The sequence below is a fragment of the Rubellimicrobium thermophilum DSM 16684 genome (assembly GCF_000442315.1).
Lineage (GTDB): Bacteria > Pseudomonadota > Alphaproteobacteria > Rhodobacterales > Rhodobacteraceae > Rubellimicrobium > Rubellimicrobium thermophilum.
On record NZ_KE557320.1, the window covers coordinates 130,480 to 187,346 of the forward strand.

Here is a 56,867-nt window from a genome sequence, read left to right on the forward strand (position 1 = left end):
CCGGAGCGCGCGGCCCGCTAACCGCCTGTTAACCTCTCAGGGGCAGAACGGGGGGCATGAGACCGAATCGCGCCCCCTCTCCCGCGGCCCAGGCCGCAGCCTGCCGCCACCCCCTCCGCCCCCTCCCGGGGGCGGGACAATCACTGCGCGGCCCGACGCATGGCCACGAGGCTTTGCAGGTAGCTCTCGAATTCCTCGCGCAGATCGTCCCGCGCCAGACCGAAGGCAACGGTGGCCTGCAGGAATCCGGCCCTGGAGCCGCAGTCGAACCGCTCGCCCCGGAACCGGTAGCCGTAGACGGGATGCCCTTCCTGGATCTCCCGCGCGATGGCATCCGTCAGCTGGATCTCTCCCCCGGCCGAAGGTCTGATCCGCGTCAGATGGCCGAGTACGCGGGGCGTCAGGATGTAGCGCCCGATCACGGCGAGGTTGGAGGGCGCCTCGTTCCGCGGGGGCTTCTCGACCATGCCCCTGACGGAGACCAGCGTTCCCATGTCCTGCTCCACGTCGAGCATGCCGTAGGAGGAGGAGGCCTCGGGCGGCACCTCCATGGCGGCCACCATGCAGCCCCCGGTTTCCCGATGCGCCTCCATCATCTGCTGGAGGCAGGGTTTCTCCGCGGCGATGACATCATCGGGCAGGATGACCGCGAAGGGTTCGTTGCCGATCAGCCGTCGCGCGCAGGCCACCGCATGGCCAAGGCCCATCGCCTTGTGCTGGCGGATATAGGCGATCGCGCCGGATTCCATGTTGGTCGCCTTCAGCGCCTCGAGGAGATCCTTCTTGCCGTCGCGCTTGAGCTTGCTCTCGAGCTCGGGGGCATGGTCGAAATAGTCCTCGAGGGCGGATTTGCCCCGCGCGGTGACGAAGATGAACTCGCGGATGCCGGCCGCGCGGGCCTCGTCGATGGCATACTGGATCAGGGGACGGTCCACGAGGGTCAGGATTTCCTTGGGGACGGCCTTTGTCGCGGGCAGGAACCGCGTGCCGAGGCCCGCCACCGGGAACACCGCCTTCGTGACCTGTCGTCTCATGGAACCCCTCACCTTTGCTGTCTGACGGCGGCTCATGATAGCGCGGGAGCCCCAGCCGGCAATGCGCGTTTCAGACAGCAGACAGGGGAAAGGCGGTGCCTGCGTGACGCAATCGGGGCGACGCCGTGGCGATCAGGGCTGGCCCAGCGCGCCCAGCATGGCCTCGAGGCGGGGCACATCCTCGGGGTTGTTGACTTCCCAGAAGGGCCGCCCCCGCGCCTCGACCGGCACGCAGAGCACGGTCTCGCCCATTTCGAGAAAGCGGAGCTGCTCGAGACCCTCCTGCTCCTCGAGGGGGCCGGGATCGCGCCGGCGGTAGGCCTCGAGCGCCGCGGGCCGGTAGGCATAGACGCCGACATGATGCCAGACCGGGGTGGCCTCGCCTTCGGCAAAGGGGCGGGCGGTGAAGGGAATCACCTCCTTGGAGAAGTAGAGCGCCCGTCCCTTCGCATCGAAGACGGCCGTGGTGCCCCCGACGCGGCCGGCCCGGCGGTCCTCGCGAAAGGCGGAGAGCATCGCTCCCTCCATCCGCAGCACGGGGGTGGCCATGGCTGCCTCGCCGGCATCGCGGCGCAGGGCGGCAAGCAGGGCCTCGACGAACCAGGGGGGTGTGAGAGGCGCATCGCCCTGCAGATTGACGACGAACTCCCAGCGTCCGCCCAGCCGGTCGAGTGTCTCGGCACAGCGTTCGGTGCCGTTGCGGGGGGCTGTCGTGGTCATCACGACCTCCGCACCGAAAGCCCTGCAATGATCGCGGATGCGTTCGTCTTCGGTGGCGACGACGACGCGATCGATGCCGGACACGGCCTGCGCCGCTTCCCAGCTTCGCCGGATCAGGCTGCGCGCCTCGCCGCCGGCGCCGCGCAGGGGAACCAGGGGCTTGCCCGGAAAGCGCGAGGAGGCATGCCGCGCCGGAATGACGAGGAGGACCGCCATTCAGACCGCTCCCTGTGTGGATTTCAGCACCACGCCGGGGGCGAAGGCGACGAAATGGGGGTTCTCGAAGCCCGGCTTGCCATAGAGCAGCGGCCCCTGCCCGTCGAGGCGGAGCACCTGTCCCCCCGCGCCCAGCAGCACCGCCTGCCCGGCCGCCGTGTCCCACTCCATTGTCCGGCCGAGGCGCGGATAGAGATCCGCCTCGCCCGAGGCCACGAGGCAGAACTTGAGCGAGGAGCCCGCCGAACGGAAGGCCGCCACGTCATAGAGGGCGACATAGGCGTCCGTGGCCGCATTCCGGTGGCTCTTGGAGGCGACAACCCGCAGGGCCCGGTTGTCCGGTTCGGCCACCTGCAGCGGTCTTGCGGGGCCTGTCGGCACGCCGTTCGCAGCGATCTGCATCTCGAAGGAACGGCCTGCGGCATCGGTCTGGAACAGCCGCCCCGAGGCCGGGGCATAGACGACACCCCGCCGCGGCACGCCGTCGCGGACATAGGCGATGTTGACCGTGAAATCGCCCGCGCCGCGGAGGAATTCCTTTGTCCCGTCCAGGGGATCGACGATCAGGAACTCTCCGTCCGGGATGGCGCCATGGCTTTCGGCCCGCTCCTCGGTCACGAGGGGGATGCCGGAAAAGGCCTCCGCAAGGCCGTCGGCGATGATGCGGTCGGCGGCGAGGTCTGCGGCGGTGACGGGCGAAAGATCGTCCTTGACGGTGGCGCCCAGATCGCCGCCCGCCATCGCTGCGCGCCGCACCTCAAGGATTGCGGCCCCCGCCCTCAGGGCCAGCTCGCGCATCGTCGCGCAGAGGCGGTCGTAGTCCATGGCTCCTCCCCGTTGCCGGCCCGGATCCGGCCCCTTATGCTGGCCCTGCAGCGGATCGGCAAGAATCCCGCGCAGGACAGGCCCGGACAGGCCGGAGGAACGGGCGATGGTCGAGGAGGCGGGGACAGGGCAGGGGGCGACAGCAGGGGCGGGAACGGCGGCTCGCAGGCCGCAGCGGCCGGGTGCTCTGCGCGCCGCCCTGGTGATGGCGGATCTCATCTACCATTCGACTGTTCGCAACGTCCGCAAGACGCATCGCAATGCCACCGCGGGCCTGCTGATGAACATCCTGCAGACGGTGGTCTTCCTGGCAGCCTTCTGGGTGATGTTCACGCTGCTCGGAGTGCGTGGCAACGCGATCCGGGGGGACTTCCTGCTCTATCTGATGAGCGGGATCTTTCTCTTCATGATCCATACCAAGGCCGTGGGCGCCATCGTCCGGGCCGAGGGGCCGACATCCCCGATGATGCAGCATGCACCCCTCAATACCTATGTCACGATGGCGGCTTCGGCGCTGGCGGCGCTCTATCTGCAGCTCCTGTCGATGCTGGCGATCCTGTTCGTCTATCATGTCGCCTGGTCGCCCATCACCATCGATCAGCCGCTCGGGGCGCTGGGCATGGTGCTGCTGGCCTGGTTCTCGGGCGTCGGGGTGGGGGTGATTCTCGCAGCGCTGCGGCCCTGGGCGCCCCAGGGGGTGCAGATCGCCGCCCAGGTCTATTCCCGCGCGAACATGGTTGCCTCGGGAAAGATGTTCGTGGCCAATACCCTGCCGGGATACATGCTGTCCATCTTCGACTGGAACCCGCTGTTCCATGCCATCGATCAGGCGCGGGGCTATGTGTTTCTCAACTACAACCCGCACTTCACCTCCTGGAGGTATGCGCTATGGGTGGCCATCGTCCTGATCGTGATCGGCCTGATGGGCGAAAGCTATACCCGCCGTCGCGCATCCCTGTCCTGGAATGCGGGGCGCTGAGGCGCCTGCTGGCCGCCTGTCTCCTGCTGCCCTGGCTTGCCCTTGCGTCTGTGCCGTCCGCCGCGGCCCAGGACCTGCCTGCGCGCTTTTCGGTCACCGATGTGCCTCCGGGCGATCGCCTCAACATCCGCGAGGCCCCTTCGGCTTCGGCCCGCATCCTTGGCAGTTTCCAGCCCGGGGCCACGGGTATCGAGGTGATCGCGAAGAGCCCCGATGGCCGCTGGGGGCTTGTCCCGCTGGCCGAAGGGGCGGGATGGGTCGCGATGCGCTATCTGCGTGCCGAGCCTCCCTCTGCCACGCCGTTGCCCCGGCCGCTCTATTGTCGCGGGACCGAGCCCTTCTGGTCCGTCTCGGTCACGGCCGAGGGAGCCCTGTTCGAACGGCCCGATCAGGATGTCATCCGTCTGCGCCAGCATGGCGAGGTGGCGGGCCTGACAGGGGGAGTGATGGCCTTCGACGCGGGCGGCGAAACGCTGGATCTGACGGTGATCCGGGCCCGCTGCTCGGACGGCATGAGCGACCGCCCCTATGGGCTGCAGGCGATGGTCTGGAACCGCGGCGCACTGTTCCTCGAAGGCTGCTGCACCCTGACGGCGCGCTGAGACCGCGGGCAGAGCGCGCCGCGGCCTTCGGCCGGCCTCAGGCGGGCAGGGGTGCCGCGCTCGGGGGATGGAGATAGACCGGCGTGCCCTCCGGCACGCGATCATAGAGGTCCATGACATGCTCGTTGAGCAGCCGCACACAGCCGTTGGACACGGCCGTGCCGATGGTCTGCGGCGCATTGGTGCCATGGATCCGCATGAAGGTGTCGGCGCCGTCGGACGTGAAGAGATAGAGCGCCCGTGCCCCCAAGGGGTTGTCGGGGCCGCCCGGCATGCCGTCGGCCCATGGGGCATAGAGCTCGGGCTCGCGCGCGATCATGTCGGGGGTCGGGGTCCAGGAGGGCCATTCCTTCTTGGCCCCCACATGGAATCGCCCGGCCTCATACAGACCGGGGCGACCGATTCCCACGGCATAGCGGATCGCCTTGCCATCGCCGAGCGTCCAGTAGAGGGCGAAACGATCGGGATCGACATGAATCTCACTCGGGCCGATGCCGCCCTGCACCGAAACGAAACGCGGGGTCATCCAGTCCACTGCTGTCGGTGCCGGGGCGCGGGCGGTTTCCTGGGCGGACAGGGGCGCCGACAGGGGCATCATGGTGACGGTGCCGGCGGCCAGACCGGTGACAAGGATGCGGCGGCGGGTCAGCATGGCGGGCTCCCTTCGAAACGGAGGGGAGGCGGACCCATGGTCCGCATCCCTTTCGGGGAGCCAACGCGCCAGCACCCCCGGCGTTCCCCCCTGGGTCCTTCCGTCAGCGGAGCGTGTCGCCGCGGTCGAGCATCGGGGTCAGTTCCACCCGCTCTCCCGGGGGGCGGCGCGGATCGCGCAGGCGCGCGGCGAGGATCTCGGCGGCCCTGCGGCCGATCTCGCGTCGGCAGGCATCCATCGTCGCAAGCCGGCGCGGCAGGCCATCGAGAAGCTCGAGCCCGTTGAACCCGGCCAGCCCGATGCGGCCGGGAATATCCGCCCCCTGATCGAGCAGCCAAAGCAGCCCCCCCGGCCCCGATCATGTCATTCGAATAATAGAGGAAGTCGAGATCGGGCGTGCGCCCGAGGATGGCCTGGGTCATCTCCCGGCCCTTGAGGAGCGCCGATCCGCCTTCGTAGAACTCGCGGTCGGCAATGGCGATGCCGGCCTCTGCCAGCCGGTCGGCAAAGCCCTTCATGCGTTTGCGCGCTCGATGGTCGAGCGGCATCTTGGTGCCCAGAACCCCGATCCGCCGATAGCCCGCCGCGAGGATCGCTTCGGCCATTTCGCGGCCTGCCCGGACATGGCTGATCCCGACAACGGCATCGATCGCGTCGCCGTCCACATCCATGATCTCGACCACCGGACAGCCCGCACGGGCGAGCATCGCGCGGGATGTCTCGGAATGTTCGAGCCCGGCCACGATCACGCCCGCCGGTCGCCAGGACAGCATCTCGAAGAGGACCTTCTCCTCGCGCTCGGGTTCATAGTCGGTAAAGCCCACGACCGGCTGGAGGGGGGTGCTCTCGAGCCCTTCGGAGATGCCCGACAGCACTTCGGGGAAGACCATGTTGCCCAGCGAGGGGATCACGACGGCCACCAGGTTCACCCGCTTGGAGGCCAGCGCGCCGGCGATGCGGTTGGGGACATAGCCGAGGCGCTTGGCCGCCTCCTGCACGCGCGCGCGTGTCGCGGGCGAGACATCACCCAGACCGCGCAGGACCCGGCTCACGGTCATTTCCGAAACACCCGATGCCTCTGACACGTCGCGCAGGGTGAGCGGACGGCTGGGTGGGCGCTTGGGCGGGGTCACGGGGCAGTCTCCGATGGGGCCATCGGTCTTCCTTATGCCCTGCGACGCAGGAAGGGCCAAGATCCGCCCGGGCTGGAGACCCGGGTCGCGGCGCTGCGGGCAAGGCGCAGATCGGAGGGGCGTGGATCGGAGGGACAGACAGGACCGGAGCGGTTGACCCCGCAGGCCGGGCCGGGCATGAGAGGGCGTCCATCCCCGGCCCCGTAGCTCAGGGGATAGAGCGGCCGCCTCCTAAGCGGCAGGTCGATGGTTCGAATCCATCCGGGGTCACCACCGGGCCTTGTGCCCCGGCCGCACCGTCCCCTGTCTGTCAGTTGATGTTGTACTGCGAATAGGTGCAGATATCCCAGGTGTCGGTGAACTGCTGCCCGGATGCGAATTCCACCAGGACATCGTAATAGCAGTTCGCGACATTGTGGAAGATCACATCGAGATACTGGCCGGGCTGAAGGACACGGGACCCCAGAAGATCCTGTTCCCAGGAATTGTTGTGGGTCGGCGAGGAATAGATGCGATAGACCACCTGCCCGGAATTGTTCTGGAACCGGACTCCGTAGGTCTGGGCCTCGGCGGCGTGCAGGCCGCCAAGAGAAAAGGCAAGAACAAGGGCGGCCATGCGTGTCATCGGGGGTCTCCTGGTCCCGTTTCCGTGAATGGGCCGAGGATAGCCCTGCACATTCCTGTGACCAAGCGGAAAGATGACAGAACACAGCCGGAAGACCCTGTCCGATCGGACAGGGTCCTTGGTTCCGGCGCTGCGATAAAGGGTGCAGATCGGCGGGCTATTCGGCCCGAAGCGTGTAGCTGGCCAGTTCGCAGATATTGACGCTGTCGACCATTTCCTGCCCGTCCTCGAAGACAAAGCGCAGGTCATAGTCGCAGGTTGCCTCGCCATCGGCGATCGTGACGGTGCCGCTCTCGCCAGAGGGCAGGACATTGGCGCCGAGAAGATCCTCGCCCCAGCTCCCGTCCGCCACCGGCGAGGTGTAGAATTCCATCAGCGTCAGCCCGGATTGGTTCACCAGCTCATACTGCACGTCCTGCGCAACGGCAGGCAGGCCGATGGCGCCCAGAAGGAACGCAGAGGCCAGGCGGGTGACAGATGTCATGATCGGCTCCTTGATGAGGGCGAGAGACCGCCCGCCCCCCCTCTACAGAGGTCGGGGCGGTCTTTCACCCCTGAAGCGGCGGCAATCCCCCGAAAAAAAGAAAGAACGGCAGGCCATCACGACAGCAGATCCGTCAGGCCACGAGGCGGTAGCCCCCCGATTCGGTCACGAGCAGGCGCGCATTGGACGGATCGGGTTCGATCTTCTGGCGCAGGCGGTAGATATGGGTCTCGAGCGTGTGGGTCGTCACGCCCGCATTGTAACCCCAGACCTCGTGCAGAAGGACATCACGCGGGACCACCGCATCCTGGGCCCTGTAGAGGAACTTGAGGATGTTCGTCTCCTTCTCGGTCAGGCGCACCTTCTTGTCGTCCTCGGTGACAAGGAGCTTCTGCGCCGGCCGGAAGGTATAGGGGCCGAGCTGGAACACCGCATCCTCGCTCTGTTCATGGGTGCGCAGCTGGGCGCGCAGCCGGGCGAGGAGGACGGGGAACTTGAAGGGCTTGGTGACATAGTCATTGGCGCCGGCCTCGAGCCCGAGGATCGTGTCGGCGTCCGAATCCTGCCCCGTCAGCATCACGATCGGGCATTTGACGCCCTGCTTGCGCATCACGCGCGCCAGCTCGCGCCCATCGGTATCGGGCAGACCCACATCGAGGATCACCAGGTCGAAATGCCCGGCCTTGAGCTTGGTCAGGGCTTCCTGACCGGTCGCGGCCTCGAACACGTCGAAGTCCTCGGTCATCACGAGCTGTTCCGAAAGCGCTTCGCGCAGATCGTCGTCGTCATCCACAAGCAGGATCTTCTTGAGCTGGGGCATGGCGCCCTCCCTGGGGTCAACGTGGCTGCTTCAGGCACAGAAATGGGAACAAGCCCGCGATCTCCAACGCTTTTGCAAGAATCCTCACAGCCATGTGTCGGGTCGGTGACATGGTTTCCAAGATCGGCCCCACAGGCTATGGGATCGCCATGACTCATCCGCTCGATCCCGATCTGGCCGAAAGGCTCGCCCGCGCAAGGGCCGATCTGCGGATCGGTCTGCCTGTCCTGATCGAGGATCAGACGGACCGCGCCCTTGCCCTTGCTGCCGAGACCGCAGGACCGGCACGCTTCGCGGCGTTGCGGGGGGTCGCCGGCGCGCTGCTGGCCATCGGGGCCCGACGCGCCGCCACGCTGAAGGCCCGTGCCTATGACGGCGATCTCGCCCGGCTGCGCCTGCCGCCGGATGCGGATCTGGCCTGGCTACGGGCGACGGCCGATCCGGCGCGCGATCTCGCCGCGCCCCTCAAGGGGCCTTATGTCGCGCTGCGCGACGGGGAGGGGGGGGTTTCCGCAGGGCTGGCCCGCGCAGCGCTGCGTCTGGCCAAGGGCGCGCGCCTGCTGCCGGCCATGGTGCTGGCACCCTGGAAGGCCGAGGAACCGGCGGGTCTCGTCCGGGTGTCGGTTGCCGAGATGGCTGCCCCCCCTCTCTCCCGGCTCTCCGAGGTGGTGTCCGCCCGTGTGCCTCTTGCGGTGTCGCGGGCAGGACGGCTCCATGTGTTCCGTTCGCCGCTCGAGGATGCCGAGCATGTCGCCGTCGAGATCGGCGCGCCGCCACGCGACCGCCCCGTGCTGGCGCGGCTCCATTCCGCCTGCCTGACCGGCGACATCTTCGGATCCGTCAAATGCGACTGCGGCCCCCAGCTTCATGCCGCGCTGGCCCGCATGGCCGAAGAGGGCGCGGGGGTGCTTCTCTATCTCGATCAGGAGGGGCGGGGCATCGGACTGGCCAACAAGATGCGGGCCTATTCGCTGCAGGATCAGGGATTCGACACGGTGGAGGCCAATCACCGCCTGGGTTTCGAGGATGACGAGCGGGATTTCCGGGCGGGCGCACAGATGCTTGCGGCTCTCGGCTTCTCGGCGGTGCGGCTGCTGACCAACAACCCGGCCAAGGTCCGGCGGATGGAGGAAGCCGGCATCGCGGTGACCGAGCGGGTGCCGCTGCGCGTCGGCGAGACGCCCGAGAATGCCGCCTATCTCGCCACCAAGATCGCCCGGTCGGGGCATCTGCCATGAGGGTGCCGCGGCGCGATGATCTGGTGCTGACCCCCACCGGTCTGCGCGCCTTCGGCCGCCGCCTGCCCTGCTCGTTCGGGAGGGGCGGGCTGACGGCCGACAAGCGCGAGGGCGACGGCTGCACACCGAAGGGGACCCATGCCATCCTGGGCCTGCTCTGGCGCCCGGACCGGATGCACCGCCCGGCAGAGCGGGCGCGTCCCATCAGGCCGGGCGACCTGTGGTCGGATGATCCGCGCGACAGGGACTACAACCGCATGGTCCGTGCCCCGCATCCCTGGTCGCACGAACGGCTGCGCCGGCCCGATCCGCTCTATGATCTGGTGATCGTGACGGGGTGGAACTGGCCCCGGCCCGAACCCGGGCGCGGCTCGGCCATCTTCCTGCATCGCTGGCGCCGTCCCGGTGCGCCGACGGCGGGCTGCATCGCCCTGCATCCGCGCGATCTGCGCTGGATCGCGGCGCGTCTGACCCCCCGCACGCGCCTGGTCGTGCGATGAGGGTCTGACGCCGCGTCCTGCGTGACCGCTGCGGAATCGGACGGCAGGATCGACAGTGCCATGTCATATCCGCATCTTCTGTCCCCGATCCGCCTTGGTCCCTTGTCGCTGCCCAACCGCGTGCTGATGGGCTCCATGCATACCGGGCTCGAGGAGCTGGGCGACTGGGGCCGGGTCGCGGCCTATTATGCGGCACGGGCCTCGGCGGGGCTGATTGTCACGGGCGGGATGGCGCCTAACCGCGAAGGCGCCGTGTTTCCCGGTGCCGCGGGCCTGTTCACCGATCGCGACGTCGCGAATCACCGCCGCGTCACCGATGCGGTTCATGAGGCGGGCGGGCGCATCGCGATGCAGATCCTGCATGCCGGGCGCTATGCCTATGGGCCCGATTGCGTCGCGCCTTCGGCTGTCCGCTCCCCGATTTCTCCCTTCGTCCCGCGCGCCCTGGACGAGGAGGGCATCAGGGCCCAGATCGCCGCCTTTGCCACGGCCGCGGCCCGCGCAGCGGAAGCGGGCTATGACGGGGTCGAGGTCATGGGCTCCGAGGGGTATCTGATCAACCAGTTCCTGGCGCCCCGTACCAATCGCCGTGAGGATGCCTGGGGCGGCAGCCCGCGGAACCGCCGGCGCTTCGCGCTGGAGGTGGTGCGCGCCGTGCGCGCGGCGCTGGGCCCCGATCGCGTGCTCATCTATCGCATCTCGCTGATCGATCTGGTCGAGGATGGCCAGACCTGGGAGGAGATCGCCGCGCTGGCCCGCGAGGTGGAAGCGGCCGGCGCGGATGCCCTCAATGCCGGAATCGGCTGGCACGAATCGCGTGTGCCGACGATCGCGACCTCGGTCCCGCGGGGGGCCTGGACCTGGCTGGCCGCACGCCTGAAACAGGAGACCGCCCTGCCGGTGATCGCCTCCAACCGCCTGAACACGCCCGAAGCGGCCGAGGCGGTCCTGGCGGCCGGCGAGGCGGACATGGTCAACATCGCGTGTCCCTTCCTGGCCGATCCGGATTTCGTGACCAAGACCGCCCAGGGTCGGGCGGCCGAGATCGCCCCCTGCATCGCCTGCAATCAGGCCTGTCTCGATCACACCTTCGCAGGCAGGACCGCCTCCTGCCTTGTCAATCCGCGGGCCGCGCACGAGACGGTGCTGGTCATCCGCCCCGCTGCGGCGCGGCGCCATGTCGCGGTGGTCGGCGCCGGCCCCGCCGGCCTGGCGGCCGCCCTGACTGCCGCCGAGAGGGGGCATGCCGTGACGCTGTTCGAACGCGAGCCCCGCATCGGCGGTCAGCTCAACCTGGCGGCTGCGGTGCCGGGCAAGGAGGAGTTCGTCCCCCTCATCGCCTGGTTTGCCCGGATGATCGAACGGCGTGGCGTGATGCTGCGGCTTGGCTGCGAGGCAGTCCCGGAGGATCTGGAGGGCTTCGATGCGGTTGTCGTGGCCACCGGCGTGCGGCCGCGCGATCCCGGCCTGCCGGGGCAGGATCTGCCCCATGTCGCTACCTATGCCGATATCCTGACCGGCCGCGTCACGGCCGGCCCGCGCGTTGCGGTGATCGGGGCGGGCGGCATCGGCTTCGATGTCTCGACCTATCTGGTGATCGGGGCGGGCTCTTCGTCCGACCCTGCCCGATGGCGCGCCGAATGGGGGGGTGGGCGATCCCGCCGAGATCCGCGGCGGCCTCGTCCCGCCCCGGCCCGATCCCCCCTGCGTCAGGTGACGCTGATCCAGCGCAAGGCGGGTCAGCCGGGGCGCGGGCTGGGCCGGACGACAGGATGGATCCACCGCGCCGCATTGCGGATGAAGGGCGTCCGGATGCTGGGTGGCGCCACCTACGAGCGGATCGCGCCCGAGGGCCTCTGGCTTCGGCTGGACGGCGGAGAGCCCGAACTCGTGCCGGCGGACACGATCGTTCTCTGCACCGGGCAGGAGAGCGAACGGTCCCTTGCTGACAGGTTGCAGGCGAGGGGGGCGCCCCGTGCATGTGATCGGCGGGGCCGATATGGCTGCCGAGCTCGATGCCAAGCGCGCGATCGATCAGGGGATGCGTCTGGCTGCCACGCTCTAGCCGTTTCCGTGCCCGATCAAATCCATCCATTGTCCGTGCAATGGCCAAGGGTGCGTCCACAACGCGCCCCATTCCGTGGACAGTCTGGATCCATTCCGATCGCTCCCGCCAAGGACGACTCCGATGGACCGACTGACCGAGATGGAAGCCTTCGCCGCCGTGGTGGATCAGGGCGGGTTCACCGATGCCGCCAAGAAGCTCGGCATTTCCAAGTCCGCCGTCTCGAAGCATGTCTCCTCTCTCGAGGCACGGCTCGGGGCGCGGCTGCTCAACCGCACCACGCGGCGCGTCTCGCCGACCGAGATCGGTCTGGCCTATTATGATCGCGCGCGGCGCGTGCTGAACGATGCCGGCGAGGCCGATGCGCTCGTGACCTCGATGCAGAGCGCCCCTTCGGGCCTTCTGCGGATCTCCGTGGCCACCGATTTCGGTGTGAATCACCTCTCTCCGGTGCTGGGCGAATTCCTGCAGCAGTATCCCGACATCACCGTCAACATGGTGCTCAACAACCGCTATGTGGAGCTCATCTCCGAGGGCTTCGACATGGCGATCCGCATCGGCGAGCTCGAGGACAGCTCCCTGCGGGCGCGCAAGATCGCCGAGACATCCAAGAGGATGATCGCGTCTCCTTCCTATTTCGCCCAGTTCGGCCGGCCCGAGAAGATCGACGATCTGAACGAGCACAAGCTCCTGCACTATTCCAACCAGTCCTCGGCCGCCGTGTGGAAGATCACGGCCCCTTCGGGGGAGAAGCGCCAGATCCGCACCGCCGGCTGGCTCACGGTCAATGACGGGCAATCCCTGCTCAACGCCTGCATCTCGGGGCTGGGCATCGCCTATCTGCCGGCCTTCCTCTATGCCGATGCAATGCGCAAGGGCCTGGTCGAGGAGGCGATCCCCGGCCTTCCGGTGGAGGTGCTGGGCATCTATGCCGTCTATCCGCCGGGCCGTTTCACCCAGCCCAAGGTGCGGGCTTTCATCGATTTCCTCGTGAATGCCTTTGCCGACAAGGGGCCGGACAACTGGTAGGCTTCAGGGCAGCGGCACGGCCTCCACGCGCCGGTTGGCCGCGCGCCCTTCCGGAGTGAGGTTGGAGGCCACGGGTGCAAGCCAGCCCATCCCGTGGGCCTCGAGGCGCGTGCTCGCCACGCCGTAATCCCGGACCAGCCGATCCGCAACAGCGCGGGCGCGGGCACGTGAAAGGGCGATATTCGCCTCCAGAGGACCGGTCGCATCCGTATGGCCCACGATGGCCACCCGCCTTGCGGGATCCTCTGCCAGCCAGTCCGCCAATGCGGCAAGCGCCCTCTCTCCTCCGCTGTCCAGATCCGCCGAGCCCGGGGCGAAGTGCAGGCCTTCCAGCATCGCATGCCCCTCCGCATCGAGCCGTGCGGCCAGCGTCCGGCGGTCAGACACAGCCAGGGCGGGGGTAGGGGCCGGGGCGGGGGAGGGCGTGCTCCTTGACGGGGCCTCTGCTTCTTCCCTGTTCGCATCGACATGAATCGCCTGCACGAAGCCGCGCCCGCCGCTGCGGCTGACCAGAAGGCTCAGCCCCTCTGATCCCCTGATCGCCGAGAGATAGCGGAAATCCGCAAGATCCACGATCATCGCCGGCGGAGGCAGCACCTCGATCGCCATGCGGAAGTCGAAGCCGCCACAGGCCGCAGCCGCACAGTCGAGAAGGACATCCCATCCGGCCTCGATCAGACTGGCGCGCAAGGGGGCCAGAAGGGCCAGCGTCGTGTCGTCGCCCGGTATCTCCCAGCTGCGCTGTTCGACCTCGCCCTCGAGCCGCCTCAGCGGCACACCCTCTTCGCTCCAGGGCGCTTCGGCCAGGGCATGCTCGGCCAGCCCCAGCGTCTCGTCGAGAAGGAGTGTCGCCCCCGATGGCGGATCCGGCATCTGGGCGGCAGCAGGCACAGCCCCCAGAAGGAGAAGCGCCAGAAACGCTTTCATCCTGCCCGATCCTCCGGGAACAGGGCGGCGAGGCGGGTCATCGCTTCGCCCACGCGTGCCCCGTCCGCCCCGCGGATGACGACATGCGCCCCATAGGCGCCGTCCTGCTGAAAGGGATAGGAGCCGAAGGACAGATCGGGATAGTCCGCTGCCAGGGCCGCAAGCGGGCCGGCGATCTCGCCCTCGCCGCGCAGGATGCGCAGGGACTGCGACAAAAGCGGCGTGCCGCCTGTCAGCCGGGGCAGCAGGCTGGCGACCATCGCCTCGAAGATGCGTGGCACGCCCGCCATCACATGCACGTTTCCGACCGAGAAGCCGGGCGCGGCACTGACCGGATTCTCGATCAGCTCCGCCCCTTCGGGAATGCGGGCCATACGCAGCCGCGCCTCGTTCAGCGGGATGCCGCTGCGGTCGTAATGGGCCTGGAGGATCGCGCGGGCATCCTCGCGCACCGAGAGGGGGCGGCCCAGCGCCTCGGCCACGGCATCGGCAGTGATGTCGTCATGAGTCGGCCCGATGCCGCCCGAGGTGAAAAGATGGTCATGGGCTGCGGACAGCTCGCGCACGGCACGGACGATGGCCTGCATCCGGTCGGGGACGATCCGCGCCTCGCACAGGTCGATTCCCACACGCGCCAGTTCCTGGGCGAGGAAATGCATGTTGCTGTCGCGTGTGCGGCCCGAGAGGATCTCGTCGCCGATGATGAGGATGGCGGCAGTCGGGTTCATCCTGCACCTGAAGACCGGAAGGATGGTGTCGGGTATAGGCTGGGCCAGGCCGGTGGACCAGCAGCATCTGCTGGAACTTGGCCGTCTGATCGCCTATCTGCAGGGGCATGATGGACGGGGTTGGACGAGTGGACGAACGCAGAGGCAGGCTGACGCGCGACGGCATCCGCATTCACGAGCCTGCGGATTTCGAAGGGATGCGCCGCGCGGGTCGCGTGGTGGCCGGGATCCTTGATGCCATCATTCCGCATGTCCATCCGGGGCAGACGACCGGTGCCATCGACCGTCTGATCACCGAGATGGTGCAGGCGGCCGGGGCGACATCGGCGACGATCGGCTACAAGGGCTATCGGCACGCCTCCTGCATCAGCGTCAATCATGTCGTCTGCCACGGCATTCCCGGCGACAAGGTGCTGAAGGATGGCGACATCCTCAACATCGATGTCACCGTGATCGTGGACGGATGGTATGGGGACAGCTCGCGGATGTATGTCGCGGGCACGCCTTCCCGCAAGGCCGAGCGGCTCTGTCAGGTCACCTATGACGCCCTGATGCGCGGGATCGAGGCGGCCCGTCCCGGCAACACCTTCGGCGATATCGGCGCGGCCATCCAGGCCCATGTCGAGGCCAACCGCATGTCCGTGGTGCGCGATTTCTGCGGCCACGGCCTCGGCCGCGTTTTTCATGCCCCGCCCAATGTCCTGCATTATGGCCGTCCCGGAACGGGGCCGCGGCTGGAGGAGGGGATGTTCTTCACCATCGAGCCGATGGTGAATCTGGGTCGGCCGGAGACCAAGATCCTCTCCGACGACTGGACGGCCGTGACGCGCGACAAGTCCCTCTCGGCCCAATACGAACATTCGATCGGCATCACCGCCACGGGCTGCGAGATCTTCACCCTTTCGCCCGCCGGGCGCTTCCACCCGACTTGGGGTTGATCCCGGCGGCACTGCATCGGGATGTCGGTCGAGGGCTGGCCGGGCCGGAGCAGGTGCTCCGTGCCGGAATCGGCACACGGCCGTCCCTGACGGGATGGCCCCTGTCCGACGGACCGTCCTGTCCGGATCCGGCTCGAAGGCGGCATCCTTCCCCTGGGCGTCGCCCCTCGACCCCGTGACCGAGGCGCACAGGGCCGCTGCAGGCAGAACATAATTGTATCAGGCTGTCGCGAGACGCCGTTTTGCGACAATTGGCGACAAGACTCCGCTTCTGCGAGCTGGCCGGCCGGCTTATCGCTGAGTGCCGTTTCCGGAGGATGCCCGTCAGGCGATGAATCCGCTGCCGCATCAGGTCCTGATCGTCGATGATGCCCGCGACATCCGCGAGCCGCTGGGGCAGTATCTGCGCCGGCAGGGGCTCCGGACCCTGCTTGCGGCCAGTGCCGCAGAGGCGCGCCGCTGTGTCGAAACCGCCAATCCCGCACTGGTCGTTCTGGATGTGATGATGCCGGGCGAGGACGGACTCAGCCTCTGCCGCTGGCTCGTGGCGCGGGGCGGGCCGCCGGTGATCCTTCTGACCGCGATGGCCGGCGAGACGGACCGCATCGTGGGCCTGGAACTCGGTGCCGACGACTATGTCGTCAAGCCCTTCAATCCGCGGGAACTTCTGGCACGTATCCGCGCCGTGCTGCGCCGCATCCCCGAATCCGCTCGCATCGTGGCCCCGCATCCGCGCCGCATCGGTCCCTGGCAGCACGATCCGGCCTGCCAGCGGCTGAAACATGACGACGGGCGGATCGTCGCGCTCACCAGCGGCGAGAACCGGCTTCTGGGCATCCTGATGGACAACCCCCATCGCGTCATGTCGCGCGAGGAACTTCTGGAACTGAGCGCCGGACGCGGTGCAGGGCCCTATGACCGGGCCATCGACAACATGATCAGTCGCCTGCGCCGCAAGATCGAGGCCGATCCGAAGAGGCCTGTTCTCATCGTCACCGAATGGGGTGGCGGCTATCGTCTTGCGGCGGATGTGGAGGATCTGGCGTGACGGGACGCCTCTTGCGTCCTGACGGTCTGTCGGGCCGGATCGCGCTTCTGCTGTCGCTGGCACTGGCCACGGCGCATCTGGTGATCGCCGGCATCCTGTATCTCGACCGCGAGACGCAAGCCGGTCAGTCCCTGCTGGCGGCCGAACTGGGGCGCCTCGATCGGCTGGTCGCAGCGATGCTCAGGGCGGGCCCGGCTACGCGGGCAGAGATCCTGCAGCTGGCGCAGAGCGAGACCCTGTCCCTGTCCCTGTCCGATGCGCCGCTCGACATGACCGGCCTTGACCCGGTTCCGCCCGATCTTGTCCGGCAGATCCGGACCATGCCGTCCCTTGCCGAGGCCACCGGCGGGATTGCCGCGCCCGCCCCGTATACGGCGCCCCGGCTGATCCTGTCCGTTCCGATTGACGGATCGGCGGGTGACGGGTCGCGGCTTGTTGCGGCCTTGCGTCTCGATGCGGCCTTCCTGCCAGCCCGGAGTCCCGGCCGCCTTGCGCTGATCCTGGGCCTGCCCTTCGCGCTTGTGCTGGCCTTCGGATTGGGTTTCGTGCGCCGGCTTGTCCTGCCCTTACAGCAGATGGCCAGCGCCGCCCGGGCCTTCGGCCATGGTCAGCGCGGCGTGCGCCTTGCTGAAGACGGCCTTCGGGAGCTGCGCGATCTGGCGCGGGCCTTCAACGAGATGCAGGACCGCCTTGCCGCCGCCGAGGCAGAGCGGTTGCGCATGGTTGCCGCCGTTGGCCACGATCTGCGGACGCCGCTCACCAGCCTTCGCATCCGGGCCGAGATGCTGGACGAGGACGAGGCCGAGCCGATCATCCGCACGATCGAGGACATGGCGGTGATGGCCGAAACCCTGATCGCCTATGCCCGCGGTGCACGCGATGCCGAGCCGATCCGGCACTTCGATCTGCGAGAGCTGCTCGAACGCCTCTGTGACGAATGCGGCTGCACCCTGATTGCGGCCGACCCGGCCGGGATGCGCGGCCAGCCCGTGGCTCTGGGGCGGGCCCTGCGCAACCTTCTGGACAATGCTCGCCGCTATGGCACTGACACGCGCGTCACGCTGACGGCCGCCAAGGCGTGCCTGACGGTGCAGATCGATGACGATGGTCCGGGCATTCCCCCCGAACGGATCGAGACCCTGTTCCGTCCCTTCGAACGAGGCGAGGCCAGCCGCAACCCGGATACGGGGGGGTCGGTCTGGGACTGGCCATCGCAAGAGCCGTGATCGAACGGCATGGCGGGCGCATCAGCCTGAGCAACCGTCCCGAAGGCGGGCTGCGGGCCACCGTGACCCTGCCGCCCGAACTGCCGAGTCCGGCCGGACCCGGCACGGATGCACATACAGGGGAGAGAACATGACCCGACCCATCCTGCGCCATGTTCTGCCGGGCGTTCTGGCCGTCCTGCTTTCGCTCGCGATGCCCGCCGCGATCGCACAGCCGGCAGGGCCGATGCCCGGCATGGGCGGGCCGACCGAAGTTGGCGTGATGACGCTGGACGAGACGGAAGTGCCCTTTCTGCTGACGGTTCCCGGACGGGCCGTCGCCTATGAGGAGGTGGCCATCCGCCCCAGGGTCAGCGGCACGATTGCGGAAATCCTCTATAGCCCCGGCCAGGATGTGGCGGAGGGCGATGTGCTCTTCCGCATCGAGGACGACAGCTATGCGGCCGAGGTCGCCAGCGCCGAAGCCTCTGTCGCCCGGGCGGAGGCCGCGCTGCGCGCGGCGCAGGCCACCGTGGAGCGCTACGAGAGCCTGGCCGGCACCGGTGTCACGGCGCAGGATCTGGAGACGGCCCGTGTCTCGGTCCTGCAGGCCGAGGCCGATCTGCGGGCCGCCGAGGCCGTCCTCCAGACCGCGCGGCTCAACCTCGAATGGACCGAGCTGCGCAGCCCGATCGCGGGGATCGCCGACATTCCTTCGGTTTCGGTCGGGGCCCTCGTGACAGCCAATCAGGGCGAGGCCTTGGCAACCGTCACTCGCATCGACCCGATCTTCGTCGATGTCGGGGAGTCGAGCCGGCGCCTGGCCGAGATCCGCCGCCGTATCGAGGAGGGCCGGCTTCAGGCGGGGACAAACCTGGGGATTCGCCTCACGCTCGAGACCGGGGAGATCTACGAAGCCGAAGGCGAGATGATCACGCAGGGCATGCGGGTGTCGCAGACCACCGGGACGCTTGCCTTCCGCCTCCGCTTTCCGAACCCCGAACGCCGGATCCTGCCCGGTCAGTTCCTGAGAATCGATGTGCAGCTGGGCACGATCCGCGCGGTCCTGGTGCCGCAGGGTGTGACGCAGCGCAACGCTGCCGGCGAGCCTGACCGCCTTCGTGGCCGAGGACGGCATCGCCCGGCAGAGGGTGCTGACCGAAGAGGGAAGCTACGGCAATGCCTGGATCGTGACAGAGGGGATCGAGCCCGGCGAAACCGTGATCGTCGATGGACTGTCGAGGCTGCGCGACGGGGCGGAGGTGACGACTGTCCCGGTCGAGATCACCGCCGATGGCACGATCCATCGCACGGACGGCGGGTCCGACGAATTCCTGCCGGTCGGAACCGCGCCGGCGATCGGTGCCACGCCGCCGGCCGCTGCCGACAATGGATCGGATCCCGGGCCCGGCGCGGCGACGGACAGCGGCAACAGGACGCCTGTCGCCGACGGGGGGAACTGACGATGGGGGTCTTCTTCATCCGCCGTCCGGTTTTTGCCTGGGTTCTGGCGCTGCTGGCCATGCTGGCCGGTGTCTGGTCGCTGATGAACCTGCCGGTCTCGCAGTATCCGGACATCGCTCCGACGACGATCCGGGTCTCGGCCAGCTATCCCGGGGCCTCGGCGTCAACGGTCGAGAATTCGGTGACGCGGGTGATCGAGGATGCCATGACGGGCCTCGAAGGCCTGATCTACATGACGGCCCGCTCCAGCCGGGGTTCGTCCTCGCTCGAGCTTGTCTTCGATGACAGCGTCGATCCCTCCGAAGCCCAGACCGAGGTGCAGTCGCGCGTCTCCCAGGTGGAACGCCGCTTGCCATCGACGGTGCAATCGCAGGGCGTGAGCATCACGCGTTCGAGCTCCTCGATCCTGATGGTGGCCGCCCTTGTGGACACGACCGGGAAACGGACCCAGATCGAACTGGGGGATATCATCGCCAACACCGTCGAAGGGCCTGTGCAGCGCACCGAAGGTGTCGGGGGGCTGCAATCCTTCGGAGCCGGCTATGCCATGCGGATCTGGCTCGATCCCCTGGCGCTGGCGCGCTACGGTCTGACGCCGCAGGACGTGGTCAGCGCGGTCGAGAACCAGAACACCAATGTCTCGGTCGGTTCGCTGGGCAGCCAGCCGACAGCCGAGGGGCAGCAGTTCACGGCCCAGATCACGGCACAGAGCCAGCTCGGTTCGGTCGAGGAGTTCGAGCGGATCCTGCTGCGCACAGAGGCCGCGGGGGGCGTCGTGCGGCTGGCGGATGTGGCGCGGGTGGAAATCGGCCAGGAGAGCTACGGCGGCGATTCGCGCTTCAATGGCCTGCCGGCGGCCGGGTTTGCCGTGAACCTGGCCACCGGCGCCAATGCCGTGGACACGGCTGAGGCGGTGCGCGCCACGCTCGAGGGCCTTGCCCCGGCCCTTCCCGAGGGCGTCGAATTCCGGATCGCTTATGACACCTCGCCCTTCGTCGAGCTGTCGATCGAGCAGGTCTACCATACCCTGATCGAGGCGGTGGTTCTGGTCGTGCTCGTCCTCGTGATCTTCCTGCAGAGCTGGCGCGCGACGCTCATCCCGCTGATCGCGATCCCGGTCGTGCTGCTCGGCACCTTTGCGGTGCTGCAGGCGACCGGCTTCAGCATCAACACGCTCACCATGTTCGCGATGGTGCTGGCCGTGGGGCTGCTGGTGGATGATGCCATCGTGGTCGTCGAGAATGTCGAGCGGCTGATGGCCGAGGAGGGGCTGTCCGCACGCGAGGCAACGCACAAGAGCATGGGCCAGATTTCCTCTGCGCTGATCGGCATCAGCGTGGTGCTGGCAGCGGTGTTCCTCCCGATGGCCTTCTTCGGCGGATCGACCGGCGTGATCTACCGGCAGTTTTCCGTCACGATGGTGGCGGCGATGGCCTTGTCGCTGCTGGTCGCCCTGATCCTGTCGCCGCCGATGTCGGCGCGGCTTCTGCAGAGCCGACGGGGCCCCGTGCGCCTTGCGCCCGCACGCTGGTTCAACACCGGGCTCGATCGGCTGCGCGATGCCTATGCTGCAACGGTGCGCGCCAGCCTCAGGCTGCCGCTGATGGCCCTTGTCGTGCTGGCCGCGATCCTGGCCGGTCTCTGGGGCCTTTGGCAACGCCTGCCGTCCTCCTTCATCCCGACCGAGGATCAGGGCGTCCTGATGGCCATGATCCAGCTTCCCGAAGGCGCGACGAGCGCCCAGACGCGGGAGACGGTCGAACGGGTCGAGCGCTACTTCCTGACCCATGAATCCGAGGGCGTGGATTCGACCTTCGCTGCGCTGGGCTTCGGTTTCGGCGGATCGGGTCAGAACAATGCCATGGTGTTCATCAAGCTCAGGGATTTCGACGTCCGCGAGGGCCGCGACGACCTGACGGCGGCCGCCATCGCCGGCCGGGCCAACATGGCCTTCATGAGGAACCGTTCGGGGCAGGTCTTCGTCATGCAACCGCCGGCGATCATGGGCCTGGGCAATACCGGCGGCTTCTCGATGTATCTGGTCGATCAGGCCGGGCATGGCAGCGAGGCGCTGATCGCTGCGGCCAATCAGCTGGTTGCCGATGCGCAGGGCAGCGCGCTCGTCACCTCGGTCCGCGCCACCGGCACCAGCCAGAGTGCGGCCCTGCGGATCGACATCGACCAGGAGAAGGCCGAGAGTTTCGGCGTGTCGCTCTCGGCGGTGAACGGCATGCTGTCGATCATCTTCGCGGGGGTCGAGGTCAATGACTTCGTGCTGGGTACTTCGCTGCGGCCGGTGATCGTCCAGGCCGATGCGGCGCATCGCATGCAGCCCGAGGACATCCTGTCCTGGTATGCGGTCAACAATCAGGGCGAGATCGTGCCCTTCTCGGCCTTCATGACCACCCGCTGGGAACCGATGGCCCCCCAGTTGCAGCGCTATGGCGGGGCCGCCGCCGTCGAGATTTCCGGGCAGGCAGCCCAGGGCGTGAGCTCCGGCGCCGCGATGGACGAGATGGAACGGCTCGTTGCCGGATTGGATGGCGGCTATGCCGCGGCCTGGACCGGCATCAGCTACCAGGAGCGACAGTCCGGCGATCAGGCGCCCTTCCTCTATGCCATCTCGGCCCTGGTGATCTTTCTTGCGCTGGCCGCGCTCTATGAAAGCTGGACGATCCCCTTCGCGGTAATGCTCGCGGTGCCTGTCGGGGTGCTTGGGGCACTGGGTGCGGCCTGGGCGCTCGGCCAGTCGAACGATGTCTATTTCAAGGTCGGGATGCTCACGACCATCGGCCTTGCTGCACGCAACGCCATCCTGATCGTGGAATTCGCCGAGGATCTCCGCCGGCAGGGCCGGAGCGTGACCGCGGCCGCGCTCGAGGCCGCCCGTCTGCGCCTTCGGCCGATCCTGATGACGGCGCTGACCTTCATCCTGGGCGTGCTGCCGCTGGCCACCGCGTCGGGTGCGGGGGCGGCCGCGCAGAACGCCATCGGCATCGGCGTGCTGGGAGGCATGGCGGCCTCCACCTTCGTCGGCATCGTTCTCGTGCCGGCGCTCTATGTCCTGATCCTGCGCATCGTCGTGCGGCGCCCATCCGAAGGAATTGCCTGATGGCCAAGCTGGTCTGCCCCGTCCTTGTCCTGTCGCTGGCGCTTGCGGGCTGCACGGCAGGCTCCGACGACCGCAGCCCGGGCATCGCCCTGCCGGCCGCCTTTCACGGCAGCGCCGGCGAGGCGCCGGTCGGCGATGTGGCGGAACACCGGTGGTGGCAGGAGTTCAACGACCCGCTCCTGACCGAACTGGTCGAGGCAGGGCTGTCGCAGAACCTGTCCATCCAGCTGGCGCTGGCCCGTGTGGCCGAGGCACAGGCCACCGCGCGGGCCACCGGCCTGCCGGCGCTGACCGATGGATCCCTGAGCGGCGCGATCACGCGCATGGGGGGTGATGCGCAGTCCACCGCGACCAGCCGCACGGCCGGCTTCTCTCCCTTGCTGATCCTCGATCTCTTCGGCGCCGAGCGGCGCTCGCGCGAGCAGGCGCTGGCCCAGCTGCAGGCTGCCGAGCTCGATGTCGGCACCGCGCGGCTGGCCTTCGTTTCGGGCCTGGTGTCCAGTTATCTGGACCTGCGCTACTACCAGGAAGCGCTGGCACTCTCGCGCGAAAGTCTGGCGCTCCGGCGCGAGACGCTCTCCCTTGTGGAGCAGCAGCGGAATGCCGGAACCGCCACCGATCTGTCCGTGGCCCAGGCGCGTGCGGCGCTGGACGAGGCCGAGGCGCAGATCCCCGGGCTGGAGCAGGGCTTCTACGCCTCGGCCTATGCCATCGCCACGCTGATCGGCCGTCCTGCCCAGGAGATCATGCCGCAACTGGAGCAGGGCCGCGCCCAACCCTTGCCGCGGGGAAGCTTCTCGGCGGGTGTGCCGGCCGACCTGTTGCGCAACCGGCCGGACATCCGTTCGGCCGAACGCAGCCTTGCTGCCGCCGTCGCCGCCCTGGGCGTCGCCGAGGCCCAGTTCTATCCCTCGGTGACGCTTTCGGGCACGATCACGGCAGCGGATTCGACAAGCTGGTCCTTCGGTCCCGCGATCCAGCTGCCTGTGCTGAACCGCGCTGTCCTGTCGGCCAATCGCGATCAGGCGATGGCCCGGGTTCGGCAGGCGGATCTGAGCTGGCGCAGTGCTGTCCTCTCGGCTGTCGAGGAGGTCCAGGCGGCGCAATCCGCGCTGGCCCGCCATCGCCGCGCCCTGGCGGCCCGTCAGCAGGCAACGGAATCCTCGGCACGGCTGGTCGAGCTGTCGCGGCAGACCTGGGAGAACGGCGCGACCACGCTGCTCGACTTCCTCGAAAGTCAGCGCAGTCTGGCTTCGTCCCAGCTGTCACTGGCTGGCGCCAGGCGCGACATGGCGGCAAGCTGGGCCAGCCTCCAGGTCGCCGCAGGGCGCGGCTGGTTTCCCCGGTAACCTGCGGCACCCGGCGCGGCCGGCCCGCCCCTCTGCTCGGCGATCCGGCGGCGGGTCCTGCCCGGTTCCTGACCGGGGGGCGGGTGGAGGGCATCCGGCCGGCATCCCGCCGCTGTCCTGCCCCGGGCCGATCCGCAGAGCGTAGCCCGACTGTCACAGGACATGATGACATCTGGGGCCGGCATCGGCTCGGCCGCGGGCCTTCCCCGGCGAGGTGGAGGCCGCAAGCTCAGTCCTGCCTTGGGGCGGCTTCGGGCAGTTCCGCCGTCAGATAGCGCTGGATCGTGGCGCCGATCATCCCGACCACCGTCTCGCGCGGCAGGTCCGCCTCGGTCAGACCCAGCACGAAGCGCAGATAGGCCAGCCCCAGGATCTGCGTGGCGATCAGCGCCGCGCGTTCCCCCGCCGTTCCGGGCCGGCGACACGGGCCACCATCGCCGCCACCTGTTCGGACAGGATCGCGCGGATGCGCTGGGCGGCTTCGTCATTGGTGGCAGCCGTGCGGATCAGCACCCGCAAGAGGTCGTCCGTATCGTCCTGCCAGCGGCGGAAAAAGTGCCGCACCAGTTCCTCGCCGATCCGGTCCCGCTCGAGGCCCGACAGGTCGGGGAAATCGAGCCGGATCGCGACGGCGCGGGCGAACAGCCCCTCCTTGCCGCCGAAATAGCGGTTGATCAGCGCCGGGTTCACCCCGGCCTCGGCCGCGATGTCGCGCACCGTCGTCCGCTCGAACCCGTTGCGGGAAAAGATCGCGCGCGCCGCCGCGATCAGCCTGTCCTGCGTCGCCTGTGCATCCCGTGCCATGCCTGTCCTTGTAAACATTTGTTGACTTGTCGCGATTTCCGTGCCAAGTAATCACCTGTTTACATCGGGCACGGGAGAGTTGCAATGGAACGGATCGCGACACAGGTGCTGATCGTCGGTGCGGGCCCCGCGGGGCTGGCCACCGCGATCGGGCTGGCGCAGAAGGGCGTCGATTTCGTCATCGTCGATGCGCTCCCCGAGGCGCAGAACACCTCGCGCGCGGCGGTGATCCATGCCGCGACGCTGGACAGCCTCGCCGCGCTGGGCCTGCGCGAGCGCGTGGTCGCGCAGGGGCTGAAGGTGCCGCATTTCCGCATCCGCGACCGGGTGATTTTCGCCACCGATTTCAGCACCCTGCCGGGGCCGACGAAACATCTGGTGATGATCCCGCAGGACGAGACCGAGGCCATCCTGATCGACCGGCTGGCCGCGCTTGGCCACCGCGTGCGCCGGCCGCTGCGGCTCGACGCGCTGACGATCCAGCCCAGCGGGGTCGAGGCCACCTGCGCCGGGGAAGGGACAGAGCTGCGCATCGCGGCGCGCCATGTCGTCGGCGCCGATGGCATGAACAGCGCGGTGCGCGCGGCGGCGGGCATCGGCTTTCCGGGCGAGACCTATGGTTCCTTCCTGCTGGCCGATGTGCGGATGGACTGGCCGATCGCGCCGGGCGAGGTCACGCTTTATTTCGCCGAGGCGGGCACGCTGGTCGTGGCGCCGATGTCGCAGGGCCGCTATCGCGTCGTGGCGCAGCTTGCCAACGCGCCTTCGGTGCCGCGGCTTGAGGACGTGCAGCGGGTGATCGACGAACGCGGGCCCCGGCAGGGCGCGCGGCTGCGCGAGGTGCTGTGGGGCTCGCGCTTCCAGGTTCACCACAAGCTGGCCGAGCGGCTGCATGCCGGCCCCGTCGTGCTGGTCGGCGATGCGGCCCATGTGCACAGCCCGGCTGGCGGGCAGGGCATGAACCTTGGCCTGCGCGATGCCGAGGCGCTGTCCCGCGCGCTGGCCGAGGCGCTGCGCAGCGGATCGGACGCGCCGCTCTCTGCCTATGACGCCGAACGCCAGGCAGCGGCGGCCAAGGTGCTGGCGATGACCGACCGGCTGACGCGGGTTGCCACGATGTCGGGCCGGGGTCGGCGCTGGCTGCGCAACCGGCTGATTTCGGCCGCCGCGCTCATCCCCGCGATCCGGCGCCAGGCCGCGCTGAGGCTGGCCGGTTTCCGCTGAGCCGGCGCCCCGAGGCACGGGCCGGGGCGATGGCCGCGCGCGCCCTATCAGGGCGCGGGGCCGAAGGCTGCCAGCGCAGCCTCATAGGCAGGCCGCTTGAGCGGCAGGACGAGATCGCGCGCCTCCTCGAGCGTGCCCCAGCGCCAGGCCGCGAATTCGGGATGCCGGGTGGCCAGATCGATGGCATCTTCGCTGCCCAGGAAGCGCAGCAGAACCCATGTCACGGCCTGTCCGCGATAGCGCCCCTGCCAATGGGCCGGGCGCATGGCGGGGGGCAGGTCATAAAGGGCCGGCTCGGGCGCCACGCGCTCCAGCCGGACAAGGGCAGGGGGGGATGCCTGTCTCCTCCTCCAGTTCACGCAGGGCGGCCTGTTCGGCGCTTTCCCCTTCGTCGATTCCGCCTTGGGGAAGCTGCCATGCGTGACCGGAGCTCTCCGGCTGGTCCGCGCGGCGGGCGATGAAGACCCGCCCCTGCGCATCGGCCAGCACGATGCCGACACAGGGGCATAGCCGGGCGTGTCCCGCTCATGGGGGCCGAGACCGGGGCCGGCGTCGCCCCCCTGCGCCGACTGGGTGCGCGATGCGACCGGGGCCAGTGCCGCCAGGCCCTTGAGGATGTCGATGGCGTAGGCAAGCTGATAGTCTTCCTCGCGCAAGGCGGCCGCGGCCTCGGCGCGGGCGCGCTCTTCCTCGATCTGCCGCAGCTCCTCCTCGGAGAGCGAATCATTGCCGAGCGCGCCGCGCAGGTCGCCTTCGTGGATCTCGGGCCGGGGGGCAGCGGCGTCCTCTCCGCCATCGCCGGCCGGTCGGGGCGGCGGCTGCTCCACGATGATGTCCGGCGAAATGCCGAGAGCCTGGATCGAGCGGCCCGAGGGCGTGTAGTAGCGTGCCGTCGTCAGCCGCATGGCGCCATTGCCCGCGAGCGGCATGACCGTCTGCACCGACCCCTTGCCGAAGCTCTGGGTGCCGACAATGATCGCCCGGTCATGGTCCTGAAGCGCCCCGGCGACGATTTCCGAAGCCGAGGCCGAGCCGCCATTGATGAGCACGACGATGGGTTGCCCGCGATGAGGTCGCCGGGCGTGGCGTTGAAGCGTTCCCCGTCCTCCGGGCGGCGGCCCCGTGTGGACACGATCTCGCCGCCGTCGAGGAAGGCATCGGCGACATAGATCGCCTGGCTCAGCAGACCGCCCGGATTGTTGCGCAGGTCGATCACGACGCCATTGATCCGGTCCAGCCCGCCGGCCGCCTCGATCTGCTGCGCAAGGCCTTCGGTCAGGTTGGGGAAGGTCTGTTCGTTGAAGGTGGTGATCCGCAGGACAACCGTTTGCCCCTCGGTGCGGGCGCGGACAGCCGTCAGCTTGATCGTGTCGCGGATGATGGAGACGTCAAAGGGTTCGGCCACGCCTTCGCGGACGATGGTCAGGACCACTTCGGAACCGACGGGACCGCGCATCCGCTCCACCGCCTGGTCGAGCGTCAGGCCGAGAACGGATTCGCCGTCCACGGCGTGATGAAGTCGCCCGTCTGCAGGCCTGCCGCATCGGCCGGGGTGCCATCCATCGGCGAGACCACCTTGACCCACCCCTCCTCCTGCGTGACCTCGAGCCCCAGACCCCCGAACTCGCCCGAGGTCTGGATGCGCATGGCGGCGGCATCCTCGGGGGACAGATAGCTGGAATGCGGATCGAGCGAGGTCAGCATCCCGTTGATCGCGGCTTCGATCAGGGCCTTTTCGTCCACTTCCTCGACATATTCGGAGCGAATCCGCTCGAAGATGTCGCCGAAGAGATCGAGCTGTTCATAGACCGAGGTGCTGCGTGCCGCTTCCTGGGCAATGAGGGGGCCGGCCACCTGCGTCGTCGTGCCAAGGCCCAGGATGGCCCCGCCCAGGGCAGCGAACGCGAACTTCTTCATGGACTGCCTCTCCCCTCCAGCGCGAACCAGAGGACGGGATCCACCGGGCCCTCTGCATCGCGCACCTCAAGATAAAGGGTTTCGGTGAGGCCTGCACCCCCCGAGGCAGTTCCGCCGGGCAGGCTGCCGCTCAAGATCGCGTCAGCATCCGGGGTCTCCCCGCCCATGAGCCCCACCGGCGCGCCTGCCGGCAGCACCTCGCCCGCCTCGCCGAAGGCCTGGGCCAGCCCTGCGAACAGGAACAGCGTGCCGGGCGCCGGTTCGAGCAGGACAACCGTGCCGTAATCGAGCAGCGGGCCGCGAAAGCGCAAGGTGGCCGTGACCGGGGTGGTGACGAGGGCGCGCGGTTCGGTGGCGATGACGAGACCGGGACGCACCACCCCGGCGGCATCGGCCTCGCCCGGATGCCGCAGGATCCTGCCACGCACCGGCAGGGGCAGGTTGCCTGCGGGTTCGGCCGGGGCAGGGGCGGGCCCCAGCTCCTCCTCGATGGTCTGGCCGAGGCCGGCGGCAAAGGCCTCGAGTGTATCGGACGAGGCGATGAGCAGCGCGGTCGCCACCGGGTCCTCGGTGTAGCGGCGGGGCAGGGCCGTGCGGTCGGCGGCGGCGGCGGCCAGTTCCGCCCGCGCCGCCTGGGCGGAGGCGAGGCCTTCGCGCAGTGTCGCCTCGGCCCCCTGCTGGATGGCCTCGATCTCGGCCAGAGCCTGAAGGCGGCGGCGCAGCGCCTCGGCTTCGGCCTGCAGCCCCGGCGTGACATCGGCCAGAAGCATGCCGGCGCGGATCGTGCCCAGCGGGCCCGAGGGATGGAGCAGCAGCGCCGGCCCCTCGGCCGTGCCGATGGCCTGCAGCACACCGAGAAGACGGGCAATCTCCTCGCGGTCGGCGGCCAGTTCGGCCTCGATGCGGGCCCGTTCCACGGCCGCGCGGCGCAACCCCTCGCGCATCAGGGACAGGCCATCCTCATAGGCCCGCACCGTTTCGGTCAGGGCGGCGATCCGGTCGGAGGCGCCTTCGGCCCGGTCCATTGCCGCGGCGGCTGCCTCGAGCCGGCGGGCGGCCTCGGCCGCGGCCTCGGCCGTGCCCTGCCCGAAGGAGGGCGAAGCCAGACAGAACAGGACGAGAAGCGCCGCCCTCATCGGACGATCAGCGAGCGTCCTGTCATCTCGGGCGGAGGCTGGAGGCCCATGAGATCGAGCACGGTCGGCGCCAGATCCGCCAGGCGGCCATCGCGCAGCGTGACGCCCGGCGGGCCGCCGACCAGGATCACGGGCACCGGATTCGTGGTATGGGCGGTATGCGGGCCGCCCGTCTCCGGGTCCACCATCAGCTCGCAATTGCCGTGATCGGCGGTGACGATCATCGCCCCGCCCGTCTGGCCGAGGGCCTCCAGGGCGGCGGCCAGGCCACGGTCCACGGCCTCGCAGGCGCGGATCGCCGCCTCCAGACTCCCGGTATGACCGACCATGTCCGGATTGGCATAATTGACCACGATCAGATCATAACCGCGCCCGATCGCCTCCACGAGCGCCTCGGTCACCTGCGGCGCGCTCATCTCCGGCTGGAGATCATAGGTGGCAACCTTGGGCGAGGGGGGCATGGCGCGATCCTCGCCGGGAAAGGGGGTTTCGCGCCCGCCATTGAGGAAGAAGGTGACATGAGGGTATTTCTCCGTCTCGGCGAGGCGGAACTGACGCAGGCCATGGGCCGCCACCCATTCGCCCAGCGTGTTGACGATCGGCCGCTTGGGGAACATCGCCGGATACCACGCATCATGCGCGGCCGAGTAGTCCACAAGGCCGAGCCGCGCCGCAAGGGCCGGGGCGGGGCCGCGGTCCCAGCCGTCGAAGGCCGGATCGGCCAGGGCCTGCAGGATCTCGCGCACGCGGTCGGCGCGGAAGTTGAGGCAGAAGACACCATCCTGCGGATGCAGCCCCTCATGCCCGTCGAGCACGGTGGGGGCGATGAATTCGTCGGTCTCTCCCCGGGCCAGGGCCTCTTCCACGGCCAGTTGCGCGGTGGCGGCGCGGCGGCCCCGGGCATGGACGATGGCGTCATAGGCGGCCTTCACCCGGTCCCAGCGCCGGTCGCGGTCCATGGCGTAATAGCGCCCGGTGACGGTGGCGATGCGGGCCCCTTCGGGCAGCCGGGATTCGAGATCGGCCAGGTAGCGCGCGGCAGAGGAGGGGGGCACGTCGCGCCCGTCCGTGAAGGCATGGATGACCACCGGCACCCCGGCCTGCGCGATCAGCCGTGCTGCCTCGGCCAGATGGGCAAGATGGGCATGCACGCCGCCGTCGGAGACGAGGCCGAGCAGATGCGCCGTCCGCCCGAGGCCTTGAGGGCGGCGATGAAGGCGGCCAGTGCGGGACTGGCGGCAAAGGAGCCGTCCTCGATCGCCAGATCGATCTGGCCGAGATCCATCGCCACCACACGGCCGGCCCCGATATTGGTATGCCCGACCTCGGAATTGCCCATCTGGCCGCTGGGCAGTCCGGCATCCCGGCCATGGGTGATCAGGGTCGCATGGGGACAGCTTGCCCAGAGGCGGTCGAAGCAGGGCGTATGGGCCAGCCGAGGCGCATTGGCGGTGCTGTCCTCGCGCAGACCCCAGCCGTCGAGAATGCACAGGACGACAGGCTTGGTCATCGGCGCCTCCGGCTTGGTTCGCGGGGCCGTTCTAGTCGAGCCCCGCGCGGGAGGGAACAGGGGGCGTGGCACGCGATGGCCGCTGAACTGCCACCCTCCGGATTCCTCCCCCGTCAGCCGCGATGATAGGGCGAGCCGGCCAGGATCGTGGCGGCACGGTAGAGCTGTTCGGCCAGCATCGCGCGGGCGAGCATGTGGGGCCAGACCATGGGACCGAAGGACAGAAGGCGGTCGGCACGGGCGCGCAGGGCCTCTCCATGGCCGTCGGCGCCCCCGATCAGGAAGGCGGCCTCCGGGCGTCCCTGATCGCGCAGCGAAGCCAGCAGGCCGGCAAAGGCGGGGGAGGTCATCGTCTCTCCCCTCTCGTCCAGCGCGATCGCGAAGGCGCCGCGCGGCAGACGGGCAAGCAGGGCCGCCCCTTCGGCAGCCGGGCCGCCGGGGGGCTCCACCTCGGCGATCCGCGCCGGCCCGAGGCCCAGCGCACGCCCCGTGCGGGCAAAGCGGTCGAGCCAGTCCTCGGTCAGGCTCTGCTCGGGGCCCGCGCGCATCCGCCCCACAGCCAGGATCGTCACGCGCATGGGCCCCTGCCTCTCCTCCTGCCTCGGCGGCGGGCGGCGGTCAGGCGCCGGCCGGGCGGCTGCGCGGCGCGCTGCCCGAGGGAAGCCACATCTTCTCGAGCTGGTAGAAGTCGCGGACCTCGGGGCGGAAGACGTGCACGATCACATCGCCGGCATCGATCAGCACCCAGTCGGCGGCTTCCTTGCCTTCGATCTTGCACAGGATGCCGTGATCGTGCTTGAGCCGTTCGGCCAGCTTGTCGGCGATGGTGGCAACCTGCCGGGTCGAACGGCCGGAGGCGATCACCATGAAATCGCCCATTTCGGATCGGCCGCGCAGGTCGATGGTGATGATGTCTTCGGCCTTGTCGTCCTCGAGCGAGGCCAGGACGGCACGCAGCAGCCTGTCGCTGTCGGGTTCGGGCTCCGGGCTGGCCTGAGGGGCCGGGGTCGCGGCAGAAGCCGCATGGCGGTCGGGTGTCAGCGGGTGGTCCTCCGCAAGCGCGCCGGCAGCCCCGGCGCAGGCATGACTCAGAGATAGCATTCTAGGGGGGTCATCTCAAGGAAGGGAGGTCGCCGGCGCGAAGGCCCTGAAGACACCGCGAAGGGGGTGTCGCGATGCGGGGAAGAGTGCGGGGCAGAGGCGGGAGGGAGGTCAGGCCCCCCCTCATGATCCCGAAAGCTTCATCAGTGCGATGCCGGAAACGATCAGGGCTGCGGCGGCAAGACGGCCCGGCGTCGCCGCCTCTCCCAGCACCAGGATGCCGAGGGCAAAGGCCCCGACCGCGCCGATGCCCGTCCAGACCGCATAGGCGGTGCCGAGCGGCAGGCTGCGCATGGCCAGTGCAAGCAGGCCGAAGCTGCCGAGCATCGCCACGACCATCAGGACGGTCGGGCCGGGGCGTGTGAAGCCCTGCGACTGCTTCATCGCGACAGCCCACACGACTTCCAGCAGGCCAGCGAGCAGAAGACAGAGCCAGGGCATGGAACAGACACAACTCCGGTTGGGCGGGCGCTCCCGTCGGGCGTCGCGGGATGAGGGCGGGGATAAGGGGGCGGGCTGTCCTTGCGGCCTCATCTGGAGCCTCGCTCCGCTGGAGGCAAGGGTCGCCGAGGGAGGTGTTCGGCTTGATGCAGGGCCTCGGGTGGTGTATGCGCCACATCATGACTCGCGTCTTCGACATCGGCGACCGGGAAAGGCTCCCCTGGCGGTTCTTCGGGGCCTTCCGGGGCGTTCGCGCCCAGCTCTGATGCATTGATTGCCCGCCTTCGGGCCGGCGCCATGAGGCGCCCCATCCCCTGTTCCAGACGCCCTGTTTCCCAATCGCCAGCCGGAGAGGACCCATGTCCAACCCCTCCAAGCCCCGCACCCTCTATGACAAGATCTGGGATGCGCATCTCGTGGACGAGCAGCCCGACGGTACGTCGCTGCTCTATATCGATCGCCATCTCGTGCACGAGGTGACCAGCCCGCAGGCCTTCGAGGGGCTGCGGATGGCCGGCCGAAAGGTGCGCGCGCCGGAGAAGACGATCGCGGTTCCCGATCACAACGTGCCCACCACCCCGGGCCGCGAGCTGCGCATCGACAACGAGGAAAGCCGCATCCAGGTCGAGGCGCTCGACCGCAATGCGCGCGAGTTCGGCATCCACTACTACCCGGTCAGCGACATCCGGCAGGGCATCGTGCATATCGTCGGGCCCGAGCAGGGCTGGACCCTGCCCGGCATGACGGTGGTCTGCGGGGACAGCCATACCGCCACGCATGGGGCCTTCGGTGCTCTGGCGCACGGGATCGGCACATCCGAGGTGGAGCATGTCTTGGCCACCCAGACGCTGATCCAGAAGAAGTCGAAGAACATGAAGGTGGAGATCACCGGGAGCCTCGGCCCCGGCGTGACCGCCAAGGACGTGACTCTGTCGATCATCGGTCATACCGGAACCGCGGGCGGCACCGGCTATGTCATCGAATACATGGGGGATGTCATCCGCTCCCTGTCCATGGAAGGCCGGATGACCGTCTGCAACATGGCGATCGAGGGGGCGCGCGCGCCGGCCTCATCGCCCCGGACGAGAAGACCTTCGAATACATCAAGGGCCGCCCCCATGCGCCCAAGGGCGCGATGTGGGAGGCCGCCATGGCCTGGTGGCGCACGCTCTACAGCGATCCGGACGCGCATTGGGACAAGGTCGTGACGATCCGCGGCGAGGACATCGCCCCCGTCGTCACATGGGGAACAAGCCCCGAGGATGTCCTGCCCATCACCGGCGTCGTGCCCCATCCCGAGGAGTTCTCGGGCGGCAAGGTCGAGGCCGCGCGCCGCGCGCTCGAATACATGGGGCTCGAGCCGGGGACGCGGCTGCAGGACATCCGCATCGACACGGTGTTCATCGGATCCTGCACCAACGGCCGGATCGAGGATCTGCGCGCCGCCGCCGCGATCCTGAAGGGCCGCAAGATCGCGGTGAAGCGGGCGATGGTCGTGCCGGGGTCGGGCCTTGTCCGCGCCCAGGCCGAGGAAGAGGGGCTGGACCGCATCTTCAAGGAGGCGGGCTTCGAATGGCGGCTTGCGGGCTGTTCCATGTGCCTGGCCATGAATCCCGACCAGCTCTCGCCCGGAGAGCGCTGCGCCTCCACCTCGAACCGCAATTTCGAGGGCGGCAGGGCCGCGGCGGCCGCACCCATCTGATGAGCCCCGCCATGGCCGCCGCCGCGGCCGTGACCGGGCGGCTCACGGATGTGCGCGAGCTGATGGCCGAGACGGTCTGATGCCGACTGCCCGGCAGGTCGGCGGCCCGGGGGATCCGCCTCCCGGCCGGCGCCTGCAACGTGGGAGAGCCGCCCGGCCGGATTGCTCCGCCCTGTCCGGGATCGCCCCCGGCTTCGGGGGCCCTGACGCGGAACCGCGCCTCCTGCGGGACCGGGCCGGGCCCGGCCCGCAGACCTCTTCCCCGAACCGCCAGCCGGGCGACAGGACGCCTGTCGCGTCCGGCTGGTTCAGCCCCTCATGCCTGACGGACGACGGAAATGGACAAGTTCACGACCCTGACCGGCATCGCGGCACCCATGCCGCTGGTCAATATCGACACCGACATGATCATCCCCAAGCAGTTCCTCAAGACCATCAAGCGGTCGGGGCTGGGGAAGAACCTGTTCGACGAGCTGCGCTATTTCCCCGACGGGACGGAGAACCCCGACTTCGTGCTCAACAAGCCGGCCTGGCGGAATGCACAGATCCTCGTGACGGGGGACAATTTCGGCTGCGGCTCCTCGCGCGAGCATGCCCCCTGGGCGCTGCTCGATTTCGGAATCCGCTGCGTGATCTCGACCAGCTTCGCCGACATCTTCTACAACAACTGCTTCAAGAACGGGATTCTGCCGATCGTCCTGCCCGAGGCCGAGCGCGATCTCTGCATGCGGGATGCCGAAAAGGGCGCCAACGCCCGGATGGAAGTGAATCTCGAGAATCAGACCATCACCCTGTCGGATGGACAGGTGATCCGCTTCGAGATCGACGCCTTCCGCAAGCACTGCCTGCTCAACGGTCTCGACGATATCGGCCTGACGCTGGAGAAGGCCGCGGCCATCTCGGCTTATGAGGCCAAGGTCGCGCAGACCCGCCCCTGGGTCTGAGAGGGGAATCGATCCGCAAGACCGATTCGCCCCCCCTCACGCGAGGGGGGGATACCCTCGGACAGTTGAGACAGCGTCTGAAGGACAGCCGGCAACCTGCTGATCTGAGACGATTGGGGTGGCAGAGCCGCCACGCTCTGCGGGAATCTCGGGGATCCGCTGCAGGCGGTCCGGGCAGAGCCTTGCGGGAAAGGCAGAGGCGGGGCAGGATCAGGGCAAGATTGAGGCACGCCGCCGGGCATCGGCGGCTTTCGGCCGGGACAAGGGGCGGGTGACACGCACCGGCCTGGCCAGATCGGGTGGTAGGCAATGATCTCGCGCATGGTTCTGCCGCGCGTGGCGGGGGCGTCCGTCCGCGCAGCGGTCATGGCATCGCTGGTCGCGGCTCCGCAGCTTGCCCTGGGCGCCGCAGCGCCGGATGGAGCGCAGCTCGTGACGCTGTTTGCGCTGATGGCCGCGCTCTTTACCTTCAGCGAATACGCCTCTGCTGCGCCCTCGCTGGTGGAGTTCCGCGATGCCCCGCCCTACAACCGCATGAAGGTTGTCGCGCTGTTCGCGATGCTGCTGCTGGCGGCCCTGATGCTCCGCGGCGAAGGGGACCGGGCGACGCTGAGCCTGCTGCTGCGGGCCTTGAGCGATCGTCTGGGGGCACTGCTCGACTTCCCCGGCTCGCCCGTGCGTCTGGCCGTCCTGGCCCTTGCCCCGGAGGCGGCCGAAAGCGCCCTGCGCCCGCTGCGGGCGGCGGCCGCCGCGACCCTGGCCGTCGGTGTCTCGACCGTGGTGGCCTTTGCGACGATGATGCACCTGCGCGGCTGGCTCGAGCGGCAGGATTTCAATGTCTGGATCAATCTTCCCCAGTTCGATCCGACCGCTGGCGGCGATGTGGTGGACCGCCTCCAGCGTGTGGCTCTTGCCAATCTCGCCCTGGGGATCCTGCTGCCCTTCCTGCTGCCGCTGCTGGCAGGGGCTCTGGGCATCGGGGCGGTGACCGAACCGGCGACACTGGTCTGGATGGTGACGGCATGGGCTTTCGTTCCGGCAAGCTTCGCGATGCGCGCCCTCGCGCTTCTGCGGGTGGCCCATCGCATTGCGATCGCCCGCGCCGCCGGCCCGGCGGAGGCGGAGGACGGGAGCGTCTGGCAGGCCGCCTGATCGGCCTCGCCCTGGCCGCCGCGCTCGGCCTGGCGGCACAGGCCACGCCGGCCGAAAGGCTCCGCCTCGCCGTCTGGAGTGTGGATCTGGGTCGCGACGGCCCCGGTCTTCTGCTTCGCGACATCCTGAAGGGAGAGGATCCGCAGATCGCGGCGGCGCTGCGTGTCATCGCGGCGCTCAAGCCCGACATCCTCCTGCTGACCGCCTTCGACTGGGATCATGACGGGGTGGCCCTGGCCGCCTTCGCCGAAAGGCTGGCGGCGGCCGGGGTGGCCTATCCTCATCGCTTCGCACCTCCCTCCAATGCGGGCCTGGAGACGGGGCTCGATCTGGATGGCGACGGACAGGAGGGCGGGCCCCGCGATGCGCAGGGCTATGGGCGTTTCGCGGGGGATGGGGCGATGGCCCTGCTCTCCCGCTGGCCCTTGGGCGAGGTGCGCGACTTCTCTGCCCTGCTCTGGCGCGATCTGCCCGGCGCCCATCTGCCGGTCCGAGAGGACGGCACGCCATTCCCCTCGGAGGAGGCGCAGGCCATCCAGCGGCTGTCCTCGACGGGGCATTGGGTCGTTCCGGTCGAGGCGCCGGGCGGGACGGTCACGGTGATGGCCTGGGCCGCAACCCCGCCGGTCTTCGACGGGCCGGAGGACCGCAACGGACGTCGCGCGGGCGATGAGGCGGCCTTCTGGCTGCAGCTGCTCGATGGTGCGTTCGGCCCCCCGCCGGAGAAGGACTTCGTGCTGATGGGGCTGGCGAATCTCGATCCCGCCGATGGCGAGGGCCCCCGAGAGGCGATTGCCGCGCTGCTGGCCGATCCGCGGCTGCAAGATCCCCGCCCCATCTCCCCCGGGGGCGCGGCCGATGCCGATCCGGGGCAGGCGGGCGATCCGGCTCTCGATACCGCCGACTGGGATGCCGCAGCGGAAGGGGGGCCGGGCAATCTGCGCGTCAGCTATGTCCTGCCTTCGGCGGGCTGGCAGATCGAGGCGGCCGGCGTGCTCTGGCCCCTGCCGGGGCAGGCCCTTGCCGATGATCTTGCCACGGCCGGTCCGCACCGGCCGGTCTGGGTCGATCTGACTCGTCCGGCGGCGGCACGATCTGCAGGGCCGGCCCTGCCCGACCGCCAGGGTCCCCCCGCAGGGAGCGGCAGCGATATCGGCATCGTCTCAGGGTCATGAGGCGCGTGCCGGGGGGCGGCCCTGACGCCGTCCCTCGCGCAGCCAGGCCCCGAGGATCAGTATCGAGGCGATCAGCAGCCAGGCCCAGGCCGGCAGCAGCGGCGAGATGCGCAGATCGGTGACAAGATGGGCCTCACGCGGGATCAGGCCGATCCAGCCGCGCCCCGCGGCGGGGCGGCCCTCGCGCACCTCGCGCAGATCGGGCAGGCCGTCCTCGATGCGCAGCAGGCCGCCCCTCGTCTGCTCCACGGCAGGGGCCAGGATGTCGCCCGTGGCGATCGTGGCCTCGAATTCGCGCGGGGCGGCGGGGCCGATGGCGACGACAGCGTCATGCTCTCCGTCGGTCAGACGGTAGAGGCCCGTTTCGGGCGCGGTCCACTGGGTCTCGTAGCGACCCGGACTGACGGGGTCGAGCGTCAGGACCGTCTCCGTCCCGTCGGGTGCGGTCACGGTGACGGGGCCGGCCTCATCGGCCAGGGTGCGGCGGATGATGCGCAGCGTCTGCCCCTGCACCTCGGCCCAGAGGGCCTCCTCCTCCAGCTCCGGCTCCTTCATGAGCCAGTGCGCCAGGCGGCGCAGCAGCTCGAGCTGGGGGCCACCGCCTTCGAATCCCCTGTCCCACAGCCAGGCATGGTCGGAGGCGAGCAGGGCCGTCCTCCCCTCGCCGACATGGGACAACAGCAGCAGCGGCCGTCCCTGCGGCCCTTCCATGACGACCTGTGCACGTGGATCCGGGATCACCTCCACGAGGCGGAACCAGCGCCCCCAGCCGGGCGTGCCGTCCTCTGCCGGCGGGCGCGGGGCGAAGGCGGGCAGTCCCTCGGTGACGGGGTGACGCTCTCCCGTTCCGGAGAGGCGGGGGACATAGCCCTCCTCCAGCACCCGTGCGGTGGGAGCCCCCGGCAGAACCGCGCCAAGCGGAGAGCGGTAGACGGATTCGACCCCGCCATATTCCGGCCCGGCCGAGACGAGCACCGCGCCCCCCCGCATGACATAATCGGCGACGTTCTGAAGATATTCGTTGGGCAGGATGCCCCGCCGCCGGTAGCGGTCGAAGATTACGAGGTCGAAATCCTCGAGGCGTTCGACGAACAGCTCGCGCGTGGGGAAGGCGATGAGCGAGAGTTCGTCCACCGGCACTCCGTCCTGCTTCTCGGGCGGGCGCAGGATGGTGAAATGCACGAGGTCCACGCTCGCGTCGGATTTCAGCAGGTTGCGCCAGGTCCGTTCGCCCGGATGCGGCTCGCCGGAGACGAGCAGCACGCGCAGCCTGTCGCGCACGCCGTTGATCTGGACGATGGCGGCATTGTTGCGGTCTGTCAGCTCGCCCGGTGCAGGGGGTGTCTCGAAGCGGAGGGTGTTCATGCCCCCATGAGGCAGCACCAGAGGCAGGTCCATGTCCCGCCCGACCGGCACCTCGAAATGCAAGGGTTCACCCCCATCCACGGCGATGGTGAGAGGGACCAGCTCGGCACCGGGGGCCGCGCCCTGATCCTCGATTCGCAGCGTGAGGGTGATCTCCTCTCCCAGGATGGCGAAGGCCGGGGCATTGCGCAGGATGAGGCGGCGATCCCAGTCGTCTGCGCGGCCCGTGATCAGGGCATGCAGGGGGGCCGGCAGGGCGGGCAGGGCACTCATGTCATGGACCTGCCCGTCGGTGATCAGCACCACCGCGGCGATCCGGCCCGGCGGTTCTGCGGCCAGGGCCTCGGCCAGGGCGCGCATCAGGAAGGTGCCGCCTTCGCCCTCTGCATCGGGCAGGCGCGCCACGCGCAATTCGGTTCCCGGCCGCTGCGCGATCTCGGCCCGCAGGGCCTCGAGCGCGGCCTCGCTCTGTGCGGGACGATCGCCGAGGCGCTGGGATGCGCTCTCGTCCACGACAGCGAGGACGATGTCCGTCAACGGCTGGCGCCGTTCCTCCTCGATGGCGGGTCCGAGCAGCGCCAGGGTCAGGCTTGCCGCGGCCAGGGCTCGCAGCCACCAGCCCCGCAGGCCCCGCCACAGCGCCAGCCCCGCCGCGAGGGTGGCCAGCACCGCGATGACCCCGATCCAGGGCCAGGGCAGCAGCGGATCGAGGATCAAGCGCTCTGCAACGGTCATGCGTTCATGCCCTCACTGGCCCAGCCGCTCGAGCAGGGCAGGCACATGGACCTGATCCGACTTGTAGTTGCCCGTCAGCACATGCATCACGAGATTGATGCCGAAGCGCAGCGCATATTCGCGCTGCCGTTCGCCCGCCAGGCCCCGCCCGACGGGCATGAGGGGGGCACCCCATTCGTCCACGGCCCAGGCTGCTGCCCAGTCGTTGCCGCCGATCACCACCGGCGTCACCCCGTCATTGAGCGCGCGGAAGGGCATTCCTTCGGCCAGCTCGGCATCGGGCGGGGCGGCCTCGACCCAGATCTCGGGGCTGGCATGGCGGCCGGGAAACTCGCGGATGAGATAGAAGGTCCGCGTCAGCACATGATCGGGCGGCAGCGGTTCGAGGGGCGGCACATCAAGCCCCCGCGCGATGGCCTGGAGCCTGCGCCCTTCGGGTGTGGAGGCGCCCAGACCGGCGATGCCGGCATCGCGGGTGTCGAACAGGATCATGCCCCCCGTGGCGAGATAGCGGTTGAGCTTTGCATAGGCCTCGCGCGAGGGGATCGGGGTCTGTGGCGTGATCGGCCAGTAGAGCAGGGGGAAAAAGGACAGCTCGTCCCTTTCGATATCCACGCCCATCGGTTCGGCGGGTTCCACGGCGGTCCGCTGCCAGAGCGCCTGAGACAGGCCGCGCAGCCCCGCCTGCGCGATCCGGTCCACCTCCGGATCGCCTGTCAGGACATGGGCCAGCACCACATCGGAGGTGGCCGCCAGGGCAAAGGCATCCGCCTCCGGATCGGGGCAGTGGGGGGCGACCGGGGGGCGGGGCCGCCTCCTGGGCGCGGACGGGCAGCCCCGGCAGCAGAAGCCCCGGCAGCAGAAGCCCCGGCAGCAGCAGCGCCGCGAGGCTCTGCCGCGGCCCCCTCAGCCGCCCCGACAGGGCCAGGGAGGCGACGGCATCGGCCGCCAGAAGCAGCAGCGCGAGGGCCAGAAGCGGCCCCTTCAGATCGATCTCCCGCGCGACCGTCAGCCCTTCGACAGGGACCGACGCGGGCCATTGCGCGGGCGCCAGCACGATGTCCGCATCCACCGCATTGACGGCCAGGCTGCGCGCGCCGTCGGCATAGAGACCCGGCGGCAGGTCCGGCCCTGCCTGCCCTTCGGCCAGCCGCTCGCCGGGGATGCCCGGACGGGTGTCGAGCGGGCTGAGCTCCCCCCAGGCATCCAGCGCCGCCTGCGGCACCCAGATCGTGCCGGCCAGTTCCTCGGCGGTCGGGGGGGCACTGCGGGCCGAGACGGCCAGCCGCTCCAGCATCTGCACGAACAGGCCGGACAGGGGCAGGGTGCTCCAGTCCGGATTGGCGGTGACATGGAACAGCACCACCTGTCCTTCGCCCAGGGATTTTCGCGTCACCAGCGGCGTGCCGTCCTGAAGCTGGGCGATCGCGCGCCCGGCCAATGTCGGATCGGGCTGGGCGATGACCTGCGCGCTGACGGTCACATCCGGCGGCACGGGCAGGCCGAAGAAGGGCGAGTCCTCCGCGAAGGGGGCCAGGCTCCGCGGTTCGCCCCAGGACATCGCTCCGCCCACCATGCGACCGCCTGCCCGCAGCCGGACAGGCAGCAGCGGATCCTCCTCGAGCCGTGACGGGTCTGTGGCGGCCAGCCGCGGCCCCGCAAAGCGCAGCAGCGTGCCTCCGGCCTCGACCCAGGCGATGAGCCTCTCGCGCTCGCCTTCGGCCAGGGTCGCCACATCGGCCAGGATGATCGCATCGGGATTGGCCGCGACGACATCGGCCAGCGTCCCTTCCACCAGATCGGCATCGGGGGCCAGCGCTTCGCGCAGGTAATGGAGCGGCGAGAGCAGATCGAGCCGTTCGGCCCCTCCGCCATCCCCGGCGACAAGGCCGACCTCGCGCCGGCGCAGGGTGTCGGCGGTCAGGGTCACGGCGCCGGCCGATCGCTGACCCGTCAGGGCGAAGCGTGTCACGCGGTTGCGCAGCTCGGCCGGCAGGGCGAGATCGACGCTGGCCTCGCCGGCACCGGCCGGAAACATCAGCGTCGCGCTGGCCAGGATCCGCTCGAGCCCGGCCGGATCCGGCCCGATGGCGGCCACGGGCATCTCCAGGGCGGGGCCGGTGGGGGTGCGGCGGGCGGTCAGCCGGATCGTCCCGTCCTCCCATGCCGGGGGCAGGAGGGCGGTGATCGTCCGGGGCTGCTGGATCACGGTCACAGGGCCCTTGTCCTGCGCCGCGTCCAGGACGACCTCGCGCCCGTCCCGGGCCAGACCGTCCGACAGCCAGACCGTCTCGAAGCGGCCTTCGACGGCCTTCAGTGCGGCGGCCCAGGCGGCATGGGCCCCGGCATCGGGAAGCCAGGGTTGCGGAACGATCGCAGGCAGGGCGGCGGCCATGCTGGCTGCGTCGCGGAAGGGGGGCAGGCCCGCATCGGGCGGGGCTGTCAGGGTGGTCACGACGACGGGCCGGCCTGCGCGTCCGGCCTCGGCCAGCAGGGCGCGGACCCGCTCCATCCGCATCTCCCAGTCGCGCGCATCCGCCCATGTCCCATCGAGCAGGATCAGCAGCGGCCCCGATCCGGTCCTGTCCGTGCGCGGGTTCAGCACCGGCCCGGCAAAGGCGAGGATCGCCGCCGCCACCGCCAGCAGACGGATCAGCAGAAGCCACCAGGGCGTCCGGTCCGTCTGGGGCTCGCGGTCCTGAAGGCCGAGGAGCAGCGTCACGGCCGGAAAGCGGCGGCGGATGGGCGCGGGGGGGACTGCGCGCAGGATCAGCCACAGCACCGGCAGCGCCAGGAGCCCGACAAGCAGCCAGGGGGCCGTGAAGCCCAGAGGGCCGAGCAGGCTCATCGGTTCTGCCGCTCCAGGGCGCCGTGGATCCACAGCAGGCCGCGCAGGGCCGGGGAGTCGGTGCGATGGGTGGCAAGGCGCCAGCCGGTTCGCCGGGCGAGGTCGGCCAGCCGGGCCTTGCGCGCGGCCAGCCGGTCGAGATAGCGCCCGCGCAGGTCCCGGGCCTTCAGCGTCTCGTGGCGCAGGCTGCCGCCGATGCTCTCGAAGATCGTGCGGCCGGTGAAGGGAAAGGCCTCTTCCTGCGGATCGAGGATCTGCAGCAGCGCGCCGACGACGCCCCGGGCCGCGGCGGCGGTCACGGCGCCTTCGATGGCGGGCAGATCGCCCAGGAAGTCCGAGATGAACAACGCCCGCGAACGCGGCGGCAGATCCCGGACTTCGGGCACGGCATAATCGGCCGGATCCTCGGCGCTCAGCCGCTCTGCCAGCCGTGCCAGCGCGCCCGGTCCCCGCCGCGCCGCCAGCCCTTCGGTCGGCAGGCCGACCCGTTCACCCCCGCGCACCAGCAGCACGGCAGCGGCCATCGCGAGCAGGCGCGCACGCTGTGCCTTGGTGGGAAGCTTCGGGGAAGAGGCAAAGTCCATGCTGCGCCCGCGGTCGGCCCAGACGGTGACGGTCTGGGCGATCTGCCATTCCTTGTCCTGCACGAAGGCCATGTCCGAACGCGCCGAGCGGCGCCAGTCGATGGCCCTTGCAGGGTCTCCCGGCTGGGCGAGGCGGTATTGCCAGAAATCGCTGCCCTGTCCCGGGCGGCGCCGGCCATGTTCGCCCGGCGTCACCGCTGCGGCGAGGCGGCTTGCCTCGACCAGCAGGGCCGGCAGGGGCGCGGCCAGCGTCTCTGCCCCGGCGCGCAGCTGGGGGGCGGCGCTCACGCGGCGGCCTCGACGCGCGTGACATGATCGGCCACACGACCGATCAGGGCGGCCAGCGAGAGCCCCTCGGCCCGGGCGGCAAAGCTCAGCGCCATGCGGTGTTGAAGCACCGGCACGGCGAGACGGCGGACATCCTCGGCCGAAGGGGCGAGACGGCCGCCGATCAGCGCCTCGGCCCGCACCGCGAGCATGAGCGCCTGCGCCGCGCGCGGCCCCGGCCCCCAGGCGACATGGGCGTTGATCTCGGCACCGGCCTCCGGTCCGCCGGGCCGACAGCCGCGCACGAGGTCGAGGATCATCTCCACCACGCTGTCGCCCACCGGCATCCGCCGCAGCAGGCGCTGCGCCTCGAGCAGCTCGCCACGGGCGAAGACCGGGGCGGCCCGGGCCTCCTCGGCGCCGGTGGTGGCCAGAAGGATGGCCCGCTCGGTGCTGCGGGGGGGATAGGGGACATCGATCTGCACCAGGAAGCGGTCGAGCTGGGCTTCAGGCAGGGGATAGGTGCCTTCCTGCTCGATCGGGTTCTGGGTGGCGAGGACATGGAAGGGACGGCCCAGCGGGCGGTGGACGCCGGCCACCGTCACCTCCTGTTCCTGCATGGCCTGAAGCAGCGCGGACTGCGTGCGGGGCGAGGCGCGGTTGATCTCGTCCGCCATCAGGAGCTGACAGAACACCGGTCCCTCGATGAAGCGGAAGCTGCGCGTGCCGTCGGCAGCGGTCTCCAGCACCTCGGAGCCGAGGATGTCGGCGGGCATCAGGTCCGGGGTGAACTGGATCCGCGCCGCATCGAGGCCCATGACCGTCCCGAGCGTGTGCACAAGCCGCGTCTTGCCCAGGCCGGGAAGCCCCACCAGCAGCGCATGCCCCCCGCAGAGCAGCGCCGTCAGGGCGAGGTCCACGACCCGGTCCTGCCCGATGAAGACGCGCGCGATCTGCTCGCGGGCCTGGGCCAGCCGTGCCTCGAGCGCCTCGATGCGCGGGACAAGATCCGCCTCTGTCATGACAAGCCCTCCGCGCGGCCCTACCTCTACCGCGACAGGGATAGAGGGGGGGGCAGGCATGGGGAAGTCAAGGCAGCGTGAGAACGCCGGGGGGGCGTGCCCCGCCCTGCCGCCTCCGCTGCGGCGGCATGGCCTGTCCCCCCCGCAGGACAGGGGGATCTGACGATGGGCAGCGACAGCGACCGCATGACCGGTAGCGGGACGGAAAGCGGCGGGACCAAGAACGCCGGACGGGCCGAGGGGTTGGCGCGTGCGGCGGCCGCGGCCGGGCGGCGCGGACCGCCACCCGTCCATCTGTGGAACCCCCCCCATTGCGGCGATATCGGGCTGCGCATCGCCCGCGACGGTACATGGTTCTATCAGGGCAGCCCCATCGGCCGTCCCGCTCTCGTTCGGCTCTTCGCCTCGATCCTGCGGCGCGACCCGGAGGGCCATGTCCTCGTCACCCCGGTCGAGAAGGTCTCGATCGAGGTCGAGGACGCGCCCTTCATCGCCCAGGATGTGGAACAGCGCGAGGATGGCACGCTGGTCTTCACCACCAATGTCGGCGATGTGGTGGAGGCCGGACCGCAGAACGCCATCCGTGTGGAGATCGACCCGCAGACGGGCGAGCCTCGCCCCTATCTCCATGTGCGCCGCGGACTGGAGGCGCGGATCGACCGCAAGACCTTCTACCGCCTCGTGGAGATGGCCACGATCGTCCCGCACCGGGGCGAGGACTGGCTCGGCCTGCATTCGCAGGGGGCGGTTCTTTCCCCTCTAGCCGGGCGGCCGACCTGCCTGATACCCCGTAGGGGTATCTTGACTGGCGCTGCCGCGTTCCCATATACCCCCACAGGGTATGAAGGGGGCAAGACATGGCCTGTGATCCCGCACGCCGCGATGCCAAGGTGAAACGCCTGGCCCGGATCGCGGGTCAGGTGCAGGGGCTCGCCCGCATGGTGGCCGAGGATCGCTACTGCATGGACATCCTTGTCCAGATCCAGGCCGTGAAGGCGGCTCTCGCCCGCGCCGAGGCCGAGATCCTGCGCGATCATGCCGCCACCTGCATCCGCGAGGCCATCGAGGCCGGCGATGCCCCCGCCATGCAACGCAAGCTCGACGAGCTGATCGACCTGTTCGACCGCTCCCGCCGCTGATCCCCCGGAAGGAGATTTCCATGGCCAGCCTCGCCCAGGAGACCGAGACCCCGACGGTGGGCCGCCGCGCCGTCATCTATCGCATGGTCACGCCCGAACATGTCTGCCCTTCGGGGCTCAAGGCGCTGCATCTGCTGCGCCGCCATGGCCTGACCGTGGAGGACCACCCGCTGCGCAGCCGGGCCGAGACGGATGCCTTCAAGGCCGAACAGGGTGTCGCGACAACGCCTCAGATCTGGATCGACGGCATCCGGATCGGCGGCCATGACGACTTGCGCCGGCATCTCGGTCTGGCCGTGCATGATCCGAAGGCGCTGACCTACCGGCCGGTCATCGCGATCTTCGGCATGGCCCTCGCGCTCGCGCTCGCGTGGGCTGGGGCATGGGCGGGGCAGGGGCCCTCCTGACGGCGCACACGCTCCAGCTCTTTCTCGGCTTCGCCACGGCGCTTCTGGCGCTGCAGAAGCTGCGTGACATCGAGGGATTCGCCACGGGCTTCCTGGGCTATGACCTGCTGGCACAGCGCTGGGTGCCCTATGCGCGCCTCTACCCCTGGGCCGAGGCGCTGGTCGGCCTGCTGATGGTCGCGGGTGCGGCGATCTGGCTGATGGCGCCGGTCGCGCTCTTCATCGGCGGCATCGGCGCGATCTCGGTGTTCAAGGCGGTCTATGTGGACCGGCGCGAACTGCGCTGTGCCTGTGTCGGGGCACAGTCGAACGTGCCGCTGGGCTTTGTCTCGCTGACCGAAAATCTCGTGATGATCGGCATGGCGGTCTGGATGGTCCTGCGCATGGTCTGACCCTCCGCTCAGCGCCGCTGCGCGATCAGCACCCCAAGGGCGACCACGGTGGCGCCCAGCACCTGCATCCAGGACCAGGTCCCGCCGAAGGCCAGCATGATGAGCATGACATAGAAGGGCGCCCCGTTGATGTGGAAGGACGCCAGCCCCACCCCGATCCGCCGGATGGCGAGGATGAACAGAAGCTGGCTCGCCGCCATGCCGCCCATGCCATAGACGGCCAGCAGCGACAGGTCGCGCAGCGACCAGGCCCCGGCCGGCAGCCCCTCGCGCCCGAGCGCGACCGAGACGCCCAGCGCGACCAGGCCCACGATCAACCCCCCCCGTCATCGTGGCCACGGTCTGCGCCAGGGCCGTCTGGCCGGGCAGGCTGCGGACGCTGTGATGGCTCCCCCAGGAGAAGACGAGGCAGGACAGGACAGCCAGCGCCGCCCCGAGCGCGAGATCCCCGCCCGCGGCCCGGCTCCCGGCGGTGGCGATGACGCCTCCGGCGACGCTGAACAGCAGGCCCAGTGCAAAGCCGCGCGCCAGGCGCCGCCGGTCCGAGGTCCATTCGACCAGTGCCGCCGTGATCGGGGTGACCGAGGCGATGACAGCGACCGTCACCGGATCCGTCGCCGCCTGGGCAAGGATCAGCGCGATCGATCCCCCTGCCAGGCCGATGCCGCCGAAGGCGAAGGCCCGTCCCCAGGGCATGCCGCGCGGCACCCCCTCGAGCCAGAGCATCAGCGGCACCAGAAGCAGCAGCGCCATGGCAAAGCGCCCGGCGACCAGCGCCAGGGGATCCCAGGTGAGAAGCAGGGCATCGAGCGCGGGGAACCCCGCGGCCCAGACCATCATCGAGGCCGCGGCAAGCAGGTTGCCCTGCACCATGGGGGCTGCCGGGGCGGGAGGCAGGGGGGGAAGGACAAGCGGCTGGGCAGTCATGACGGGGCTCTGCGCAGGCGGGACATCCGCCGCATCTGAGGGGGGCTATCACGCCGTCCTGGTGGCCGGCACGCCGGGAAACGGCACGCGCCTGTCTGTCCGCGCCGCGGCCTCGCAGGGGGGCCTGTCGGCTGCTGCGCTCCCCGCTTTCCTTTCGTCCCTCATCCCGGCATGCTCCGCACCGATCCGGGAGAGGAGTCCCCATGCCGTCCGCCGGTGCGCGTTTCCTGATCGTCGGGCTTCTTACGCTTCTCATGGCGGTTCCGCTGTTCCTGGCCGGTGCGGTCGTTCTCGACCGGGCGAACACCGCCGAATCGACGCGCGACGCGCTGGGCCGCGAATGGGGCGGGCCGCAGACGCTGGCCGGTCCGGTCCTGCTCGTGCCGGTCGAAGGGCCCGTCACGCGCATCGAATCGCAGCCGCCTGCCGATCCCGTGGCCGGAGCGCCGGCGGCCGAACCGGTCGTCGTTGCCGCACGAGGCCCTGCCGAGCCGGTCCTGCTCATGCCCGAGAGGCTCGACCTTTCTGCCACCCTCTCGACCGAGACGCGCCGTCGCGGTCTCTTTGCCGTTCCCGTCTTCGTGGCGGATGTGGCGGTCAGTGCAGCCTTCGACCCCTCTCGCGTGGAGGCCGCTCTGGCACCCGGCGAACGCGCCCTGTGGGACGAGGCGGTGCTGCGTTTCGGCCTTGGCGCCAATGCCGGCCTGCGCGGGGAGACGGTCATGGAGGCCGACGGCGTCGTGCTGCCGCTCGAGCCCTATGGCCCGCCTGGCCCCGCTTCGGCGACTTCGCGGCCGGAGGGGGGGATCGAGGCGGCCATCGGTGCGGCCGCGCGGGATCTTGCCGAAGTGCGCCTGTCGCTGCGCCTCAACGGCGCGCAGGAAATGCAGGTCGCCCCCGTGGGGCGCGTCAGCGCCGTGCGCCTGTCCGGCGACTGGCCGGATCCGTCCTTCGCCGGCGCCTTCCTGCCCGACAGCCGGACCGTCTCCGCACAGGGTTTCGAGGCCGAATGGACCATTCCCCATCTGGCCCGCGCGCTGCCCCAGGTGATGCGCGGCCAGGGCCAGCCCCTTGCCGCCGAACGCTTCGGCGTGACGCTGATCGAGGTCAACGACTTCTACCAGAAGGCCTGGCGCGCCGCCCGCTACAACATCCTGTTCATCGCCCTGACCTTCCTGACCGTGCTGCTGATCGAGAAGCGCGACAGGCCGACCCATCCGGTGCAGTATCTCCTGATCGGGCTGGCCCAGGCCCTGTTCGTGCTGCTGATGGTCGCCTATGCCGAGCGGATCGGCTTTACCCCCGCCTATCTCCTCGCCGCGGGGGCGACGGTGGCGCTGCTCGTGCTGTTCGGGGCCACGGCGCTCAGGCTGGGGCTGCGCACGCTCGTGCTGCTGGCGGCGTTGCTTGCGCTCTATGCCGTGCTCTACCTGATCCTCCGGTCGGCCGATCTGGCCCTTCTGGCCGGCACGACGCTCGCCTTCGGGGCGCTTGCCGTGACGATGGTGCTGACCCGGAACGAGACCTGGTGGGGCCAGGGAGGGCGCTGGGGTCTTCGCGCCCCGGCCGCAGAGCCCCCGCCGCTGCCCCATCCCCCCGACGCGTCGCCCCCCGCCGCCCGATGATCCGCCTTGCCGCCAATCTCGGCCTGCTCTTTCCCGAACTGCCCTTTCTCGACCGCTTCGAGGCGGCACGCAACGCGGGTTTCCAGGGGGTGGAGATCCCCTTTCCCTACGATCACCCCGCGCCCGAGATCCTGTCGCGCCTCGATCGCACGGGGCTGCCCCTGGTGGCGATGAACGCCCCGCCGCCCAACTACACCGGGGGTGCACGGGGCTTTGCCGCCGTGCCGGGGGCCGAGGAACGCTTTCGCCACGATTTCCGCCGCGCCGCCCGCTATGCCGCCACCTTCGGCAGTCCCCATCTGCACATCATGGCCGGCCTCGCGCAGGGCCCCGCCGCCCGCGAGACCTTCCTGCGCAACCTGACCTGGGCCGCAGCGGCGGCCCCCACGCTCTCGCTGACCATCGAGCCGATGAGCCCGTCCGACATGCCGGGCTATTTCCTGGCGGATTTCGACACCGCCCTGGCCGTGATCGAATCCGTCGGTGCCCCCAATCTCGGCCTCCAGTTCGATTCCCATCACGCGGCGGCCATCGCCGGGGATGTGCTGGCCGCGTGGGATGCGGTCGCCCCCCATGTCCGGCATGTCCAGGTCGCAGGCCATCCCGGCCGGCGCGAACCCGATCCCGCCGCGCTGGGCACGCTGCTCGCGCGGATGGCGGCGGCGGGCTATGCGGGCTGGGTGGGGGCGGAATACCACCCGGCCGGTCCCCGCACGGCCGACGGGCTGGGCTGGCTGGCTGCCGTCAGTCGGCCCTCGTGACCAGCACCTTGTCGATGCGCCGTCCATCCAGATCGACGACCTCGAAGCGCCAGCCTCCCGCCTCCACGCGATCGCCAAGCTGGGGGAGCCGGTGCAGATGGTTCAGCACCAGCCCCGCCACCGTCTCGTAGTCTCCGGCAAGCTCGCGAGGCAGGCCCATCCGTTCACAGAACTCGTCGGCCGCCATCCAGCCCGAGACGAGAAGGCTGCCATCCTCGCGTTCGTGGAACGCGGGTTCGTCGGCATTGTCTTCGGCAAAGGCGCCCGTGATCGCCTCGAGGATGTCGCCGGTCGTGATGATGCCCTCGAAGGAGCCATATTCGTCATAGACAAGGCCCATATGGTTGCGGGCCTTGCGCAGGATGCTGATGACGTCGAGCGCCCCGGTGCTTTCGAAGATCACCGGAACCTCGCGCATCAGACGACGCAGATCGAGCGGTTCGCCCCGGCTCAGGGCGGCGAAGGCATCCACGACATAGAGCACGCCCAGGACCTCTCCGGTGGCGGGATCCTGCACGGGCAGACGGGGCCGGCCAAAGCGCCGGATCGCCTCGAGCGTCACCTCCTGCGGGGCATCGGCATCGAGCATCTCCACATCGCGCCGCGGTGTCATCAGGCCGCGCGCCGTCCTGTCGGCCAGGCGCATGACGCCGGACAGCATCTCGCGTTCGCCCGGCTCGATGACCCCCCCCTCATGCGCCTCGGAGAGGATGACGCGCACCTCTTCCTCGGTCACTGCGGCCCGTTCGGTCTCGGCCTGCCCCAGAAGGCGCAGCACGGCCCGGCCCGAGGCATCCAGAACCCAGACGACCGGCGCGGCAATGCGCGAAAGGGCGCGCATGACCGGTGCCACGAGGATGGCAATCCCCTCGGGGTTCTTGAGCGCAAGGCGCTTGGGCACCAGCTCGCCCAGGATCAGCGAAAGATAGGTGATGGCGACGACCACGCCGCCCACGCCCAGGGTGCCGGCTGTTCCGGCGGGCACGCCCCGGGCGGCGAGCCATTCCCCCAGCCGCACGCCCAGCGTGGCGCCCGAGAAGGCACCCGACAGGATTCCCACCAGCGTGATGCCGATCTGGACGGTCGAGAGGAAGCGCCCCGGATCGGCGGCCAGGTCGATGGCGATCTGCGCGCCGCGCCGTCCCGATTCGGCCATCGATTTCAGCCGCGCGGGCCGGGCCGAGACGACCGCCAGTTCGGACATGGCAAGCGCGCCGTTCAGCAGGATCAGCGCAATGACGATCAGGACTTCCGTCAGCATGGCGGTCGTCCCGGACTGGGTGGGGGTGGCAGGGGGTGCCTCTCTCGGTGGCGACCGGCTCGCGGCCGGACAGGACGATTCCTAGGGCGCCCATGCGGCCGGGACAAGACGGCGCCGGCGTCCCGGTCCCGCCCCTTGCCCTGATTCCCCGCGCCCCGCGCCTCTGCGGGGTGTTGCGCGAAAGCCTGACGGAGCGCGCGGTCCGCTTACCATCTGTTAACCTTCGGCGGGTATTGCCGGTCGGGAAACGCGGAGGAGACCCATGTCGCCCAGACCGGCCCTGTTCACGTCCTGTGCTGTTGCCCCTGCCGCCCTGCACGCGGCGGCAGGGGTGGGGGCGCCCCGCGGGTGGATGTCATTTGACGATGGGCTCGTCGCGGACGAACAGATTGGCCCAGGCGCGGTCGATCAGGTCGGGGCGCATCTGCGGGGGGATCCCTTCGAAGCGGCAGATGGCCAGCATCTGGTCGATCAGGAAGGCCGCCTGATAGCTGGCATAGACATTGCCGATGGTGGGATACTTGTTGCGGATCAGGTGGAGCAGCGATGCCTCGTCGAGCGGCATCTTCTTCTTGCGGGCCACCATCGCGAAGATCTTCAGGAAATCCTCCTGGCTGGGGCCGTCCACCTTGATCTTGAAGAAGATCCGGCGCAGCGCCGCCTTGTCGAAGATCTCGTTGGGGTGGAAATTGGTGGAGAAGATCACCAGCGTGTCGAAGGGCACCTCGAACTTCTCGCCCGACTGGAGCGCGAGGATGTCGCGCCCCTCCTCGAGCGGCACGATCCAGCGGTTGACGATCTTCTGGGGCGGTTCGGACTGCCGGCCGAGATCGTCGATGATGAAGATACCGCCCGTCGATTTCAGTTGCAGCGGCGCCTGATAGGTCCGGGCGACCGGGTTGTAGACGAGGTCGAGCATGTCGAGCGTGAGTTCGCCGCCGGTGACGACCGTGGGTCTCTCGCAGCGGACATAGCGGGTGTCATACCGGCCCGAGGTGCGCCGCAGGGAGTTGGGATCGTCCAGATCGGCTTCGGCGGCGCGATGCACGATGGGATCGTAGACGGTGATGATCTGACCGGCATATTCGATGGCGCGGGGGACATAGATCCTGTCGCCCAGGGCGTCGCGGATCCCGTTGGAGATGGAGGATTTTCCGTTCCCGGGCGGGCCGTACATCAGGATCGACCGTCCCGATCCGACGGCCGGCCCCAGATGGTCGATGAGCGAACGCGGCAGGATCAGATGCCCCATGGCCGCCTGAAGCTGGTCGCGCGTGATGGTGATGTTGCGGATCGACTGGCGCCGGACCTGTTCGCGATAGGCCTCGAGGGGGACGGGCATGGCGCCGTAATATTCCGACTGGGCCAGCGCGCTGAGGGCGCGGGCCTTGCCCGCTTCGGTGAGCTGATAGCCCATCTCGCCGCCCGAATGGGCATGAAGCGTGCCTGTCGCCTCCAGAAGGCGCTGGGCGCGGGCGAGGTCCACCAGCTCCTGCGTGACCGGAATCGGCAGGCAGAGGCTGCGGGCGATCTCTGTCACCACGGTCAGATTGGCGCGGAACATCGTCTTCAGAAGGATGTCCCGCATCAGCACCGGATGCAGCCCCATCCCCTCGAGCGAGCGGGGCGCCGGCGGCGGCTGCACGCCCGCCATGCCGCCCGTTTCGGTCGGATTGACCTGCATGTTCATGCGCTGCACCTCCTGCCCCTTGGCGGGGGCCAGGGTGGCGGGCAAATCGGGCGGAATTGGGGAAGGGGCGGGGCCTCAAGCGGCTGCGGCGAGGCCGAGATAGGCCAGCAGCGTCGCACCGATCGCCACGCCCATCGGAAAACGCTTGCCCGAATGCCAGCTTGTCCAGTCCGGCCAGAGGCGCGGACCGAAGCTGTGCCGGGCGATGCGATGCAGCAGCCAGGCGATCAGCACCATCGCGGCATAGAGCATGGCCACGGTCCCCAGATCGGCGACGGCGACAAAGGGGGCGGCCGCAGCGGCGAGCTTGGCATCCCCCGCTCCGATGAGGCCGAGGAAGTAGAGCAGCATCCCGATGAGCAGCACCACGACGAGATTCAGCCAGCGCCAGGCCCAGGCCGAGAGCGACCACAGATCCAGGGCCCAGAGCGCGAGGCCGCCGAGCCCGAACAGCGCGCAGAGCAGGACCGAGGCGCGGTTGGGGATGCGCATCCGGCTCAGATCGGTGAAGGCGACCCAGAGCATGACCGGCAGCGAGCCGATCAGGAACAGCAGGGCAACAGGCTGGGGCGTGGCGAACATCGCAGGCTCTCAGGCTCCGCTCTCGAGCGCCTCGAGGGCTCTTGCGGCTTCCTCGAAATGACGCGGATGGGTGTCCACGGCTTCGCGCAGAAGGCCCCCGGCCGATCATGACATCGTTCTGCTTGATGGCCGTCAGCGCCAGCGTGTAGAGGAGCTGGGCCCGCTCCTCCTGCGTCATCGGGACGACGGGCAGGCTGTAGTTGCGCTGGGCGCCGCGCGCCATGACGAGGTTGTTCTTGGCCGTGAACATCTGCGGATCATGGCGCAGCGCCTCGATGAACAGCCGCTCGGCCGCGGCATAGTCCCCGCGCGACAGCTTGGAAAAGCCCCAGTTGTTGAGCACGCCGGCCGGGGTTGTGGTCAGGCCGGCGGCGATCTCGTAGAAGCTGTCGGCGCGGGCCCAGTCCTCGGCGGCATCGGCGACCATCGCCTCGAGCCGGTAGCGTTCATAGGTCTCGTAGGTGGGAGGGATGGCGTTCAGCGTCGCCCTTGCGCCGTCCCAGTCGTCGGCCCGGATCCGCGCGCCGGCCAGCTCGACATGGTCGCTCCAGTCCGCTTCGGGATGGGCCACCACCTGCTCCCAGGCGGCGACGGCCTCGGTCGTCCGTCCCGCGCGCACCAGCGACTTGGCCAGTCCCCGGCGCGGCCCGATGGCCGAAGGATCCTCGGCGGCCTTGCGGGTGAAGAAGGCAATGGCCTCGGCCGGATCGGCGACGGTCATCATCACCTCCGACAGGCCGGCATCCTCGATAGCGTCGAGGTCCTGCAGGGCGCGCCGCACTTCGGCTTCGCCGGACCGTCCTGCACAGGCCGCAAGCAGGACCAGCCCGGTCAGGGCGACAACCGCAGGCCCGACGCGGCCCGCCATGGGAAAGGGATGGCGCATGACTGCCCCTCGATGGCCTCACAGCGGCTCCTCGACGAGGGGACGGCTTTCCAGGCCCCAGCCGATGAGCTGGACCTCTTCGGTCTCGTTGATGCCTGTATAGGCCGGATCCTCCATCCGTGCGAGGGCGAGGCGCAGATTGTCGCGGATCGTGTCGCTGCTGCCGCTGTCGAGGGCAAAGGCCCGCCGGAAGGCTTCCGAAGCCTCGCCATATTCTCCCTTTTCCATGAGCACGACACCGAGATTGTTCCAGGCGGGGACGAAGTCCGGGTCCTTCCTGACGGCCAGCCGCAGCCATCGCTCGGCCTGTCCGAGGCGCCCCAGATGCAGATCGGCACTGCCGATTCCGGCGAGAACGTCGGCGGTCAGCCCATCCCGGGTGGCGGCCAGCAGATAGGCATCGCGGGCGCTCTCGAATTCGCCGGCTGCCATCAGCCGGTGCCCGTTCTCGAGGGGGGCGATGTCAGAATCCCGCGGGCTGCGGCCGGGCTCGGCACAGCCTGCTGCCGCAAGGCTCAGCGCCAGACCCGCGAGTGCCCCCCATGATCTCAAGGAATGCCTCCGCCTGCGCCTGCCACACCGCCGCCAAGGGTGACGTAGATCTCGTAGATCGACGGCCCGATCAGGATGAGCAGCAGCGGCGGCACCGTCAACATCATGGTGGCCAGCGTCATCTTGGTGGGCAGGGTATTGGCCTTCTCTTCGGCCCGCATCACGCGCTTGTCGCGCATCTCGGAGGCATAGACGCGCAGGGCCTCGGCGATCGAGGTGCCGAACTGCTGGCTCTGGATGAGGACGGTAACGAAGCTGGCCACATCGGGGACACCGCAGCGTTCGGACAGGTCGCGCAGCACCAGCGTCTTGTCCTTGCCGGCCTTCAGCTCCCAGGAGACCAGCTCGTATTCGTCGGCCAGATCCGGAAAACCCGAGCGCAGTTCCCTGGCCACGCGGACGATGGACTGATCGAGCGACTGGCCGGCCTCCACGCAGACCAGCATCATGTCGAGGCTGTCGGGAAAGGCGTTGGTGATGGCTTCCTTGCGCAGGGCCTGCCGCCGCGTGACCCAGTATCGGGGCGCCATGTAGCCGATGGCGGCCGGCAGGATCGTGTAGAGGATGAGGGAGCGGGTGCTCAGCCCGGTTTCCGAGGCGAAGGCAGTATAGAGCGCATAGAGCAACCCCAGGACCAGCAGGCCCAGTCCCAGCGCGAACTGCATGAAGTGGTAGATGCGCACCGCATTATGAGTGCGGTATCCGGCCTGGAGCAGCTTGAGGCGGACGGCGGAATATTCCTTCTCGTTCTGCGGTTCGAGGAAGCTGGAATAGCGCTCGAGCTTGTCCTTGCCCTGGGAACGGCGCAGACGTTCCTGTTTCTCCTGCGCCAGCGTGATGTCGCGCTGGCGCTCGCGCAGGCGCTCGAGAGGGTCCTTGGGCCGGGTCAGCAGGGCAGGCAGGGCGAGCAGGACCATCGCCACACCCAGCATCCCCACCGCCATGAGGGGGCCGAAGGGGCCGAACAGGCTGACGAGCCAGGCGTTGACCGGTTCCAGAAAGGGCATGGCTCAGACCTTGATGTTCACGAGGGCACGCATGACGAAGATGTTGGCGACAAGGAAGGCCGCCACGACCAGGCAGGCGGGCACGAAGACGGCCGTCTCCCGCACCTTGTCGTAATAGTTGGGTTCGGCCATGTTGATGCCGACAAGCGCCACCAGCGGAAAACCCGACAGGAAGGTGCCGGACCATTTCGCCTCTGCCGTGATGGCCTTGACCCGGCGAAAGAGCTTGAACCGCGCCCGGATCACCTTGGCCAGCCCGTCCAGGATCTCCGCCAGGTTGCCGCCCGCGGTCTGCTGGATCGTCACGGCCATGGCGAGGAAGCGCAGATCCTGCATGTCGAGGCGATCGGCCATGGCCTTGAGGGCCTCGCCCATGTCGCGGCCATAGGCGGCTTCGTCGGCGATCATCCCCATCTCGCTGCCCAGCGGGTCGGGCACTTCCCGGGCGACGATCTGGATGGCCGAGGAGAAGGGATGCCCCACCCGGAGCGAGCGGACCATCAGCTCCACGGCCTCGGGCAGCTGCTCCTCGATCAGGCCGATGCGCTTGCGGGCCTTCCTGTCGATCCAGACATAGACGCCGCCCACGCCCATGGCGACGGCGACGGCGGCGCGCACCGGCGCCTGGCCCCCGTGCCCAGTGTCAGCGCCAGAAAGGCCAGCACCGTCAGCCCGGCCATCACCATCACGAGCTGGACGGGCGAGAAGGCGATGTTGGCCTTCTGGGCCTTGCTCGCGAGCAGGGCATAGAGCGGGATCGACTGCGACCTCATGTGCTGGGTCATCTCCTTGCGGAGCTGCTCGAGCACCTTCTCGCGGCTTTCGCCCTTCTCCAGCAGGGCCAGGCGGCGGTTGACGCGGCCGTTCATGCTGATCGACTTGCCGAACACCGTCAGATAGAGGCCGTTCACCAGCACGATGACCGAGACGAAGACCAGGCCGTAGATGATCGGTTCGACAGAGAGTCCCATGATCGGGGTCCTTTCGGGTCAGCCGCGGAACGGTTCGTAGATCGAGGCGGGCAGGTCGTAGCCCCACAGGCGGAACCGTTCGCTGTAATGCGAGCGCACGCCGGTCGCCGTGAAATGGCCGATGATCTTGCCTTCGGGGGTGAGGCCCACGCGCTGGAAGCGGAAGATCTCCTGCATGGAGATGACATCCCCCTCCATGCCCGTGATTTCGGTGATCGAGGTCATCCGGCGCGAGCCGTCCTGAAGGCGGCTGGCCTGCACGATGAGATTGACCGCCGAGGCGATCTGAGAGCGGACGGCCTTGATCGGCATCTCGATGCCGGCCATCGCGATCATGTTCTCGAGACGGGCGATGCCGTCGCGGGGGCTGTTGGCGTGGATCGTGGTCATCGATCCGTCATGGCCGGTATTCATGGCCTGCAGCATGTCGATGACCTCCTCGCCGCGCGTCTCGCCGACGATGATGCGGTCGGGGCGCATCCGCAGCGCGTTGCGCAGACAGTCGCGCGGGGTCACGGCCCCCTTGCCCTCGACATTCGGAGGGCGGCTTTCCATCCGGCCCACATGGGTCTGCTGGAGCTGGAGCTCGGCCGTATCCTCGATGGTCAGGATGCGTTCGTTGTTGTCGATGAAGGCCGAGAGGGCATTGAGTGTCGTCGTCTTGCCCGATCCGGTCCCGCCCGAGACGATGATGTTGAGCCGCGTGGAGACGGCGGCCTGCAGATAGGCGGCCATCTCCTCGGTCAGGGCGCCAAAGCGCACCAGGTCGTCGATCGAGAGCTTGTCCTTGCGGAACTTGCGGATGGAGACCAGGCTTCCGTCAACCGCGACAGGGGGCACCATGGCATTGAAGCGCGACCCGTCGGGCAGGCGGGCATCGACATAGGGGTTGGATTCGTCCACCCGCCGGCCCACCGCCGAGACGATCTTGTCGATGATGCGCAGCAGATGCTTCTCGTCCCGGAAGGTGACATCGGTCAGCTGAAGCTTGCCGCCCCGTTCGACAAAGATCTGGTGCGGACCGTTCACGAGGATGTCGGTGACGGT

General features: G+C 69.2%; 42 protein-coding genes, 1 tRNA gene and 12 pseudogenes (1 of these 55 running past the window's edge). 24 read left to right on the top strand and 31 right to left on the bottom strand.

The window, feature by feature from the left end:
* Positions 1-140 precede the first annotated feature (140 nt).
* The 3 genes from RUTHE_RS01620 to cysQ form a co-directional block, all read right to left on the bottom strand.
* Complete coding sequence (locus RUTHE_RS01620) at positions 141-1,034, bottom strand: UTP--glucose-1-phosphate uridylyltransferase (protein WP_021096488.1); 894 nt, start codon at positions 1,032-1,034, stop codon at positions 141-143.
* Between the two features lie 132 nt (positions 1,035-1,166).
* Positions 1,167-1,970: a 3-deoxy-manno-octulosonate cytidylyltransferase gene (locus RUTHE_RS01625; protein ID WP_021096489.1), complete on the bottom strand. Its 804-nt coding sequence runs from the start codon at positions 1,968-1,970 to the stop codon at positions 1,167-1,169.
* Complete coding sequence (gene cysQ, locus RUTHE_RS01630) at positions 1,971-2,795, bottom strand: 3'(2'),5'-bisphosphate nucleotidase CysQ (RefSeq protein ID WP_021096490.1); 825 nt, start codon at positions 2,793-2,795, stop codon at positions 1,971-1,973.
* Between the two features lie 205 nt (positions 2,796-3,000).
* Between cysQ and RUTHE_RS01635 the strand changes: the two genes are divergently transcribed.
* Positions 3,001-3,774, top strand: coding sequence for an ABC transporter permease (locus RUTHE_RS01635; RefSeq protein ID WP_051150392.1), 774 nt, complete (start codon positions 3,001-3,003; stop codon positions 3,772-3,774).
* A gap of 50 nt (positions 3,775-3,824) precedes the next feature.
* On the top strand, positions 3,825-4,376 hold the full coding sequence (locus tag RUTHE_RS01640) for a COG3650 family protein (RefSeq protein ID WP_021096492.1): 552 nt from the start codon (positions 3,825-3,827) through the stop codon (positions 4,374-4,376).
* A 37-nt stretch (positions 4,377-4,413) separates the two neighbouring features.
* On the opposite strand, the gene RUTHE_RS01645 is transcribed toward RUTHE_RS01640, so the two are convergent.
* Entirely contained in the window at positions 4,414-5,028 is a 615-nt protein-coding gene (locus RUTHE_RS01645; protein ID WP_021096493.1) for a L,D-transpeptidase, read from the bottom strand.
* 103 nt (positions 5,029-5,131) lie between these two features.
* A pseudogene (locus RUTHE_RS01650) lies at positions 5,132-6,086 on the bottom strand (LacI family DNA-binding transcriptional regulator).
* Between the two features lie 272 nt (positions 6,087-6,358).
* Between RUTHE_RS01650 and RUTHE_RS01655 the strand changes: the two are divergent.
* Positions 6,359-6,434 (top strand) — tRNA-Arg (locus RUTHE_RS01655).
* 37 nt (positions 6,435-6,471) lie between these two features.
* Here the strand turns inward: RUTHE_RS01655 and RUTHE_RS01660 are convergent.
* The 3 genes from RUTHE_RS01660 to RUTHE_RS01670 all read right to left on the bottom strand — a co-directional run bounded on the left by RUTHE_RS01660 (position 6,472) and on the right by RUTHE_RS01670 (position 8,090).
* Positions 6,472-6,786, bottom strand: coding sequence for a hypothetical protein (locus RUTHE_RS01660; RefSeq protein WP_021096495.1), 315 nt, complete (start codon positions 6,784-6,786; stop codon positions 6,472-6,474).
* Between the two features lie 157 nt (positions 6,787-6,943).
* Positions 6,944-7,270: a hypothetical protein gene (locus tag RUTHE_RS01665; protein ID WP_021096496.1), complete on the bottom strand. Its 327-nt coding sequence runs from the start codon at positions 7,268-7,270 to the stop codon at positions 6,944-6,946.
* A 133-nt stretch (positions 7,271-7,403) separates the two neighbouring features.
* The gene (locus tag RUTHE_RS01670) at positions 7,404-8,090 is read right to left on the bottom strand and encodes a response regulator transcription factor (protein WP_021096497.1); all 687 of its coding nucleotides are present in this window, start codon (positions 8,088-8,090) and stop codon (positions 7,404-7,406) included.
* A gap of 149 nt (positions 8,091-8,239) precedes the next feature.
* On the opposite strand from RUTHE_RS01670, the gene ribA reads away from it, so the two are divergent.
* The 4 genes and pseudogenes from ribA to RUTHE_RS01690 all read left to right on the top strand — a co-directional run bounded on the left by ribA (position 8,240) and on the right by RUTHE_RS01690 (position 12,922).
* Positions 8,240-9,328 carry a GTP cyclohydrolase II gene (ribA, locus tag RUTHE_RS01675; RefSeq protein ID WP_040645126.1) on the top strand — a complete coding sequence of 363 codons (1,089 nt, stop codon included), beginning with the start codon at positions 8,240-8,242 and terminating at the stop codon, positions 9,326-9,328.
* Entirely contained in the window at positions 9,325-9,828 is a 504-nt protein-coding gene (locus RUTHE_RS01680; RefSeq protein WP_021096499.1) for a L,D-transpeptidase family protein, read from the top strand. Before ribA ends, RUTHE_RS01680 begins: the two co-directional genes overlap by 4 nt.
* 135 nt (positions 9,829-9,963) lie before the next feature.
* Positions 9,964-11,790: pseudogene (locus RUTHE_RS01685) on the top strand (FAD-dependent oxidoreductase); the annotation flags it as partial.
* 226 nt (positions 11,791-12,016) lie between these two features.
* The gene (locus RUTHE_RS01690) at positions 12,017-12,922 is read left to right on the top strand and encodes a LysR family transcriptional regulator (RefSeq protein ID WP_040644926.1); all 906 of its coding nucleotides are present in this window, start codon (positions 12,017-12,019) and stop codon (positions 12,920-12,922) included.
* Between the two features lie 3 nt (positions 12,923-12,925).
* Here the strand turns inward: RUTHE_RS01690 and RUTHE_RS01695 are convergent, their stop codons facing one another.
* Positions 12,926-13,849 carry an OmpA family protein gene (locus tag RUTHE_RS01695; protein WP_021096502.1) on the bottom strand — a complete coding sequence of 308 codons (924 nt, stop codon included), beginning with the start codon at positions 13,847-13,849 and terminating at the stop codon, positions 12,926-12,928.
* Positions 13,846-14,577 carry a competence/damage-inducible protein A gene (locus RUTHE_RS01700; RefSeq protein WP_021096503.1) on the bottom strand — a complete coding sequence of 244 codons (732 nt, stop codon included), beginning with the start codon at positions 14,575-14,577 and terminating at the stop codon, positions 13,846-13,848. Before RUTHE_RS01700 ends, RUTHE_RS01695 begins: the two co-directional genes overlap by 4 nt.
* 110 nt (positions 14,578-14,687) lie before the next feature.
* Here RUTHE_RS01700 and map point away from each other — a divergent pair, with 110 nt between their 5' ends.
* The 6 genes and pseudogenes from map to RUTHE_RS01725 all read left to right on the top strand — a co-directional run bounded on the left by map (position 14,688) and on the right by RUTHE_RS01725 (position 23,693).
* Positions 14,688-15,515, top strand: coding sequence for a type I methionyl aminopeptidase (map, locus tag RUTHE_RS01705; RefSeq protein WP_021096504.1), 828 nt, complete (start codon positions 14,688-14,690; stop codon positions 15,513-15,515).
* Positions 15,516-15,816: 301 nt separating this feature from the next.
* Positions 15,817-16,563 carry a response regulator gene (locus RUTHE_RS01710; RefSeq protein ID WP_342662196.1) on the top strand — a complete coding sequence of 249 codons (747 nt, stop codon included), beginning with the start codon at positions 15,817-15,819 and terminating at the stop codon, positions 16,561-16,563.
* A 320-nt stretch (positions 16,564-16,883) separates the two neighbouring features.
* Positions 16,884-17,923: pseudogene (locus tag RUTHE_RS17275) on the top strand (ATP-binding protein).
* Between the two features lie 128 nt (positions 17,924-18,051).
* Positions 18,052-18,789 (top strand): annotated as a pseudogene (locus RUTHE_RS17280) (efflux RND transporter periplasmic adaptor subunit); the annotation flags it as partial.
* Between the two features lie 444 nt (positions 18,790-19,233).
* The gene (locus RUTHE_RS01720) at positions 19,234-22,344 is read left to right on the top strand and encodes an efflux RND transporter permease subunit (protein WP_040645127.1); all 3,111 of its coding nucleotides are present in this window, start codon (positions 19,234-19,236) and stop codon (positions 22,342-22,344) included.
* The gene (locus tag RUTHE_RS01725) at positions 22,344-23,693 is read left to right on the top strand and encodes an efflux transporter outer membrane subunit (protein WP_021096508.1); all 1,350 of its coding nucleotides are present in this window, start codon (positions 22,344-22,346) and stop codon (positions 23,691-23,693) included. The genes RUTHE_RS01720 and RUTHE_RS01725 overlap by 1 nt, the downstream gene beginning before the upstream one ends.
* A gap of 229 nt (positions 23,694-23,922) precedes the next feature.
* On the opposite strand, the pseudogene RUTHE_RS01730 reads toward RUTHE_RS01725, so the two are convergent.
* Positions 23,923-24,515 (bottom strand): annotated as a pseudogene (locus RUTHE_RS01730) (TetR/AcrR family transcriptional regulator).
* A gap of 66 nt (positions 24,516-24,581) precedes the next feature.
* On the opposite strand from RUTHE_RS01730, the gene RUTHE_RS01735 reads away from it, so the two are divergent.
* Complete coding sequence (locus tag RUTHE_RS01735; protein WP_021096510.1) at positions 24,582-25,721, top strand: FAD-dependent oxidoreductase; 1,140 nt, start codon at positions 24,582-24,584, stop codon at positions 25,719-25,721.
* 587 nt (positions 25,722-26,308) lie between these two features.
* On the opposite strand, the pseudogene RUTHE_RS01740 reads toward RUTHE_RS01735, so the two are convergent.
* From RUTHE_RS01740 to RUTHE_RS01765, 6 genes and pseudogenes are all read right to left on the bottom strand, one after another.
* Positions 26,309-27,638: pseudogene (locus tag RUTHE_RS01740) on the bottom strand (S41 family peptidase); the annotation flags it as partial.
* Entirely contained in the window at positions 27,635-28,774 is a 1,140-nt protein-coding gene (locus RUTHE_RS01745; RefSeq protein WP_021096514.1) for a murein hydrolase activator EnvC family protein, read from the bottom strand. The pseudogene RUTHE_RS01740 and the gene RUTHE_RS01745, both read right to left, overlap by 4 nt.
* Positions 28,771-30,284, bottom strand: a pseudogene (gpmI, locus tag RUTHE_RS01750) (2,3-bisphosphoglycerate-independent phosphoglycerate mutase). The gene RUTHE_RS01745 and the pseudogene gpmI overlap by 4 nt, the downstream one beginning before the upstream one ends.
* A gap of 113 nt (positions 30,285-30,397) precedes the next feature.
* Entirely contained in the window at positions 30,398-30,862 is a 465-nt protein-coding gene (rlmH, locus tag RUTHE_RS01755; protein ID WP_021096517.1) for a 23S rRNA (pseudouridine(1915)-N(3))-methyltransferase RlmH, read from the bottom strand.
* 40 nt (positions 30,863-30,902) lie between these two features.
* Entirely contained in the window at positions 30,903-31,385 is a 483-nt protein-coding gene (gene rsfS, locus RUTHE_RS01760; protein ID WP_021096518.1) for a ribosome silencing factor, read from the bottom strand.
* Between the two features lie 123 nt (positions 31,386-31,508).
* The gene (locus RUTHE_RS01765) at positions 31,509-31,826 is read right to left on the bottom strand and encodes a DMT family transporter (RefSeq protein WP_040644930.1); all 318 of its coding nucleotides are present in this window, start codon (positions 31,824-31,826) and stop codon (positions 31,509-31,511) included.
* 359 nt (positions 31,827-32,185) lie between these two features.
* Here RUTHE_RS01765 and leuC point away from each other — a divergent pair.
* The 4 genes and pseudogenes from leuC to RUTHE_RS01785 all read left to right on the top strand — a co-directional run bounded on the left by leuC (position 32,186) and on the right by RUTHE_RS01785 (position 36,799).
* Positions 32,186-33,608: pseudogene (gene leuC / locus RUTHE_RS01770) on the top strand (3-isopropylmalate dehydratase large subunit).
* A 258-nt stretch (positions 33,609-33,866) separates the two neighbouring features.
* Positions 33,867-34,472: a 3-isopropylmalate dehydratase small subunit gene (leuD, locus tag RUTHE_RS01775; protein ID WP_021096522.1), complete on the top strand. Its 606-nt coding sequence runs from the start codon at positions 33,867-33,869 to the stop codon at positions 34,470-34,472.
* A gap of 321 nt (positions 34,473-34,793) precedes the next feature.
* Positions 34,794-35,624, top strand: a complete 831-nt coding sequence (locus tag RUTHE_RS17290) for a hypothetical protein (RefSeq protein WP_040645130.1) — start codon at positions 34,794-34,796, stop codon at positions 35,622-35,624.
* Between the two features lie 80 nt (positions 35,625-35,704).
* Entirely contained in the window at positions 35,705-36,799 is a 1,095-nt protein-coding gene (locus tag RUTHE_RS01785; protein WP_021096524.1) for an endonuclease/exonuclease/phosphatase family protein, read from the top strand.
* Here RUTHE_RS01785 and RUTHE_RS01790 read toward each other — a convergent pair.
* The 4 genes and pseudogenes from RUTHE_RS01790 to RUTHE_RS01810 all read right to left on the bottom strand — a co-directional run bounded on the left by RUTHE_RS01790 (position 36,794) and on the right by RUTHE_RS01810 (position 43,620).
* Positions 36,794-38,899 (bottom strand): membrane protein, encoded by a 2,106-nt coding sequence (locus RUTHE_RS01790; RefSeq protein WP_021096525.1) that lies wholly within the window; start codon positions 38,897-38,899, stop codon positions 36,794-36,796. The two genes, RUTHE_RS01785 and RUTHE_RS01790, sit on opposite strands and share 6 nt — an antisense overlap.
* Before the next feature lie 12 nt (positions 38,900-38,911).
* Positions 38,912-41,747: pseudogene (locus tag RUTHE_RS01800) on the bottom strand (DUF4159 domain-containing protein).
* On the bottom strand, positions 41,744-42,619 hold the full coding sequence (locus RUTHE_RS01805; protein WP_021096528.1) for a VWA domain-containing protein: 876 nt from the start codon (positions 42,617-42,619) through the stop codon (positions 41,744-41,746). Before RUTHE_RS01805 ends, RUTHE_RS01800 begins: the two are co-directional and overlap by 4 nt.
* Entirely contained in the window at positions 42,616-43,620 is a 1,005-nt protein-coding gene (locus RUTHE_RS01810; RefSeq protein ID WP_021096529.1) for an AAA family ATPase, read from the bottom strand. Before RUTHE_RS01810 ends, RUTHE_RS01805 begins: the two co-directional genes overlap by 4 nt.
* A gap of 165 nt (positions 43,621-43,785) precedes the next feature.
* On the opposite strand from RUTHE_RS01810, the gene RUTHE_RS01815 reads away from it, so the two are divergent.
* The 4 genes from RUTHE_RS01815 to RUTHE_RS18535 are packed head-to-tail and all read left to right on the top strand — an operon-like array spanning position 43,786 to position 45,558.
* Positions 43,786-44,514, top strand: coding sequence for a DUF1285 domain-containing protein (locus RUTHE_RS01815; RefSeq protein WP_021096530.1), 729 nt, complete (start codon positions 43,786-43,788; stop codon positions 44,512-44,514).
* Complete coding sequence (locus RUTHE_RS01820) at positions 44,478-44,759, top strand: metal-sensitive transcriptional regulator (RefSeq protein WP_021096531.1); 282 nt, start codon at positions 44,478-44,480, stop codon at positions 44,757-44,759. Before RUTHE_RS01815 ends, RUTHE_RS01820 begins: the two co-directional genes overlap by 37 nt.
* Before the next feature lie 20 nt (positions 44,760-44,779).
* Positions 44,780-45,166, top strand: coding sequence for a thioredoxin domain-containing protein (locus RUTHE_RS18530; RefSeq protein ID WP_021096532.1), 387 nt, complete (start codon positions 44,780-44,782; stop codon positions 45,164-45,166).
* On the top strand, positions 45,130-45,558 hold the full coding sequence (locus tag RUTHE_RS18535) for a MauE/DoxX family redox-associated membrane protein (RefSeq protein WP_425413915.1): 429 nt from the start codon (positions 45,130-45,132) through the stop codon (positions 45,556-45,558). The genes RUTHE_RS18530 and RUTHE_RS18535 overlap by 37 nt, the downstream gene beginning before the upstream one ends.
* Before the next feature lie 8 nt (positions 45,559-45,566).
* Here the strand turns inward: RUTHE_RS18535 and RUTHE_RS01830 are convergent, their stop codons facing one another.
* Positions 45,567-45,869: an EamA family transporter gene (locus RUTHE_RS01830; protein WP_021096534.1), complete on the bottom strand. Its 303-nt coding sequence runs from the start codon at positions 45,867-45,869 to the stop codon at positions 45,567-45,569.
* A gap of 178 nt (positions 45,870-46,047) precedes the next feature.
* Positions 46,048-46,485 (bottom strand): annotated as a pseudogene (locus RUTHE_RS18540) (EamA family transporter); the annotation flags it as partial.
* 203 nt (positions 46,486-46,688) lie between these two features.
* On the opposite strand from RUTHE_RS18540, the gene creD reads away from it, so the two are divergent.
* Both creD and RUTHE_RS01840 read left to right on the top strand, forming a co-directional pair.
* A complete protein-coding gene (gene creD / locus RUTHE_RS01835; protein ID WP_021096535.1) occupies positions 46,689-48,110 on the top strand; it encodes a cell envelope integrity protein CreD in 1,422 nt (473 codons plus the stop codon).
* Positions 48,107-48,871, top strand: coding sequence for a hydroxypyruvate isomerase family protein (locus tag RUTHE_RS01840; protein WP_021096536.1), 765 nt, complete (start codon positions 48,107-48,109; stop codon positions 48,869-48,871). The genes creD and RUTHE_RS01840 overlap by 4 nt, the downstream gene beginning before the upstream one ends.
* Here RUTHE_RS01840 and RUTHE_RS01845 read toward each other — a convergent pair.
* The 8 genes and pseudogenes from RUTHE_RS01845 to RUTHE_RS01875 form a co-directional block, all read right to left on the bottom strand.
* Positions 48,855-50,132, bottom strand: a complete 1,278-nt coding sequence (locus RUTHE_RS01845; protein WP_021096537.1) for a hemolysin family protein — start codon at positions 50,130-50,132, stop codon at positions 48,855-48,857. The genes RUTHE_RS01840 and RUTHE_RS01845 overlap by 17 nt on opposite strands.
* Before the next feature lie 355 nt (positions 50,133-50,487).
* The gene (locus RUTHE_RS01850) at positions 50,488-51,822 is read right to left on the bottom strand and encodes a P-loop NTPase family protein (RefSeq protein ID WP_021096538.1); all 1,335 of its coding nucleotides are present in this window, start codon (positions 51,820-51,822) and stop codon (positions 50,488-50,490) included.
* A gap of 75 nt (positions 51,823-51,897) precedes the next feature.
* Positions 51,898-52,404 carry a prepilin peptidase gene (locus RUTHE_RS01855; RefSeq protein WP_021096539.1) on the bottom strand — a complete coding sequence of 169 codons (507 nt, stop codon included), beginning with the start codon at positions 52,402-52,404 and terminating at the stop codon, positions 51,898-51,900.
* A gap of 9 nt (positions 52,405-52,413) precedes the next feature.
* Positions 52,414-53,290, bottom strand: a pseudogene (locus RUTHE_RS17295) (tetratricopeptide repeat protein).
* Between the two features lie 18 nt (positions 53,291-53,308).
* Positions 53,309-53,842, bottom strand: coding sequence for a tetratricopeptide repeat protein (locus RUTHE_RS01860; RefSeq protein WP_245542178.1), 534 nt, complete (start codon positions 53,840-53,842; stop codon positions 53,309-53,311).
* Complete coding sequence (locus RUTHE_RS01865; RefSeq protein WP_021096540.1) at positions 53,839-54,849, bottom strand: type II secretion system F family protein; 1,011 nt, start codon at positions 54,847-54,849, stop codon at positions 53,839-53,841. The genes RUTHE_RS01860 and RUTHE_RS01865 overlap by 4 nt, the downstream gene beginning before the upstream one ends.
* Positions 54,850-54,852: 3 nt before the next feature.
* Positions 54,853-55,820: pseudogene (locus RUTHE_RS01870) on the bottom strand (type II secretion system F family protein).
* 18 nt (positions 55,821-55,838) lie between these two features.
* Positions 55,839-56,867, bottom strand: the 3' portion of a protein-coding gene (locus tag RUTHE_RS01875) for a TadA family conjugal transfer-associated ATPase (RefSeq protein WP_021096543.1). Its footprint extends 402 nt past the window's final position; 1,029 of the gene's 1,431 nt are visible here — the last part of the coding sequence; its start codon lies beyond the right edge, outside the window; its stop codon occupies positions 55,839-55,841.

Bases quoted from the DNA above. Each gene is read 5' to 3' on its own strand.
- RUTHE_RS01865 (WP_021096540.1), bottom strand. From the start codon at position 54,849: ATGCCCTTTCTGGAACCGGTCAACGCCTGGCTCGTCAGCCTGTTCGGC.
- leuD (WP_021096522.1), top strand. From the start codon at position 33,867: ATGGACAAGTTCACGACCCTGACCGGCATCGCGGCACCCATGCCGCTG.
- RUTHE_RS01815 (WP_021096530.1), top strand. From the start codon at position 43,786: ATGGGCAGCGACAGCGACCGCATGACCGGTAGCGGGACGGAAAGCGGC.
- RUTHE_RS01695 (WP_021096502.1), bottom strand. From the start codon at position 13,849: ATGAAAGCGTTTCTGGCGCTTCTCCTTCTGGGGGCTGTGCCTGCTGCC.
- RUTHE_RS01620 (WP_021096488.1), bottom strand. From the start codon at position 1,034: ATGAGACGACAGGTCACGAAGGCGGTGTTCCCGGTGGCGGGCCTCGGC.
- RUTHE_RS01665 (WP_021096496.1), bottom strand. From the start codon at position 7,270: ATGACATCTGTCACCCGCCTGGCCTCTGCGTTCCTTCTGGGCGCCATC.
- RUTHE_RS01720 (WP_040645127.1), top strand. From the start codon at position 19,234: ATGGGGGTCTTCTTCATCCGCCGTCCGGTTTTTGCCTGGGTTCTGGCG.
- RUTHE_RS01680 (WP_021096499.1), top strand. From the start codon at position 9,325: ATGAGGGTGCCGCGGCGCGATGATCTGGTGCTGACCCCCACCGGTCTG.
- RUTHE_RS18530 (WP_021096532.1), top strand. From the start codon at position 44,780: ATGGCCAGCCTCGCCCAGGAGACCGAGACCCCGACGGTGGGCCGCCGC.
- RUTHE_RS01845 (WP_021096537.1), bottom strand. From the start codon at position 50,132: ATGCTGACGGAAGTCCTGATCGTCATTGCGCTGATCCTGCTGAACGGC.
- RUTHE_RS01690 (WP_040644926.1), top strand. From the start codon at position 12,017: ATGGACCGACTGACCGAGATGGAAGCCTTCGCCGCCGTGGTGGATCAG.
- rlmH (WP_021096517.1), bottom strand. From the start codon at position 30,862: ATGCGCGTGACGATCCTGGCTGTGGGGCGGATGCGCGCGGGCCCCGAG.
- RUTHE_RS01765 (WP_040644930.1), bottom strand. From the start codon at position 31,826: ATGCCCTGGCTCTGTCTTCTGCTCGCTGGCCTGCTGGAAGTCGTGTGG.
- RUTHE_RS01790 (WP_021096525.1), bottom strand. From the start codon at position 38,899: ATGACCGTTGCAGAGCGCTTGATCCTCGATCCGCTGCTGCCCTGGCCC.
- RUTHE_RS01635 (WP_051150392.1), top strand. From the start codon at position 3,001: ATGGCGGATCTCATCTACCATTCGACTGTTCGCAACGTCCGCAAGACG.
- RUTHE_RS01745 (WP_021096514.1), bottom strand. From the start codon at position 28,774: ATGAGGGCGGCGCTTCTCGTCCTGTTCTGTCTGGCTTCGCCCTCCTTC.
- RUTHE_RS01700 (WP_021096503.1), bottom strand. From the start codon at position 14,577: ATGAACCCGACTGCCGCCATCCTCATCATCGGCGACGAGATCCTCTCG.
- rsfS (WP_021096518.1), bottom strand. From the start codon at position 31,385: ATGCTATCTCTGAGTCATGCCTGCGCCGGGGCTGCCGGCGCGCTTGCG.
- RUTHE_RS17290 (WP_040645130.1), top strand. From the start codon at position 34,794: ATGGTTCTGCCGCGCGTGGCGGGGGCGTCCGTCCGCGCAGCGGTCATG.
- RUTHE_RS01850 (WP_021096538.1), bottom strand. From the start codon at position 51,822: ATGAACATGCAGGTCAATCCGACCGAAACGGGCGGCATGGCGGGCGTG.
- RUTHE_RS01625 (WP_021096489.1), bottom strand. From the start codon at position 1,970: ATGGCGGTCCTCCTCGTCATTCCGGCGCGGCATGCCTCCTCGCGCTTT.
- RUTHE_RS01660 (WP_021096495.1), bottom strand. From the start codon at position 6,786: ATGACACGCATGGCCGCCCTTGTTCTTGCCTTTTCTCTTGGCGGCCTG.
- RUTHE_RS01840 (WP_021096536.1), top strand. From the start codon at position 48,107: ATGATCCGCCTTGCCGCCAATCTCGGCCTGCTCTTTCCCGAACTGCCC.
- RUTHE_RS01645 (WP_021096493.1), bottom strand. From the start codon at position 5,028: ATGCTGACCCGCCGCCGCATCCTTGTCACCGGTCTGGCCGCCGGCACC.
- ribA (WP_040645126.1), top strand. From the start codon at position 8,240: ATGACTCATCCGCTCGATCCCGATCTGGCCGAAAGGCTCGCCCGCGCA.
- creD (WP_021096535.1), top strand. From the start codon at position 46,689: ATGCCGTCCGCCGGTGCGCGTTTCCTGATCGTCGGGCTTCTTACGCTT.
- RUTHE_RS01810 (WP_021096529.1), bottom strand. From the start codon at position 43,620: ATGACAGAGGCGGATCTTGTCCCGCGCATCGAGGCGCTCGAGGCACGG.
- RUTHE_RS01670 (WP_021096497.1), bottom strand. From the start codon at position 8,090: ATGCCCCAGCTCAAGAAGATCCTGCTTGTGGATGACGACGACGATCTG.
- map (WP_021096504.1), top strand. From the start codon at position 14,688: ATGGACGGGGTTGGACGAGTGGACGAACGCAGAGGCAGGCTGACGCGC.
- RUTHE_RS01855 (WP_021096539.1), bottom strand. From the start codon at position 52,404: ATGTTCGCCACGCCCCAGCCTGTTGCCCTGCTGTTCCTGATCGGCTCG.
- cysQ (WP_021096490.1), bottom strand. From the start codon at position 2,795: ATGGACTACGACCGCCTCTGCGCGACGATGCGCGAGCTGGCCCTGAGG.
- RUTHE_RS01820 (WP_021096531.1), top strand. From the start codon at position 44,478: ATGGCCTGTGATCCCGCACGCCGCGATGCCAAGGTGAAACGCCTGGCC.
- RUTHE_RS01735 (WP_021096510.1), top strand. From the start codon at position 24,582: ATGGAACGGATCGCGACACAGGTGCTGATCGTCGGTGCGGGCCCCGCG.
- RUTHE_RS01725 (WP_021096508.1), top strand. From the start codon at position 22,344: ATGGCCAAGCTGGTCTGCCCCGTCCTTGTCCTGTCGCTGGCGCTTGCG.